At 50.0% G+C, this 57671-nt stretch carries 41 protein-coding genes and 2 pseudogenes; 34 read left to right on the top strand and 9 right to left on the bottom strand.

The features are described 5' to 3' along the window. Nucleotides 1-1139: 1139 nt before the first annotated feature. The 3 genes from PSHG_RS30255 to PSHG_RS06560 all read left to right on the top strand — a co-directional run bounded on the left by PSHG_RS30255 (nucleotide 1140) and on the right by PSHG_RS06560 (nucleotide 3525). Nucleotides 1140-1307, top strand: a complete 168-nt coding sequence (locus PSHG_RS30255; protein WP_148497656.1) for a cytochrome c oxidase subunit 2A — start codon at nucleotides 1140-1142, stop codon at nucleotides 1305-1307. A 61-nt stretch (nucleotides 1308-1368) separates the two neighbouring features. Beyond that, nucleotides 1369-1842 (top strand): cytochrome c oxidase subunit II, encoded by a 474-nt coding sequence (locus PSHG_RS06565; RefSeq protein ID WP_010271093.1) that lies wholly within the window; start codon nucleotides 1369-1371, stop codon nucleotides 1840-1842. A 27-nt stretch (nucleotides 1843-1869) separates the two neighbouring features. After that, complete coding sequence (locus PSHG_RS06560) at nucleotides 1870-3525, top strand: b(o/a)3-type cytochrome-c oxidase subunit 1 (protein ID WP_010271090.1); 1656 nt, start codon at nucleotides 1870-1872, stop codon at nucleotides 3523-3525. A gap of 18 nt (nucleotides 3526-3543) precedes the next feature. Here PSHG_RS06560 and PSHG_RS06555 read toward each other — a convergent pair whose 3' ends face one another. Then, entirely contained in the window at nucleotides 3544-4926 is a 1383-nt protein-coding gene (locus PSHG_RS06555; protein ID WP_010271088.1) for an extracellular solute-binding protein, read from the bottom strand. Nucleotides 4927-5221: 295 nt separating this feature from the next. Between PSHG_RS06555 and PSHG_RS06550 the strand changes: the two genes are divergently transcribed. From PSHG_RS06550 to PSHG_RS06535, 4 genes are all read left to right on the top strand, one after another. Continuing rightward, entirely contained in the window at nucleotides 5222-6919 is a 1698-nt protein-coding gene (locus tag PSHG_RS06550) for a polysaccharide deacetylase family protein (protein WP_042121185.1), read from the top strand. 45 nt (nucleotides 6920-6964) lie between these two features. Beyond that, a complete protein-coding gene (locus PSHG_RS06545; RefSeq protein WP_010271082.1) occupies nucleotides 6965-7921 on the top strand; it encodes an ABC transporter permease in 957 nt (318 codons plus the stop codon). A gap of 12 nt (nucleotides 7922-7933) precedes the next feature. Next, the gene (locus tag PSHG_RS06540) at nucleotides 7934-8821 is read left to right on the top strand and encodes a carbohydrate ABC transporter permease (protein WP_010271080.1); all 888 of its coding nucleotides are present in this window, start codon (nucleotides 7934-7936) and stop codon (nucleotides 8819-8821) included. Between the two features lie 518 nt (nucleotides 8822-9339). Further along, a complete protein-coding gene (locus PSHG_RS06535) occupies nucleotides 9340-15975 on the top strand; it encodes a phosphodiester glycosidase family protein (RefSeq protein WP_010271079.1) in 6636 nt (2211 codons plus the stop codon). 487 nt (nucleotides 15976-16462) lie between these two features. Here the strand turns inward: PSHG_RS06535 and PSHG_RS06530 are convergent, their stop codons facing one another. Both PSHG_RS06530 and PSHG_RS06525 read right to left on the bottom strand, forming a co-directional pair. Continuing rightward, nucleotides 16463-17179: a Crp/Fnr family transcriptional regulator gene (locus tag PSHG_RS06530; RefSeq protein WP_010271076.1), complete on the bottom strand. Its 717-nt coding sequence runs from the start codon at nucleotides 17177-17179 to the stop codon at nucleotides 16463-16465. Nucleotides 17180-17273: 94 nt separating this feature from the next. Continuing rightward, on the bottom strand, nucleotides 17274-18329 hold the full coding sequence (locus tag PSHG_RS06525) for a YheC/YheD family protein (protein WP_010271074.1): 1056 nt from the start codon (nucleotides 18327-18329) through the stop codon (nucleotides 17274-17276). A 227-nt stretch (nucleotides 18330-18556) separates the two neighbouring features. On the opposite strand from PSHG_RS06525, the gene PSHG_RS06520 reads away from it, so the two are divergent. After that, nucleotides 18557-22264 (top strand): WIAG-tail domain, encoded by a 3708-nt coding sequence (locus tag PSHG_RS06520; protein ID WP_010271069.1) that lies wholly within the window; start codon nucleotides 18557-18559, stop codon nucleotides 22262-22264. 744 nt (nucleotides 22265-23008) lie between these two features. Here PSHG_RS06520 and PSHG_RS30415 read toward each other — a convergent pair. After that, the gene (locus tag PSHG_RS30415) at nucleotides 23009-23155 is read right to left on the bottom strand and encodes a hypothetical protein (protein ID WP_157213429.1); all 147 of its coding nucleotides are present in this window, start codon (nucleotides 23153-23155) and stop codon (nucleotides 23009-23011) included. A 192-nt stretch (nucleotides 23156-23347) separates the two neighbouring features. Here PSHG_RS30415 and PSHG_RS06510 point away from each other — a divergent pair, with 192 nt between their 5' ends. The 17 genes from PSHG_RS06510 (at nucleotide 23348) to PSHG_RS06430 (ending at nucleotide 38543) form a co-directional block, all read left to right on the top strand. Further along, nucleotides 23348-24064 (top strand): glycosyltransferase family 2 protein, encoded by a 717-nt coding sequence (locus PSHG_RS06510; RefSeq protein WP_235782014.1) that lies wholly within the window; start codon nucleotides 23348-23350, stop codon nucleotides 24062-24064. Continuing rightward, nucleotides 24061-25086, top strand: coding sequence for a hypothetical protein (locus PSHG_RS26760; RefSeq protein ID WP_010271065.1), 1026 nt, complete (start codon nucleotides 24061-24063; stop codon nucleotides 25084-25086). Before PSHG_RS06510 ends, PSHG_RS26760 begins: the two co-directional genes overlap by 4 nt. Continuing rightward, nucleotides 25055-25792 (top strand): glycosyltransferase family 2 protein, encoded by a 738-nt coding sequence (locus PSHG_RS06500; protein ID WP_010271059.1) that lies wholly within the window; start codon nucleotides 25055-25057, stop codon nucleotides 25790-25792. Before PSHG_RS26760 ends, PSHG_RS06500 begins: the two co-directional genes overlap by 32 nt. Before the next feature lie 17 nt (nucleotides 25793-25809). Next, nucleotides 25810-26529, top strand: coding sequence for a sugar phosphate nucleotidyltransferase (locus PSHG_RS06495; protein ID WP_010271057.1), 720 nt, complete (start codon nucleotides 25810-25812; stop codon nucleotides 26527-26529). Nucleotides 26530-26640: 111 nt separating this feature from the next. Continuing rightward, on the top strand, nucleotides 26641-27741 hold the full coding sequence (locus PSHG_RS26755) for a CgeB family protein (RefSeq protein WP_010271055.1): 1101 nt from the start codon (nucleotides 26641-26643) through the stop codon (nucleotides 27739-27741). A 26-nt stretch (nucleotides 27742-27767) separates the two neighbouring features. After that, nucleotides 27768-28889, top strand: a complete 1122-nt coding sequence (locus PSHG_RS06485) for a CgeB family protein (RefSeq protein WP_010271051.1) — start codon at nucleotides 27768-27770, stop codon at nucleotides 28887-28889. A 54-nt stretch (nucleotides 28890-28943) separates the two neighbouring features. Further along, nucleotides 28944-29243, top strand: coding sequence for a hypothetical protein (locus PSHG_RS06480; RefSeq protein ID WP_010271048.1), 300 nt, complete (start codon nucleotides 28944-28946; stop codon nucleotides 29241-29243). 524 nt (nucleotides 29244-29767) lie between these two features. Next, the gene (locus PSHG_RS06475; RefSeq protein ID WP_010271045.1) at nucleotides 29768-30841 is read left to right on the top strand and encodes a mannose-1-phosphate guanylyltransferase; all 1074 of its coding nucleotides are present in this window, start codon (nucleotides 29768-29770) and stop codon (nucleotides 30839-30841) included. Further along, complete coding sequence (locus tag PSHG_RS06470) at nucleotides 30842-31789, top strand: GDP-mannose 4,6-dehydratase (RefSeq protein WP_010271043.1); 948 nt, start codon at nucleotides 30842-30844, stop codon at nucleotides 31787-31789. Nucleotides 31790-31814: 25 nt separating this feature from the next. Beyond that, the gene (locus tag PSHG_RS06465; protein ID WP_010271040.1) at nucleotides 31815-33155 is read left to right on the top strand and encodes a glycosyltransferase; all 1341 of its coding nucleotides are present in this window, start codon (nucleotides 31815-31817) and stop codon (nucleotides 33153-33155) included. Between the two features lie 43 nt (nucleotides 33156-33198). Then, on the top strand, nucleotides 33199-34335 hold the full coding sequence (locus tag PSHG_RS26750; protein WP_010271037.1) for a methyltransferase FkbM: 1137 nt from the start codon (nucleotides 33199-33201) through the stop codon (nucleotides 34333-34335). Nucleotides 34336-34422: 87 nt separating this feature from the next. Beyond that, nucleotides 34423-35019: a class I SAM-dependent methyltransferase gene (locus PSHG_RS06455; protein WP_026021211.1), complete on the top strand. Its 597-nt coding sequence runs from the start codon at nucleotides 34423-34425 to the stop codon at nucleotides 35017-35019. Between the two features lie 102 nt (nucleotides 35020-35121). Further along, nucleotides 35122-36075, top strand: a complete 954-nt coding sequence (locus tag PSHG_RS06450; protein ID WP_010271033.1) for an NAD-dependent epimerase/dehydratase family protein — start codon at nucleotides 35122-35124, stop codon at nucleotides 36073-36075. A 15-nt stretch (nucleotides 36076-36090) separates the two neighbouring features. After that, complete coding sequence (locus PSHG_RS06445) at nucleotides 36091-37467, top strand: UDP-glucose dehydrogenase family protein (protein WP_010271030.1); 1377 nt, start codon at nucleotides 36091-36093, stop codon at nucleotides 37465-37467. Nucleotides 37468-37538: 71 nt separating this feature from the next. Continuing rightward, nucleotides 37539-37829 (top strand): hypothetical protein, encoded by a 291-nt coding sequence (locus tag PSHG_RS06440; RefSeq protein ID WP_010271026.1) that lies wholly within the window; start codon nucleotides 37539-37541, stop codon nucleotides 37827-37829. Between the two features lie 16 nt (nucleotides 37830-37845). After that, nucleotides 37846-38175 (top strand): hypothetical protein, encoded by a 330-nt coding sequence (locus PSHG_RS06435; RefSeq protein WP_010271023.1) that lies wholly within the window; start codon nucleotides 37846-37848, stop codon nucleotides 38173-38175. Next, a complete protein-coding gene (locus tag PSHG_RS06430; RefSeq protein ID WP_010271020.1) occupies nucleotides 38175-38543 on the top strand; it encodes a hypothetical protein in 369 nt (122 codons plus the stop codon). Before PSHG_RS06435 ends, PSHG_RS06430 begins: the two co-directional genes overlap by 1 nt. A 26-nt stretch (nucleotides 38544-38569) precedes the next feature. Here PSHG_RS06430 and PSHG_RS06425 read toward each other — a convergent pair whose 3' ends face one another. Next, entirely contained in the window at nucleotides 38570-39553 is a 984-nt protein-coding gene (locus tag PSHG_RS06425; protein WP_010271018.1) for a ketoacyl-ACP synthase III, read from the bottom strand. Between the two features lie 258 nt (nucleotides 39554-39811). Between PSHG_RS06425 and PSHG_RS29185 the strand changes: the two genes are divergently transcribed. Next, complete coding sequence (locus PSHG_RS29185; protein ID WP_010271016.1) at nucleotides 39812-40528, top strand: YhcN/YlaJ family sporulation lipoprotein; 717 nt, start codon at nucleotides 39812-39814, stop codon at nucleotides 40526-40528. Nucleotides 40529-40641: 113 nt separating this feature from the next. Then, a complete protein-coding gene (locus PSHG_RS06415; protein WP_010271013.1) occupies nucleotides 40642-40866 on the top strand; it encodes a helix-turn-helix domain-containing protein in 225 nt (74 codons plus the stop codon). Between the two features lie 118 nt (nucleotides 40867-40984). On the opposite strand, the gene PSHG_RS06410 is transcribed toward PSHG_RS06415, so the two are convergent. Next, nucleotides 40985-42730, bottom strand: a complete 1746-nt coding sequence (locus PSHG_RS06410; protein WP_010271010.1) for an alpha-glycosidase — start codon at nucleotides 42728-42730, stop codon at nucleotides 40985-40987. A gap of 203 nt (nucleotides 42731-42933) precedes the next feature. On the opposite strand from PSHG_RS06410, the gene PSHG_RS06405 reads away from it, so the two are divergent. The 3 genes from PSHG_RS06405 (at nucleotide 42934) to PSHG_RS06395 (ending at nucleotide 49986) form a co-directional block, all read left to right on the top strand. After that, nucleotides 42934-43680 carry a class I SAM-dependent methyltransferase gene (locus tag PSHG_RS06405; protein ID WP_010271006.1) on the top strand — a complete coding sequence of 249 codons (747 nt, stop codon included), beginning with the start codon at nucleotides 42934-42936 and terminating at the stop codon, nucleotides 43678-43680. Beyond that, a complete protein-coding gene (locus PSHG_RS06400) occupies nucleotides 43677-44654 on the top strand; it encodes an MBL fold metallo-hydrolase (protein WP_010271003.1) in 978 nt (325 codons plus the stop codon). The genes PSHG_RS06405 and PSHG_RS06400 overlap by 4 nt, the downstream gene beginning before the upstream one ends. Before the next feature lie 289 nt (nucleotides 44655-44943). Further along, nucleotides 44944-49986 carry a heparinase II/III domain-containing protein gene (locus tag PSHG_RS06395; RefSeq protein WP_010271000.1) on the top strand — a complete coding sequence of 1681 codons (5043 nt, stop codon included), beginning with the start codon at nucleotides 44944-44946 and terminating at the stop codon, nucleotides 49984-49986. Nucleotides 49987-50229: 243 nt separating this feature from the next. On the opposite strand, the gene PSHG_RS26740 is transcribed toward PSHG_RS06395, so the two are convergent. Beyond that, nucleotides 50230-50784, bottom strand: coding sequence for a phosphatidylglycerophosphatase A family protein (locus PSHG_RS26740; protein ID WP_010270997.1), 555 nt, complete (start codon nucleotides 50782-50784; stop codon nucleotides 50230-50232). A gap of 171 nt (nucleotides 50785-50955) precedes the next feature. Between PSHG_RS26740 and PSHG_RS06385 the strand changes: the two genes are divergently transcribed. The 3 genes and pseudogenes from PSHG_RS06385 (at nucleotide 50956) to PSHG_RS26735 (ending at nucleotide 53669) form a co-directional block, all read left to right on the top strand. Further along, nucleotides 50956-52014, top strand: a complete 1059-nt coding sequence (locus PSHG_RS06385) for a GerMN domain-containing protein (protein WP_010270993.1) — start codon at nucleotides 50956-50958, stop codon at nucleotides 52012-52014. A gap of 274 nt (nucleotides 52015-52288) precedes the next feature. Continuing rightward, the gene (gene rph, locus PSHG_RS06380) at nucleotides 52289-53035 is read left to right on the top strand and encodes a ribonuclease PH (RefSeq protein ID WP_010270989.1); all 747 of its coding nucleotides are present in this window, start codon (nucleotides 52289-52291) and stop codon (nucleotides 53033-53035) included. After that, nucleotides 53032-53669 (top strand): annotated as a pseudogene (locus PSHG_RS26735) (XTP/dITP diphosphatase). Before rph ends, PSHG_RS26735 begins: the two are co-directional and overlap by 4 nt. Nucleotides 53670-53674: 5 nt before the next feature. Here PSHG_RS26735 and asnB read toward each other — a convergent pair. Both asnB and PSHG_RS06365 read right to left on the bottom strand, forming a co-directional pair. Continuing rightward, nucleotides 53675-55510, bottom strand: a complete 1836-nt coding sequence (gene asnB / locus PSHG_RS06370; protein WP_010270982.1) for an asparagine synthase (glutamine-hydrolyzing) — start codon at nucleotides 55508-55510, stop codon at nucleotides 53675-53677. Nucleotides 55511-55631: 121 nt separating this feature from the next. After that, nucleotides 55632-56222: a TetR/AcrR family transcriptional regulator gene (locus PSHG_RS06365; protein ID WP_010270978.1), complete on the bottom strand. Its 591-nt coding sequence runs from the start codon at nucleotides 56220-56222 to the stop codon at nucleotides 55632-55634. Nucleotides 56223-56472: 250 nt separating this feature from the next. Here PSHG_RS06365 and PSHG_RS26730 point away from each other — a divergent pair. Further along, nucleotides 56473-57643: pseudogene (locus tag PSHG_RS26730) on the top strand (MFS transporter). The last annotated feature ends 28 nt before the right edge of the window (nucleotides 57644-57671 follow it).

Here is a 57671-nt window from a genome sequence, read left to right as displayed (position 1 = left end):
AACCGGGTTTTATAAGACGAGTATTCCGTTGGCACAATGTAGAAAGTGTCTGGACAGTGAAGAGACGGCTAATGATAGATAGCATTGCGGAAGCGCTGCTGTGCTTGAAGTAACAGGAAAGGCAGGAGTAAGGGGCTGTCCGAAAAGTGGCTGTTCAGCCCGATAGCTAGAATAAGCAACCCCCAAGCAGCGGCCCCGAGGCGAATTATATGCGGAAAACCTCATACATTCGCTGCAGTGGCGGGACTCGAGGCGAAGTGTATGCGAAAACAGTCATGCATGCCATTGAATTCTCAGGCACAACCCAGCATGAAAATAGCCAAGGTTGGCGGGGTTCAGGGCTGAGCAGGCTTGTTGCCTGCGTTTTGTACGAAATGTCGTACAAATTCATGGGGGTGATGTGCGATTACCGGAGATTTGTATGAAACGTCGTACAAATGTAGGGGATTGAAGTGCAATTATCCAAGATTTGTATGACAAATCGTACAAATACAGGGGATTGAAGGGCAACTACCCAAGATTTGTATGACAAATCGTACAAATGCACACAAATGCAGGGCTTTAAGCTATTAAGGAGCTGCAGCCAGCGGATTAAAAAGCTGCTTGCGTGAGAACCTCCCGGCTATGTGGCTGGCTGGGATGCAACAGCCCGACTTCCGTACCTTGAACGATTTTCGCGGCGTACATGCGGCGGGGGAAGAAAAACGATTTGATTTTCTCATACCCTACGGCAACTATTTAAGGGAAAAAAACCGACGGTACCAGAAGGATATCCGGCAAGCCTCCAACGGACGTATGAAGAGCAGGATGATCGCTTACAAAAACAATATGACAAAAAAGTTGGACGGAAAACATTATGTTTTCCGCCCAACTTTTATTTTGGGGACTTTCTGGACAGCCCCTTTTTGGCGCTGCCCTGCATGTTGTCTCGTACCGGATGCCCCTGGAGACAGCCAGGCAGTTCAGCTAACTCCCTGCTGCATAAAATGCTGGTCAATAATCTTTATCCCCGATTCGTCTGGCAAAAGCAACTATTTTGTGAAGTGTGATTTTCGTCATAGTTCGGTCCGGGGCGGGATTCCTACAATGGGGGTAAAGCATTGACTACCCGGAAATCCGGGAAAAGGAGGGTGTGTGCCATGAACAATCCCATGACTCCGCAAGAGCGCAAAGAACGGTCAGTCCCTGGCCGACTGGAAAAAGAGGAAAGTCCGCTAAAAGGGACGCTGGCTGCGGTTATGATACTAGGCGGCTTTTTGTTTCTGACCTGGCTCGGAATATTTATCCTGTTCCTGCTGCGAAGCTGATGAAAGGGATATAAGCAGCAATCAATACTATGGGAACCGCTATAAAGGGGGAAATGAAGCCGTGCATATTCATCGCTTTGAAAAAATCTGGCTGATTTTTGGATCGGCCATGCTCGCGTTATTTTTAGTAGTGCTTGGAATTGGCACCTTTGCCATGGGAATGACTACTCCCGGATCTCATCAGCATTATTCGATCGATCCGGAGACTGTTATGGATACGGAGCCCTTCAACGAGCCTGGACTCAGGCAGGTAGGAGACAACGAATATGAGGCAGTTATGCTGGCCTTTGCGTTTGGTTACAGTCCTAATCAGATGGAGGTGCCGGTTGGCGCGACCGTTCATTTTATTGTAACTAGTACGGATGTGGTACATGGTTTTGCGATTCCGAAGACCAATGTGAACTTTATGGTGGTTCCGGGAGAGGTCAGCACAGTTACCCATACGTTTAAGGAGCCTGGAGAGTATTTGGTTCTGTGCAACGAGTACTGTGGGATCGCTCATGAAATGATGAAAACAACGATTATCGTAAAATAACCGGAGCAGTCATAGGGAGGATTAGTTATGGAAACAAATCAATTGGAAAATCGCCCTGTTGACCGCAGGGATGCTATCCTGGCAATGGCGCATCTGATCTTTGCCTTTATTGCCTTGCTGATCGGAGGTTTAGCCGGACTGCTGCAGGGAATGGTCCGCGGCGGCATGTTAACCCTTCCTGGGGGTATTGGCTATTACCAGTTGTTAACTGCACATGGGGTGCTGATGGCTCTTATCTTCACAACCTTTTTTATTATCGGATTTTTATTATCTGGTATTTCCAAGACCACGGGGAAATTGCTGCCAGCCGCCCGCTCTATGGGCTGGGTAGGCTTCGTGTGCATGACAACAGGAACCGTAATAGGAACGGTCATGATTTTGCTGAACAAAGCAACCGTGCTGTATACCTTTTACGCTCCGATGAAAGCCTCACCCTGGTTTTACATTGCGCTCGCGCTAGTCATCGTGGGAAGCTGGTTCAGCGGCTTTGCAATGATGTACAATTACCGCTACTGGAAAAGAACACATAAAGGGAAGCTGTCGCCGCTTCTAGCTTTTATGGCGATCATTACGATGGTGATGTGGATGGTGGCCACTATCGGTGTAGCGGTCGAGGTTCTGTTTCAATTAATTCCATGGTCGTTCGGCTGGGTCGATAAAATCAATGTCATGCTGAGTCGTACCCTGTTCTGGTTTTTCGGTCATCCGCTGGTTTACTTCTGGCTTCTGCCGGCCTATATTTGCTGGTATGTGGTTATTCCGAAGGTCATTGGCGGCAAAATGTTCAGTGATGCCCTTGCCCGCTTATCGTTTATTTTATTTCTGCTCTTTTCGATTCCCGTAGGCTTTCACCACCAGCTGATGGAGCCGGGAATTTCAGATCTGTGGAAATACGTCCAGGTAGTCCTTACCTTCATGGTTATTATCCCGTCCTTGATGACCGCATTCTCCATGTTTGCCACGTTTGAGCTCACAGGAAGGGCCAAAGGGGCAAAAGGGTTATTTGGCTGGTTTAAGGTTTTGCCATGGGGGGATGTGCGCTTCTTTGCTCCATTTGCCGGCATGCTCATTTTCATCCCGGCGGGAGCGGGGGGAATTATCAATGCAAGTAACCAGATGAATGCCGTAGTTCACAATACGCTTTGGGTGACCGGGCACTTTCACTTGACCGTGGCTTCTTCCGTTGCCCTAACCTTCTTCGGCATAACGTATTGGCTTGTTCCGCACCTCACTGGCAGAACGCTGACTCCGGCAATCCATAAGCTTGGTATTGTGCAGACCGTGCTGTGGGCGGTGGGGATGTTCTTTATGTCAGGCTCGATGCACACGGTCGGGCTGTTCGGTTCACCGCGCAGAACCGCCTATACGACATATCAGGACCATCCGGATGCGATTCTGTGGATGCCTTATCATGTAGCGATGGCAGTTGGCGGGATGATTCTGTTCATCGCCCTGGTTATTATGATCTACAACTTAATTGCCTTAATGAGAACACCGCGGGGAGAAACAGAATTTCCAATCGCAGAGGTGGCGGAAGGTGCTGAGGAGACACCACGGCTCTTCGAGCGCTGGGGAGTATGGATATCGCTTGTTGTTATACTGATTCTAATCGCTTATGCGGTTCCGGTTACCGATATGATTCAGAATCCGGTGCCAGGCTCCAAGCCATATGTGACCTGGTAGCCTGGTGGAAAGGAGAGCTTAAGCTTGAGTGGATAGAGCTTTCCACATCTCGGTCGTTCTTTTGGCGGACTCCAGGCCATGCCAGAACATTTGGGTGAGCGCCATAATATCTTCAATTTCATTTTCTGTGACCAGCTCATCCAAAAAGAAATTGTTGCTCATCATATCGCGGTAAATATTTATCGTTTTTAAGAATGACTCATGCTTCACCCGCTCGTTAATATTCTCGAAAACCGAAAGAAAAGGAGTCGATTCACATAGATTTTGCTGAACGCTCTGGCTTAAGGCAACCTGAATAAATTTCTGCGCGAGCTGAGTTTCCTGGGCTTGTGAAGGAATCATTAGCGCATTAGCCATAAGCAAGGTTGATGAATGCGTTCCGAACGGCAGGGGGGCAATATTTACTTCAAAATCGATCTCTTCCTGCTCCCAGTAGGACATTTCATAAATGGTGGTTAACACTATCGCAGCTTTGTTATAGAAAAAGGAGTTGCTGCGGATGAGGTCTTGAGCTCCGCTGATCACATGTGCAACCTTGTAGCGGTAGATCAAGTCGTGGAAAAAGTTCAGCGTTTCGTAAAGGATATTCTCATCGATGTCCTTGCCGAGAGTCTTCGCTCCGTTGCGCAGCAAAAACACGGTCCAGCGCTGCAGGCTGGCCGACAGCGTAAAGCCGTACAAGTCGAGAATCCCATCCCCGTTCGTATCCAGGGTCAGCTTGGAGGCGGAACGGATGAAATCGTGAACCGTCCAGCCGGGCTGCGGCTTCTCCACCTGATACTTCTCGAAGATCGTGGAGTTGTAGGCCAGAAAGACCGGAGAAAACGTTAACGGTGCTGCCATAAGCTTGTTTTCATGACAGAATGAGTTCACCAGCTTGTCATACATTTGCTCCCTGGAAAAGCTCGTTTCCTGAATGGGGGTAAAGTGTTCCGCATAACCTGACTGCAGAAAATGCCGGTCCGACACAAATACCAGATCCGGCTGAAAACCGATGTCCTTGGTCATGTTAATGGATCGCCAATAATTAACGTTAGGCAAATTGGTTATTTTCACATCTACCGATGGAAATTCTTTTTGAAAGGCTTCTAATATGATGTAGAAACCAGCATCCATAAAATAGGAAGGATAGGGGGCCAGAATGCGCAGCGTCTGGCCTCCGCCGCTTCCAATCGTAAGACCTGGCTTTACTCTCGTCCCTCTTCCTACCTCTTTCTCAATCAAACCCTCCTGCACTAATTGCTCCAGCGATCTGCGGACGGAGGTTCTGCTCATTCCATACGTCTTAGAAAGCTCATTCTCCGGCATCAGAAACTCTCCAGGAGGAATAACCCCTGTTAATATTTGCTCCTTTAATATATTAGCCAGCTTCAAATACCTGTACTCTGTCTGCCTTCGCATAATTCGATTATTTACCTCCATCCCGCATAGAATTGACCGCAAACGGTCAAGCATTCCTATCATTATACCTGTTTATTCAAAAAGAGACAATTGAAAGACAACCATCCCTAACAGGTATACAAGTATAATACAGATTTTAAAAATAAGATGTTGATATTCCGGAAAATTAAAAATATTGACGAGATATAGACATTATGCTAAATTTTTAATCATACATGTATGTAAGTTGTATTATTTAAATGTATGATAAACATATCATTATTTGTATTTATTTTCTTAGGTCAGGTGAGTGATTATGATGCAGGAAGCAACGATAGGGCTTTGGTTTGACCAGCAGGAAGCGGAGCGCCGCTGGAGGTATGGTTTAAATGTATTTGAAAAGTATGCCGGAGAGGTATTGGAGCATGCGGGCCTGCCCCATATTATGATTGGGAACAGCGAGCAGCTGGAGGCTTTGCAGCCGGATGTAGTACTTGCCGTGTTAATTAAAGATGATGCCGATACGAAAGAAGCTGTCAGCCGTTATTTATCAGCGGGCGGGACAATCATCGCCTTTGCCGGGATGAATGAATTCGCCAGCCTAGCGGGACAAGTTCCTTATCAAAGAATTGAAAACGGTTACGCGAGCCTGGATTACAAAGGAGAGGCTCTGCTTCTTCGTTTTGCGCAAGCGGTGATCTGGGCGGCCGCCGGCACAGGGGCGGAGTCGGCCGTAACGGCAAGCTTGGGTGTAATAACCGAAGCACGCCCGGAAGGAAAGACGGCAGGGACGCTGGTGCAAACGTATGCTATCGGCCGAGGAAAGCTGATTCATTGGGCAGTGGATTTATGGGGAACCATCGTCGGTATGCAGCAGGGGCGCCTCCCGGTAACCCGGGACGGACTGCCTGCGCCGGATGGCAGTGCAGAGGTTAATGACGGCATTTTGAAGGCTGATGATCAAATTGCATTCGACTGGCAGTACGATCGTCAGACTACTTCTTCCGGTGTTCCTTACTTCCATTTGCCGCAGGCTGATCTGTGGAAAGAAGTTTTTATTAATCATTTAATCCGCATCATTATGGAATCAGGTAAAAGCTTGACAATACTCGGCTACTGGCCGGATGGAATTCAACAGGTAGCTACCATTTCCCATGACAGCGACCAGAACCGGGATGAACATGCATGGGCAACGCTGGAGCTGCTTGCTGAAGTGGATGTCCGTTCTACTTGGTGCATGCTTGAGCCAGGTTACAGTCCGCCTATTTATGACAAAGTCAGGGAGGCGGGGCATGAGCTGGCTTTTCATTATAATGCGCTGGCCTTGGAAGGCAGGCATTGGGACGAAGCTGATTTCCAAAGACAGCTGGAATGGCTAAGGTCAGTATGCGGTCAAGATACTCGAATTCTGACAAACAAAAATCACTATACGCGGTTTGAAGGATTCAGTGAATTGTTTGCCTGGTGCGAGAAGTATGGCATCGCTGTCGATCAAACCAGGGGGCCCAGTAAAAAGGGGAATGTCGGATTTCTGTTTGGTACCTGCCACCCCTATTTTCCGATCGCTTGGTCTACAGACCACAACCGGATATACAATGTTTTGGAGATCAGTTTTTTGACCCAGGATCTCGAGTTAGGCCATTTAGCCGATAATCAGGTGATCGAGCCTTTCCTGGATGGCGTGAAGAAGGTTAACGGTGTGGCTCATTTCTTATACCACCAGACTCATATTCATGCCAGGGAGTCGGTGCGGGACTCGATCCGTTATCTGGTTGCTGCAGCCCGCAGCAAGGGGTTCGAGTTTTGGACCTCCGAACAGATCAATGACTGGGAGCGTTACAGAAGGAGCCTGCTGAATACCGGTACGATAAAGTCCTCTCCGGCAAACCGCGACAAAGTTAGAGCGGCCGGGTGGCAGGAGGTTTATTGGACACCGGCAGGCAAGAACGACATTGTTGAGCAAGAGGTGTTCGGAATTCCCTGTAAGAAAACTGTGAAAACAACTGCCAACTAATATAAAGGTTCGCTTATGCTTGACCAAATAAAGGAGGACGACTGTATGGCGGCTAACGCGGCGGCCCCCCGTGGACCTGATCTGCCCCTTAAGAAACGGCGCAGCGATCGTGTTCGAATGATTTACCGCTACCGCTGGTTTTATTTAATGATGCTGCCGGGCTTGGTTTATTTTGCGATTTACCATTATGCCCCTATGGCAGGCCTGGCTATTGCTTTTCAGGATTACAGCTTGCTGCGGGGGATTTCAGGAAGTACTTGGGTAGGATTCGATAATTTCCGCTTTATATTTGAGCGCCCGGACTTTGCCCGGTTAATGAGCAATACCCTTATCATTAGCTTGTACCGGATTATTTTTGGCATGCTTCCGGATGTGCTGCTGGCTCTGCTGCTCAATGAGGTGCGGACCTTGTGGTTTAAGAAGGCGGTTCAGACCATTACGTACGGACCGTACTTCTTGTCGTGGGTTATCATCTATGGGGTGGCGTACGCTTTTCTCTCCAACAGTGGTCTGGTCAATTACGTCATAGAGAGATTCGGCGGCCAGCCTGTCGGGTTTTTGACCTCTTCAGAATATTTCCGAAGCATTCTTGTTGTTACGGATATATGGAAATCCACCGGTTACGGGGCCATTATCTACTTGGCTGCGCTGGCGGCGATTAATCCGCAGCTGTATGAGGCGGCGGTTGTCGACGGAGCCGGGCGATTCAGGCAAATGTGGCATATTACGCTTCCGGGCATACGCGATGTATTTGTACTGCTGTTGATTTTGAGGATCGGCAATATACTCGAAGCCGGGTTTGATCAGGTTTACATTTTCCTGAACTCCCGCGTCCTTTCGGTAGGGGATATTCTCGATACGTGGGTGTTCCGCATGGGGCTGGAGCAGCTGCAGTTCAGCATTTCAGCAGCCATGGGCTTCTTCAAGTCCTTCATCGGACTGATCCTGGTGCTGCTGGCTAATCAGATCGCCAAAAAGCTAGGCGGCAACGGCCTATGGTAGGAGGAGGTAACGATGTCATATCATCTGGTTAAGACCAAAACAGATCGGGTTATTGATGTTATCATATATGGAATCCTCGCTTTATTTGCATTATTCGCGTTGTTTCCGCTTTACTACGTTGTGATCATGTCCGTAACCCCAATAACCGAGGTGTTCCGCAACGGTGGCTATGTCATTATCCCGCGAGGATTTACGCTGGATGCTTACAAAGCGGTATTTGCCAGCCCGACTGTGCCTCAAGCCTTCAAAATCACGGTTATCATTACGTTGGTTGGTACGGCCTTGAATTTGATAGTGACTTCACTGCTCGCTTACCCGCTTTCGAAGAAGCCGATGCCGGGCCGCAATATCATTCTCTTTTTGATCGTCTTCACGATGCTGTTTAGCGGCGGGCTTATTCCTCTCTATCTGGTTGTTCGCGCCACAGGCTTGCTGGACACAATCTGGGCGATGATTATACCGGGTATGGTGTCGGCGTTTAATATGCTGATTATGAAAACCTTCTTTGAGAATCTCCCGGACGAAATCGAGGACGCAGCCAGAGTCGATGGTTGTGGAGATATATCCACGCTAATCCGGATTGTAGTTCCACTGTCTACACCGATTATTGCCACAATGGGACTTTTTTATGGGGTCACCCATTGGAATGAGTATTTTAAAGGCATTATGTATTTGAATGACCGGACGCTGTACCCGATTCAGGTCGTTCTCCGCAACATGATTCAAACCGCCTCGGTCAGCTCGGAGCTGGCCGTCCAGAGCAGCGTGGTTCAAGAGCTGCCGCCGGAAACGATTAAAATGGCGGTCGTGGTCGTGGCTCTGCTGCCTATCGTAGCGATCTATCCGTTTTTGCAAAAGTATTTTATGAAAGGAATGCTGCTAGGGGCTGTAAAAGGTTAGGTGAACGCTGAACTGAAGTTTTTATGATATACGTTTCACACGAAAAAAATAGAGTTAAGGAAATCACGCAGCGATATGCCGTTATAGCTTCTAGGCATATAGTTGCGTCTTTTTTTGCATAGTGGGGAAATGGACATGGAACTAGGGAACTGATTTTGTAAAAATACTGTAAAAATATATCGCATACAAATAATATAGTTGAAATTAAATTTCATAGAAGTCTATAATGAATCTGTGAAAACGGTGTCAATTGTTGCGGTTAAGCCATTCGATGGAAGGAGGTAGAATTCATTCCTGCATTTTGAACATTTTGTCTAATTCGCTTTCATCCGCTACGGATAACAAATTTACGAAGATGAACGTTTTGATCTGGATCTTCCGGCCCCAGGGTGATACAAATTCATTTTTTGGTGCTCTGTTATTATATTATCCTTCCTGCTGCTTTTTAGCTTAAAAACCCCGGATTTTTCTGCAAATGCCCGAATGTCAATATTGAGCAAAAGGAGGTCATCCTTACGGTGACATATTATCGTCGTATAGTTGGAATATTGCTGTCCGCACTCCTTATTTTCTCATCCTTTATTCCCATAGGCAATGTCCGGGCGATGGATTTGCCTGAGACGGAATTCGGCAAGATCCTGGATCGGAGACAAATGGAATTGGCACCCAATGCCGTTTATAACTGGTACAATATGGAGATCGATAGAGGCTTGCAAAAAATTCACTTTGTTGAATTTGATCCCCGCGCCGAGCATTTGGAATTGCAGGCCGGAACCAAGTCAGGATATGTTTACGGAATGCAAAGAGTGACAGATATGGCTGGCTATGTGGATGGGCCAGGCAATCGGGTCATCGCAGGGATTAATGGCGATTTTTATGATTTAAGCGGGCAGGGGACAGGCGTGCCTAACGGGCTGTTTATGGGGGATGGAATCATCTTGAACAGCTCTGCTGGCCCTTACGCGTTCGGCTTAAAAGCAGATGGCAGCAGTATTTATGGACCGACTCCCGAGCTTAAGCGGACTCTGGCCATAGGCGAGACTGAAATCCCGATTACTCATATCAATCGCTACAGAGGGGACAATCAATTAGTGCTGTACACTACCGATTATTATAGTTCTACAGCATCCACCTCTGCCGGAGATGAAGTCATTGTCGATATTTTGGAAGGGACGGTCAGCAGCGGGCAAACTCTGCAAATGCGTGTCAAGGAAGTGCGTACGAACCAGGGCGATAGTCCCCTCGAGCCTGGAACAGCCGTGCTTTCTGCCTCAGGTTCGATGCGTACTGTGCTGGCAGGACTTGAGCCGGGTGATCTTCTGTCCGCTTATTTCGAGCTGGATGAAGCATGGCAGGATGTGAAGGTTGCGATTGGCGGCAGGGGCCCATTAGTGCAGGATGGAGTCCCTCTTGATGTTCCTCCTGCCGGAGTCCATCCGCGAACGGCGATTGGAACTAAAGCCGACGGTTCCATCATTCTGTTCGAAATCGATGGCCGCGCACCTGGCTTTAGCGAAGGTGTGGAAAATCTCGAGATGGCCCAAATCCTCGTTGATCTCGGTGTTGTTAATGCTATGAACCTGGACGGCGGAGGTTCTTCCACATTTGTGGCCCGTCTGCCTGGAGAATCTGCGATTCAGATGCTCAATAGGGGCTCTGACGGCTTTGAGCGTTCAACCGGCAACAGCTTACTGCTCGTCAATCGTGCACCGGCCGGGGATGCCAGCAAGCTGGTCGTACAGCCCAATTTTGAAAGGGTATTGGCCGGCTCCAGCTTTCAGCTGCAAGCTGCTGCTGTAGATGCCACTGGCCATCCGGCTGCTTTGCAGGGAACGCTTGCATGGTCAGTAGAGGAATCGTTAGGGACCGTTACTCCGGACGGACGCTTTACAGCTGCTGATGGAGCAGCGGCAGGAATCGTTACTGTAGAGGCTAACGGGCTGAAGGGTCAAGGGGAAATTGAAGTCGTTAAGGAAATTACGGATCTGGTGCTGCCTGATGCAGTGAAGACGATGCCGTCCGGATCTGTAGAGGCATTAACCGTCACCGCTTTACGCAATGGACAAGTGGTTCAGGCGGAGAATAACCGTTTTCAATGGCGTGTGGATGGCCCGATCGGTACAATTGATGAGGATGGTGTCTTTACAGCAACGGAAGAAAACAACCAAAGCGGCACTATTTATGTAACTTATGGGGAAGTGGAGACATCAATGGAAGTGCATGTTGGCGTACCGCCTGTCATTCTGGAAAACTTCGAGAATGGCTTAGGCAATTACAGAGCTGATTCAGTAGCTGCAAATCGCGTGGCGATAAGCGAGGAGACCAATCCGGACTTTGTCCGTTCCGGCAGCAGCTCCTTAAAGCTGGAGTATGACTTTATCGGCAGAACCGGAACTTCAGGAGCTTATCTCGCCGCAACAGGGACCAATACCCGGATCCAGGTACCGGGCTACCCGGAAAAAATCAGCATGTGGGTGTATGGGGACGGCAGCGGCCAGTGGCTGCGCGGACAAATGCGCGATGGGGATGGAGCGGCGTTCCCGATTGATTTTACTTCGGAAAATCCGGGGGTTGACTGGGTAGGCTGGAAATACGTTGAAGCAGTCGTACCTGCAGGCAAGTCCGTTCCTCTAACGATGGATCTGCCTATTCGCTTTATGGCGACGAAAAACGACAACAAAACAGCGGGCGTTCTCTATTTTGACGATATCCGGGCAATCTACGGACCGCTGGAGAATGAGGACCGGACGCCGCCCATTCTGCGTAATTTGACACCTGGCGAGAATCAGATTGTGTTCACGGACAAACCTGCCATTCAAGCTATTGCTGAGGATGACGGGTATGATCCGGTAGAGCATCCCGGCACGACCTTGATCGATCCGGCTTCTATCCGGCTCTATCTCAACAATGTGAAGGTCAATCATACGCTTTACCCGCCGGAAGGTCGCATATCATATACGCCTGCTTTGCCGCTGGATGAAGGGGTTCATCGGGTAAAACTGGCAGTGCGTGATTTGGCAGGAAACCAGACGATTAAAGAATGGAACTTCTTTGTCAACCTGGGCTCGCCTATGTATGTGTATGAAACCCCTGAAGAGCTGCTTGCAGGCCATACGTACACGCTCGATGTGAAGGCCGAGAATACGGAGCATTTCTCGGGGGGGCATCTGGAGTTTGTCTTGGATACTGGCAAGATTGATTATATTGAAGCCGTTCCGGGAAGCAAGCTGACAGCGGCCAATCTGCAAACCGGCTTCAATGAACAGACCGGTGTCATCAGGCTGCAATTCAGCGGGCTAGATTCTCTGCAATTAACGGATAAGGATGTGCTCGCGCAAATTCAATACCGGGTGAAGCCTGCCGCAGAGGGAAATATGAGCTTTGACTTCAGCAGCGGTTCTGTGGAAATCGCGGGTGAAGCGCCTAAACCGTTCATCGGATTATCCTTGGAAGCTTCCATAGCTCATTCCCTGCAGCTTAGCTGGGAGGAGGAAGGAAGCGGACAAGGCTTAACCACTGAATTTTCGGTGGTGGATGCGGGCGGCCAGCCTGTGGAAGGTGCCGGATTGCTGGTCAATGGCAACCTTTTGCGTGATGCTGATAATGAGCTGAGAACTGACGCAGCAGGAATTTTGCAAACCGATGCCTTAACTGCCGAGCTGGAAACGTATGACATTCAGGCCGTTAAAGGTGATGATTACAGTCCGGTTTATTCCTTTGCCGTATCTCCTCTGTTCGGTACAGAAGCTCCCTATAATGTGAGTATAGCGATGAGCAGCCGGCCGGCTCATGATCGAGGATTCACCTGGCATACCCACCCGGATGTATCGGAAACCGTAGTAGAAGTCATTCCCCGGGCTGAGTGGAGCGGACAATGGGATGATGCACCGGTTCAAAGATTCACGGGAAACAATTATTTATATTATACGGACCACTTGGGTGTATTCCGGGTGCATAAAGCCTCAGCTGTACAGTTGGAGACGGATACGGAATATGTTTACCGCGTAGGGGATGGTAAAGGGCGGTACAGCTCGGAGGGCAGCTTTAAAACCGCGGCCTCGTCGGGTGACGATGTGAAATTCCTCTTTTTCGGCGATTCTCAGGCGGCTAACGATGCCGGGTTCGAGCTTTGGGGCAATACCTTGAGGAGTGCACTGGACACGATGCCGGATCCTGATTTCATCATGCATGCCGGTGATATGGTCGATCATGGCCATGACCAAAGGCAGTGGAATATGTGGTTCAAGGCTGCACAAGAAGCATTGATGAACCATACCCTTGTTACCGTAGTCGGCAACCACGAAGTGACGGGAACGAGAGAAAATGCAGATTTTCTTGCTCATTTCAATTTTCCGGAAACGGGACTGGGAAGAGTGAGCGGAACCCAATTCTCCTTTGATTACAAGAACATTCATTTTGTTGTGTTGAACAGTGAGTATGATTACGAAGAACAGGCGGCCTGGCTGAGGGAGGATCTGGCTGCAACCGATAAGCCTTGGAAGGTTGCCGTGTTCCATAGAGGTCCGTACGGCAGCATCTATAATACGGCTGTCGTGAGAGATGCCTGGGCCCCGGTATTTGACGAATTTGAGGTTGATCTTGTTCTAAGCGGACATGACCATCTTTACATGAGAACCTACCCGATGAAAAACAATGAAGAGGTTGAGCCGGGCCAAGGTACCGTTTATGTAGTAGGCGGCTCGACCGGACCTAAGTTTTATCCGCCAACGAAGAGAGGCTGGGAGGAAGTTGTGTTCGCTGAAGAGACTCAGGTGTTTTCCTCTGTAGAAGTCAAAGGAGGACAATTGGTCTTGACAGCGCAAACAATCGATGGACGAATCATCGACCAATTCACATTGACCAAGCCTGATTGGCAGCCGGTCCAAGTTGAGGTTATTCCGAATTCGGCGGAGCTTGCCATAGGAGAGCAGATCCAGCTGGAGGCAGTGGTCCATGGCGGCTCTTCTTCTGACCATGATATTATATGGACTATTGAGAACCGCGACGGTGAAGACATTATCAGTCTCAGCGATGATGGTGTAGTAGCGGCTATTGCTGAAGGAGAGGCTGCGGTCAGGGCGACAAGTATCGCAACAGGAGCTTATGGGGAGAGTCATATAAGAGTCCGCAGCAGAGGAACACCAGTAGAGCTTACCGCTATTACACTGGAAGGAAAAGAGCAGCTGGCGGTGGGAGCAGCCGATCAGACGGTAGTTACCGCCGTATATAGTGATGGAAGCCGAATACACGTAAACAGCGGCGTCAGCTATACGAGCAGTGATCCTGAGGTAGCAGAGATCAGCGTCAGCGGTCTCGTTACGGCAAAGTCGGAGGGGACCGTGCTTATCACGGCGGAGTACGAGGGCTTGTTTGCTTCCTATGGGCTTACGGTAAGTGAAAAGGAAGCGCCCGTTATGCTGAAGGAGATAGAATTCACAGGTCCGTCCAAGCTGATTGTTGGGAATAGTGCCCAGACGGTAGTTACCGCCGTATATAGTGATGGAAGCCGAATGCAAGTAAACAGCGGCGTCAGCTATGCGAGCAGTGATCCTGAGGCAGCGGAGATCAGCGCCAGCGGTGTCGTTACGGCGAAGGCGGAGGCGACCGTGCTTATCACGGCGGAGTATGAGGGCCTGGCTGCATCCTTTGCCCTAAGCATCGTTAAAAAGAATGATATAGAACCCGAACCGAAACCCGAACCAGAACCGGAGAAGGGGCTGCTTAGCCTGGAGCTTAGTGGGCTGAATCCGCGTATGCGGGTGAACTCTACAGCCGGTTTGCTTGTAACTGCAATCTATGATGATGGATCACGAGAAACTGTAAGTGAAGGTATAACATATACCAGCAGCCAGCCGCGGGTGGCTTCTATATCCGGATCAGGTGTAGTGTCCGCACACCGTCCAGGGACAACAACGATTACTGCTGCTTACGAAGGAAAATCGGCGAGCTTTACGCTCCGTGTTCATTCAGCGGGTGGTTCTTCCTTCACGCCACTGCCAACCACACCGGATCCGTCGACCGATAAGGGGAATGAAGTGGCTGGAGTTCTCGAGTTAACCGAACTGCAGTTCAGAAATCATGTAAACGACAGCGGTGCTCTGATTGAAGTATCGGAATCGTTCGCAGAGCTGCTCCTCCCATGGAATGCGGCAGATTGGCTCGAAGGCAAGCCGCTAATGATTCGCAGCGCTCAATGGGAACTGACTATTCCGGCTGCCGAACTCCAGAGGATGATGCACGAGCTCAATCCGCAGGAAGCGGAAGGCCGGATCAGCCTCCAGTTGAACGTGTTGGAAGCTGATAAGCTTAACCAGGTCCTGGAGCCGATCGAGCAGCGTATAGCGGCAGAGCTGACAGCGCTCAGCGAAGGCTTGCAATTCCGCTTGGCGTTCCAGACTTCGGATGGGCAGGAAGAGGTATGGACGCAGTTTGCGGAGCCGTTATCCTTGAGTATGAAGATTAACTATTCGAACCGAGAACTGGCCAGCTTATATTATATAGCTGAGGATGGTGAGTTAGTCTTCATTGGCGGAGCCTGGAATTCATCAGGAATTACATCAGCCATCGAGCATTTCAGTACGTATGCGGTGCTGTCCTATGACAAAAAGTACGATGATGTTCCTTCGGGTTATTGGGCGGAACCTGTCATCAAGCAATTATCCGCTAGGCAAATTGTAGAAGGTGCAGGCTATAGACAATTCGAGCCGTATCGTGAAGTAACCCGCGCTGAATTTGCCGCGATGCTGGTAAGAATTCTGCAGCTAAAGGGCGAAGCGCCGAGAGTCTTCCATGATGTGGAGGATAATCGCTGGTATGCTGGCGAGGTGGCGCTTGCTTATCAAGCCGGTTTGATCAACGGTGTCGAGGAGCAGCTCTTTGCACCGGAAGCGCCTATCAAGCGCCATGAAATGACAGCTATGATCGTCAGGGCGCATGAGTATCAAACGGGAAGGCAGACAGTTTTCCCATCTACAGAACCGCCATTTACGGACGTGGAGGAACTTGCTGATTGGGCTAAGGAAGCTATTGGTAAAGCGTATGAGCTGGGCCTTGTCAATGGGCGGAGCGAACGGCTATTTGAGCCGGAGGGCCTGGCAAACCGAGCCGAAAGCGCTCAGCTGATCTTCAACTGGCTAACAAGCAGTGAGAGATAAGACTCTCCCGCTCGGGTGGCCGAATACATGATATCCAATAAGAAAAGCAGGCTTCAGGGCTGGGTGCCTTGAAGCCTGCTTATTATGTATATTAAAATCTCCCTCAACATAGCAGGATTTGTCCTGTTCATCTGCCTACGTAATGGGGAGCAATATCGGTACGGGACAGCCAAATAATTAAGTTATCCCGCGCTAGCGCTCGCCCTCTCTCTTATTTGGCCGAAAAAGCAGGAATTTTATTTCTAACGCTCATCCTCGCTCTTATGTGTGACAAAAAGGCCTGAAAACCGTGATTTGAAGCAAAATAAGGACAATAGCGAGCGTTAGAATTTTTAACACCCTGATTTTGCTTAAATAAGGACAACTGCGAGCGTTAGAATTTGCAGCTGCCCGCAAGCGGGCGGCAAAGGCGCAAGCTGCCCGCAAGCGAGCCGCAAAGGCGCAAGCGGGCTAGCGGCCCCCACTGATGCTCAACCGTTATAACTTGCTACAAGCGGCAAATTTCAACAGGACAATCCGGGCAGCAGATCGAGCTTCTCAGATAGGCTAGATCCCGAATAACCAAATAACCTTGCTCATAGCTTACAATACCTTCATCGCGGTAATTAGAGAGCATCCGGTTAACACTTTCCCGGGTTGTTCCAATCAGATTCGCCAGCTCCGTATGCGATAGCTTGCTTCGGATTAGAATGCCGTCCTCCACCTTCTCGCCATAAGTATTGCTCAAACGAATTAATGTCGAGGCAAGCGCTCCTTTTTTACCGAACAGCAGCAAATCACGAAACTTGGATTCCGTTGTTTTCTGCATGAGGCTCATCCATTTAATGAAGTGAAGGGCCAGGCTTCCATCCATGCTAATCAACGCTTCCAGCTCGGTGTGGGATACGACGCCAACTACTGTATCCTCTACGGCAGCAGCGTCAAAGGAATACCGTTGATTCCCGGCGGCAGCGAATTCACCGAAGAAATCCCCTTCCTGCAAGAAGAACAGAATCAAGTGTCTTCCGTCCTCAGTAGACTTCGTTACCTTGACCTTTCCCCTTTTAATGTAAAACCACTGCTCTGCTTTTTCCCCCTCCCAGATTAATGAAGATCCTTTGGAGTAGGAATGTTCGTGCATAAGGGAGCTCAGCATTTCGAATTGGCTTGGAGTTAGAAAATGTTCTAGCTGGTGATGGGGTCTGGGCTGGATTTGGATAGACATGGTAACCCTCCTCTAAGTTTTTTATATAGATGAAGCAATCATCGGCAAAAAACTTGTTAGATTGATTACCATTATTATAGCTCAGCATGAGACATTACGGAGAAAGCGCATGTTGCTGTTCCGTGAACTTTTGATGCTCGCCAAGCAGGTGCCGGGCGTATCCGATGGGCGTCTGGCAGATCGAGGCTGCATCCGTCTCCATCCCTAATTGGGCAAACGTCCTGCCAATGTCCGGATACCAGCGCAAAAACAATGGCATCCCTTCCGCAGTAATGCCGAACTCCAGTCCGACCTCGGCTATGGAAGGAAGCGACAAAGACAGCAGCTGACTAATTTGCTTGGACAATAGACAAATCTCATTGTAAAATTCGTCTTTTTTTAGCTCTTGCGGGGAAAGCGCCGGGATGTCTTCACCGGGTTGCGCTCTTTTCCAGTCAGGCACATCCGTCATACCGGTTATTTTCCAGGAGGCTGTTTCATCTTTTTGGAGGCACATCCTTATCACACAGGGACGGCTCCCCGACTTCATTAACGGCAGAACGGGCCGCACGCAGTAATCCATAATTTGCAAGGTCAGCAGTAAATCCTCATGGAGAACTGTGTTTTCAGGCTGATTAGGAACGGTTAGCTCCCAGTTCTGGCCATCCTCACAGGTCAAATATAAAAGGCCGCTCGCAGGGCTGCCCTGCTCGGGTATTAATTCCAAGGTGGTATGCTCGGCCTTCAATTCCTCCAATTTTCTCCCGGTCGCTGGCCACAACGGAGGCAAATACCGGCATAAGGAAGCATCTAAAGATAGTAGTTGGTGAATGTCGTGCAGGCTGTAATGATAACATGAATTAAAAATGTTTTTGCCAGAAGCCGTCCAACGGCTCAAAAAATCTATAGATGAGGGATGATAAAAAACCGCTCGGTTATAAATAACTTTAGGAACCGGGATCGTACAGGGCTTAAACCGCTGATTTACCCTAATGAGTGCCTCGGTTTTAGATTTTGCCGCTTTTAAAGCTTTGAGCCTGAGGTAAACAGGAACGACGCCGAAGTGAGCTCCTGCCTCTTCAAAATGCGGCACAAATTCATTAGCTTGTGGTGAACTTAGAAGCTCTCTATACACAGCATCATTCAGCAAGATTCCAACATAGCGTTCCATGGCGGCCCTCCTATCTAACTCATCATATGAAAAGCCAAAAGTCCCGGAAACCGGGAAGTTCACACATTCCTTGCTTCCAGATGGAGGAAACCGCCTCTTTTGGAAAAGTAATCCACGCAGAGAGCTGAAAGAGTCCGGTAGTTTTTTTCTTGAGAATGGGTCACCGCCTTGAATTTCCGGGCATATGTTACAGATAGATTAAGACTGTTAAGGGAGGAGAATAAGGAATGAGGAAAAAGCAAGGCGGTTCCTCCAGAAAGCGGCGGCGGGAGCAGGGGACGATGATGGATGCCCGCACCTCGGAGCTGCAGTGGGTCGATGTCGAGATTCCCAAGATAAAAACGCTATCATCTACAGCGGATAAAGGGCCCGGGCCGAATCCAGAGCCCCGGAAGTCGGCAAAGAAATGGGAGGAGAAAGTAGGGCTCCACGCAACGCTTTTGGATAGCAAGCCCCAGACGGATAAAGCGGAAGAGAAGGGCTTTAAGAACGGTTCAAAGGAAAGAATGGAGATTTTTGAAGGAGAATGGGAGCAGACCATCGGAGAGCGAAACCGCGGCGCCCAAGTCAACCCGCCACAGCGAGGGCAGATTGCGAAGTCTACATTGGATGAGCGTAAGGAATCCATGTCTCAGCAAGCTGTCATTTATACGGACGACCTTGTTAATGGATCGGTGACATCGGAGAAGATTGCGCCCTATGCTGTCGATGAGACTAAGTTGAAGCCAGGCAGTGTCGGCAGGGAAACGCTGAAGGATTATGTAGTGACCCGGGAAAAAGTTGCCAGCCAAGCGATTACGGGGGATAAACTGGCGTTTGCGTCTGTGGAGGAAATTCATCTAAAAACGGGAGCGATATCCGGGGAAAAGTTGAAGGAGGCATCTATTACTGGAGATAAGCTGCGTGACAACAGCATTACTTCCGAAAAGCTAGCCGATCAGACGATTGACTCCAGCAAAATAGCAGAGGGATCCATTAGTGCTAAACATCTCTCCCCCCAATTGATCAATGGCGATCTTATCGCTGACCAGGCTATTACCTCGGAAAAAATAAAAAGCGGTACGATACAAGCCGTAAATTTGGGTAATGGCATTATTACTGCGCCAAAGCTGGCTGACGGCTCGGTCTCAACTGACAAGATTCGCGACGAATCCATAACCTCTCAAAAAATTCAAATGTCCAGCATACACTCCTACCATATTCAGACTAAGGCCGTAACATCTATTCATCTCGAAGACAGCTCGGTAGCCGAGCAGCATTTGCAGGATGGCTCTGTTAGCCAGCATAAGCTGGCTGAACAGTCGGTACATCACCAGCATATCGCCGCTCGCTCTATAGGCGGTGAGCAGTTGCAGGAGCAATCGGTAAGCGGTGAGCATTTGGACAAAGAATCAGTTGCTTCCCACCATCTGGCTCCCAGGGTCATAAAAGCCGCCCATCTCGATCAGCAGCAAATTGTGACGGAGCATTTGCAGGACGGGATCGTTACAAGCAGCAAGCTGGCTGATCAAAGTGTAACAAGCAGGGCGCTTTCTCCGGAGGCTGTTACGACAGAACATCTCGTCAAGCAATCGATAACATCCGATAAACTGGCGGATAGCGTCATTCTCAGCCAGCATTTAGGTCCTTATTCAGTGGGCAGCGACAACCTTGCTATCGAATCGGTCCAAGGGCATCATTTGGCGGAGGGCTCGGTTTCGGATTTGCACATCCAGGATGGAGCAATTCAAACCTCGAAGCTTAAAGCACAAGCGGTTACGGGCGATAAGCTGGCTCCAGGCTCCATCACTTCAGATAAGCTGAAAGAAGATATCATCGATAGCGTTCATATCCAGCCCGACGCGATTCGCGGGTTTCATCTGCATGCCGAAGTGATCCGCGGTTATCATATCCATTCGGAGACAATAGGTACGGATAAGCTGGCTGATCAATCTGTGGATGCTAACAAAATCAAGGAAGGGTCGATTAACTCCCGCCATTTGGCTGATAGTGCGGTTACTAAGGAAAAGCTGCACCGTCACGCAGTTGGCAAGGAGCATATCGCTCCTCAGACGATTCAGACGGAACACCTCACGAATCACTTGATTGGACCTGATCAATTCCAGGATCAAGCGGTCACGACTTCCGCGATCAAGGACAGCAGTATCGTCACTAGCAAGCTAGCTACTGGAAGTGTAACCAGTGAAAAGCTCGATGTGGAAATTATCGCATCCAAGCACATCAAGCACGAAGCGGTGCACGGAAGGCATATTCGTCCCGGGAGTATTTCCGGACGCCACCTGGAGCCGGGAACGATTGGCGGTAATTTCATCGCCGATCAAAGCGTGGACGGAAAGAAGCTTGCTGAAGGAGCTGTTCAGTCGAAGCATGTGAGCCCTGAGTCGATCCAGTCAGATCATTTAGCCGCAGAGGCTGTGCAGAGCCGCCATTTGCAGGAGCGGGGGATTCAGGCCTGTCATATCGCCGAATCCGCCATAGGCACTGAGCATCTGGCCAATGCGTCCGTCGCCTCTGTCCATCTTCAGAATCAGGCGGTAAAGGAAGAAGCGATCGCCGATTGTGCCGTATCGGCAGCTAAGCTTGCGGATTCTGCAGTTGGCGCAAACCATTTGGCAGATCAGTCGGTAACCGAAAGGCATATTCAGAGCAGCTCGATCACAGCCGGCCATGTCCGCATTGGTTCTCTGACATCTGACGTATTCGCTCCAGGTGGCATCGACGGAATCAAGATCAAGCCGCAGAGCATCCAGGCTGAGCAGATTGCTTCGGGGAGCATCACCTGCGACAAGCTGGGCGAGGAGTCGGTTCATGCAGAGCATATTACAGGGCAGAGCATTCATAGCGAGCACCTTACAGATGGACTGATTAAGGAAATGCATCTCGCGGAAGGAGCAGTTTCCTCGGCTGCACTGAGGAGCGATGCCGTTGGCAATGAACATCTGCAAAAAAACTGTGTCGATGCTTCCAAGCTGGCACCCGAGGCAGTCCGCAGCGACCATATTCAGAAAAGAGCGATATACAGCCATCATATCTCCCCTGACAGCATACAAAAAGAGCATCTCCAGAAGGGCTCCTTGTCCTGGGAGCTGTTTGCAGACAACAGGGTGGATGCTTCCCAAATCGTTAACCTGCAGATCGATACGGAGCATCTGCAGAAAGGCTCGGTAACACCGGATAAACTGGCCGTTGAAGCTATCCGAAGCGAGCATCTCAGCAACGAATCGATTTATTCGGAGCATCTTGCAGCGGAGATTATAATGGAGGAGCATCTCGATGATCAGTCGGTAAGCGAGAGCAAGCTGCGGGACCAGAGTGTAACGTCATCTAAACTAGCTCCAGGCAGCATTTTTCCCGAACATTTGTCGCCGCAGCTAAGCAGTAAGTTGGTAAAGTCAGAGGATTATGAACGCACCCAGGCTGTTGTTCCTTTGTCATCAGGCAGCTACACACAGTTTGGTATGGCGGCTTTTGAGCTGGGCCTGCATGAGGAAGATTGTGAGTTAATCGTTACATTACCCCGGCCTTATGCCAACGAGCACTATGCCATTGTGGCCATGACCAACCATCCTTCGTTCAATGTGGTGTTGAAGGAGAAATTCGCCCAGAGGTGTATCCTGCAAATTGTTCGCACCCGCCTTGTCGCAGAAGCTACAGGGATGGTTACATGGATTGCGGCGGGCGAGCCTTGCCCTGCAAGCTCATTATCCGCAGGCAGTGTGGAACATAGCTCGAATTCGGTATCCCCAGCTGCCGAAAGCTCATCTGACAAGGCGCTAATTGATACGGCGATTTTTGCAGATAGTGCAAGTGAAGGGTTTGGCGAAGTGGTGGCAGATGAAGAGAGCGCAAGTGAAAAGTTGGCAAATGAAGAGAGCGCAAGTGAAGGGTTTGCAGCTTCATACGAAATAATAAATACAATACGCGAAGGGATCTAGCCTGCAGGTAGCTCTAATGTGGCCTCACTTTTAAAATCTGTTTATCGATTAACTGTGAATAGCAGTTGAGCAGTCCAGGCCTGAAGCCGCTGGCAGCGCAGCCTGCTTTGAATTCTAACGCTCGCGGCGGTCCTTATTTGAGCAAAATCAGGGGGGTAAAAAATGTAACGCTTGCCACGGTCCTTATTTTGCTCAGATCGCGGTTTTCAGGGCCAGTTGTCACAAATAAGAGCGGGGGTAAGCGTTAGAAATAAAACCCCTGCTTTTTCGGCTAAATAAGAGCAAGGGCGAGCGTCAGCGCAGGACGTTTCCCTGTCCTGCTTGTGGAATACCTCGCCGGGACGCTTAGCTTTCCATCTTGCAAGACACACCCGGACATCATGTTTCACTTTAACATCTTGCAGGTCAGTGTGCAGGAAAAGTATAGCAGGATAACTTGCAGGTCAGCGTGCAGGAACTCCGGAGGGTCGGTGTTAGGGATGCACGATGAAGCGATGGCAGCTTTGTCAAGGATACTGGCGTATGCCAAAAATTTATTGCTTCTATATTAACAAGAGGCTGTCCCCATCTTGACTATCGTTCTTCATGGGTCGGATGTTTGGGGCAGTCTCTTTCCTTAGGAATAATGGGACTTAAGCGCATCGGATAAAGGGGCGTATGAAATATTTCTCCGGTGCTTTTGTCGTAAGCGTTGGTTGTAACTCTCTATCTATCAGCAGTAATGCCGCTGAACATCGTGACTTTTCACCCCGATCCCACAATTCCCCAATCCGCCAATCCGGCCAATCCAATCTCCATCCCGTCGCAACCAAACTCACCAATCCCGCCAATCAATCTCCATCCCCCGCCATAACCGACCCGTTCATACTGCTCTGAAAGCTTCCTTATCAACGATCAGGCGCCTGAATAGGCGTCTTTTCTGTTTTTCTTCTAGATGGAATCCGTTGTACAAGTGCCGTTGCATTACTTGGCGTTCTACATACAATGGGAACAAACCATGGCTCCTAGGGGGGATGTTGTCCTATGCACGGTTCGGCAAATTATCGGGGTGCGAAATTGGAAACCGTCCGGGAGGAGCCCGGTTTGAGCAAAATTTCGGTTATCATTCCGGTGATGAATGAGAGAAGAACGTTGGGGGCTGTTATTCGTCAGGTCCGTAAAATCGGCCACAATCTTGAAATTATTGTTGTTTGCAACGGTTCTACGGATGGATCCCCACAGATTGCCCGCCGCATGGGAGCGAAGGTGATTACATTCAAACGGCCGCTGGGCCATGATGTCGGACGAAGCATCGGAGCGCGAGCTGCTTCCGGAGACATTCTTCTGTTCATGGATGGTGACATAGTGATTCCGGCGAAGCGTTTGCTTCCCTTCATTAGAGCGATTGAATCGGGTGCAGATATTGCTTTGAACCAATATAATGGCCCGGTGCATAAAAAAAAGGTTCACCCGGTGGTTCTCTCCAAGCATGCCCTCAATGTGGTACTGGGACGGCCGGATTTGCAGGGCACTTCTTTAACAGCGATCCCACACGCTATGAGCCGTTCTGCCTTGAACACAATTGGAGCGGAGTATTTGGCAGTGCCGCCGAAGGCACAGGCAATTGCTGTAGCCAAAGGTTTGCGGGTGGAAGCCGTTCATTATGTAAGAGTTGGGAAGAACAACCCGGGCAAGCGGAGAACGTATTCTGTGCAAAATCTGATTGTGGGCGATCACCTGGAAGCTATTCATTGGTATCTTTCTTTCAGGGAGACGCTTCATACTGAACCGCATCCGGATGAAGCAGGGGGGAGGATATGAGCAGAGTTAGGCGCAAAGTAAGCTTGAGGAAGACTACTTCTGGTAAGAAAAGAAGAGTAGGGGGATTGGGCAGGCCAAGTACGGTACGCAAGCGAGGAGTTCCCCGTTCACGCCGAAGCCGGGCTCGGCAGTCGAGAGCTGCCGTATACCGTCAGTCAGGAGGGAATTGGCGGAGAGGAAGCGGCGGCCGGCGGCAATCCCGCAGGAGGAATTATCCGGGTGATTGGAGACAGCGGGTGGCAGCAATTTTGGCGCTTCCTGATGCGCCTACCAGCCTCGCTTCCTGGATCCAGGCTCTGAGAAAGCTTGATGCAGGGGAAACGATTCTGGTAACAGGCCCGCTGGATGACAGCTCGCTGCGCTTGATTAGGGAACAGCTTCCAGGGGCCGCCTTGCTTCATTATGCCGAAGAGTCCAGAGTTACCGCCCAAGCCTTTGCACTGGGGGCGGAAATTGCCCGCATGCCCATTCTGTTGATGCTGGGTGGACAGCCGATTGGCGCAGCACAGCTGGCGCCGTTCGCCCGGGCAATTGCTGAGGGGGCGCATATCGCTATTAATGACCCGACTCCTAGCGGAACGTTATTCGCTGATCGGGATCCCGCCTCAATCGTGCGTGAATTTATCAATTTATCGATGGGGAGACAGGAGCTGGGCAGCGGCAGCTTAAGCGTGTACCCGTATGCGATATCCAGGCAGGCGGCAGCAAGCCTCGGCTTTTCGCGTCTGGCCGAACCCGAGCTGGCGCTATCCCTTGCTCTGGAGCAGCAGATGAGCGTAAAGGTGGCCGGCCATATCCCGGCTGCTGGGCAGCCAAGTGAGGCAGAATGCACCGCGGCGGTATCATCATGCGAAGAGCTTCCCGCTGCAGTGGGGAAGATGCAACAGCAAATTTCCCTTCATGGGCTGCGTCATGCAATGGATTCCCGGGGACAACGGCTAGGCTTCCCCGACTTTCTTCGCAACCGGAAGGCAGCGGAGGGAGAGCCTGATGCTAACCAGCATTATCATTCCGACCTATAACGGCTTGCCTCTGCTTCAATCCTGCATCCAAGCCATACAGCAGCATACTTCGGAACCTTATGAAATCATCGTAGTGGATAACGGTTCTAAGGATGGAACGAACGAATATTGCCGGAGTATGGGCTTCACATTTGCTTCATTGGCTGTTAATAAAGGCTTTCCGATAGCTTGCAATATTGGGCTCAGGATGGCGGCGGGAGATCAACTGCTGCTGCTCAACAATGATGTGATTGTATCAAAGGATTGGCTGAAAAATTTGCTGGCTGGTCTTTACAGCGGGAATGATGTCGGGTTGATCGGACCTACGTCCAACCGAGTGAGCGGCCGCCAGCAAATCCGCTTGAACTACCAGGGTCTGGACGGTTATCCGGATGCAGCAGCCCGTTATATGAGCTCTCACGAGGGGGTTCGTCTCGAGGTAAAACGGCTGGTAGGATTTTGTCTCTTATTCCGCAGAAAAGTGATGGAAGACATCGGCTTGCTGGATGAACGCTTCACTCCTGGCCATTATGAGGATGATGACTACTGCTACCGGGCTAGGCTCCGGGGATACCGCCTGTTAATTGCCCGCGATTGTTATGTTCATCATCTCGGCAGCGCAAGCTTTAAAAGACGCAAGCGGATGGCGCTGCGGCGGCTTATTGCGAATAATCGCAGGAAATTTATCCGCAAATGGGGAGTTCATCCCGGTCAATTTCATCGTTAGTCAAGGAGGGAAACCTGTTGAAGGGAGTTATTCTGGCTGGTGGAAATGGCACGAGATTGGCTCCGCTAACTACTATTATGAATAAACATCTTCTGCCTGTCGGCAAATATCCTATGATTCATTACGGAATTGAGAAGTTTAGGCAGGCGGGAATTGATGATATTTTGCTCATTACTGGAAAAGCAGCGGCTGGTGATTTCATTAACTATTTGGGAAGCGGCCGGCAGTGGAATATTCGCTTGACTTACCGGATTCAGGAAGAGGCCTCCGGGATTGCCAACGCGTTGGAGCTGGCGGAGCCGTTCATTCTTCCCGGTGAAAAGTTCATCGTGCTGCTCGGTGACAATCTGTTCGCTGATGATTTAAGCGGATATCTTGAACAGTTTCTTAACCAGACGGAAAAGGCGATGGTGCTGTTGAAGCAGGTAAGCGACCCGGAGCGGTACGGGGTACCTTCCTTTAAAGACGGACGGATCGAGCATATCTATGAAAAGCCGGAACAGCCCCCTTCGTCATACTGCGTGACTGGTATTTACGGGTATGATTCCGACGTTTTCAAGCGTGTGCGTCAAATTGCTCCTTCCCGCCGCGGGGAGCTTGAAATTTCGGATGTTAACAACCTGTATGCGAAGGATGGGGAGCTTGCTTATCAGATTTTGCAGGGCTGGTGGACAGATGCCGGCACCTTCCCATCATTGCTTGAAGCTTCTCAATATTGGATGAAGAACAGCTTGTAGATTTATAGAAGAAAAGCAAGAAGTAGACAAATAAGTGATAGGAAAACAAGAGTACAAGAGAGCAAGAAATAGAAAAACAAGACCGACGCTACCCGGGAAAGGAGGATAGGGATGAAGGCTTCGTCAGGATTGCATCAGGAAGGATGGCGGACCGGATATCGTGATGGATGGCATTCTGGTTATCATTACGGCCGCAGCCAGGCCGTTCTAAATTCTATTCATGAGCCGTCCGGCCAGCTATATCCTCTTCATGTTGTTTTTGTCGGAGAAGGCTTATTTGCTTTAAATCACGGGATTGAGACTGCCCTGGCCAGACTTGTCAAGAAGGTGACTAGCGTTGATCCGTTAATGCCAGGTGCGGCCGGTTATATCGCAAGCCTGGAGCCGGATTTCGTGCTCGTTTTAAACGGCATTCATGCATTTCCTGCCAATGAAGCCCGGATGCTGCGCTCCTTAGGCATCCGCACTGCTGTCTGGTTTGCTGATGATCCTTATTTCAGTGATGCTTCAGCTTCCGTAGCCCCGGCCTACGAATTTATTTTCACTCACGAATTAGGCACCGTATCTTTCTACCGCTCTCTAGGCTGCGAGCATGTCTACTACCTGCCTTTGGCCGCCGACCGCAGCATTTTTTATCCTCGTCCAGTGACAAGCGCAACACGGGCAGATGTATGTTTTATCGGCACAGCTTTTTGGAACCGGGTACGCTTTATGGATAAGATTGCTCCCTATTTGCGAAATAAAAAAGTGATCATTGCAGGCGGCTTATGGAACCGGATGAAGCACTACAAGCGGCTTCGCCATAGCATCCGTCTGGCGGGCATACCTTTCGAGCAGACGCCGGTTTATTATAGCGGGGCTAAAATAGTCATTAATCTGCATCGCGCAGCGGTGGATTCCCAGCATAATCAAAACTCCAGGCAGCTGAACGGGTATTCGGTAAATCCGCGAACGTTCGAAATAGCAGCCTGCAGCACTTTGCAGTTGACCGATCTGCGCCAGGATCTCACTAATTTTTATATTCCTGGACAGCAGATTGAGACGTATGGCTCTGAGATGGAGCTTGTGGAGAAAATCGAGCATTATTTGGCAAATGAGGATCAACGCAGCCAAATAGCCTTGCGCGGCTTGAAAAGAACGCTTAGAGATCATACTTACCGCAAGCGGCTGACCGAAATGCTCCATATCATTTTTGGCCGATCTTCAGGCTAATTTAGGCGATAAGGAGGGAGAGGGTTATGGCTCACCAACGGAAAGCAAACAGCTATGCGAGTTACTTGACAGGCAAACAGCTTGGTTACGGAGAAGGTGTGAGAGATGGCCATCATTTTGGCAAAGCAGCTGTAATGAAACAGCTTATTGAACAGCAGCAGGTTCCGCATGTATGGAATAAGAGGGTACTGTTTGTGACGACAGGCAAGCATTACCCTTACTCTCCATTGGACCAGGCTATCACACAGGCTTTGCAAAAAATGACCGTACAGCTGCAAGTAGCCCCGCCGACGGCAGATATTCTTCCCCTAGTCAACCAGATGATGCCCGACCTTGTCCTTGTTCTGGAAGGAATGGGGTTTCCTCTGAGCATGGTCCATCAAATACGGGAAAAGGGGATTCAAACGGCCATTTGGCTGACGGATGATCCGTACTATACCGATATTACGGGCAGGCTGGCCCGCTATTACACTCATGTGTTCACTTTAGAGTTAAGCTGTCTGGACTTTTACCGCCAATTGGGCTGCCCGAGTGTCCATTATCTTCCTTTGGGAGTCAACCCTTCTGTGTTTATGCCCAAGCCTGTAGACGGGAGGCAAAGATGGGAGGCCAGTTTTATCGGCTCCGGGTACTGGAATCGGATCCATTTCTTCAATAAGGTTCTTCCCCAGCTCTCCAAGCGAAAGCTGGTGATTTCCGGCTGGTGGTGGGACCGTCTGAAACGATATAAGAGATACCGCAGCCGCATTCGTCTGGGAACGTGGATGGGGCCTGAGCAGACCGCCAGTTTCTATAGCGGCTCGCAGATAGTTATCAACTTGCACCGTTCTCCCGATGATGAATCTTATAACTTGAACGGCCGCAAGATTCCAGCTTTGTCCGTGAATCCGAGAACCTTTGAAATTGCGGCTTGTGCCGCCTTTCAGCTTTCTGATGAGCGGGCCGATTTAGCCAGCTTGTATGTTCCCGGCGAAGAAATGGTCACCTATTCCTCTCCGGAAGACTTCTTAGCCAAGGTAGATCATTACTTGCGCCATCCTGAAGAGCGCAGCCGGATTGCTCTGCGGGCGATGCAGCGGACACTTCGTGATCACACCTATGAAGCCCGTTTGCAACGGATGTTTGAAATCGTGTTTCCGGAGGGGTGACCTCCGGCTTTCAGTGAACCGATCTACTTCACGTTTAGGGAGGAGACGATCCGCATGAAGCGAGTACGGAAAAAAACCAGCCGGGGAGCCCGGCGGAGGACGCGTAAGCTCCGTTCCACTACACGCAAGCGCCGGTTGCGCGGCAAGCGGGGAACCCGGCGAGGGGCTTTGCGTAAAGGCAGGCGCCGCCTTCAGGGAAGGCCTGCACGGAGAAGCAGTTTCCAGCGCGGGTATGAAGATGGCTACCTTCAGGGATTTCAGGAAGGGGCAGCTCGAGGCATGGCAGAAGCGGCTGCCGAGGCAGCCGCGCAATCGGCCGCTGAAGCCGGTGCCCCGGAGCCTGTTGGCGCGTAAGCATGCACCGCGGCACCTAGCTTTAACCAGCTTCATAGGTGGGGAAGCCCCGGCTCTCGCCGGAATGCTCTTCATTTATGAAGCTTTTTTTGCGGCTCAAATCCGAATTATGTTTCAAAAACCGGCAACCGCTTCAACGGTTGAAATCCGGGGACAAAGGCGAGCGCTTCGCTTCTCCTGTCTCCCTCTTCCCCTCCACTTCTGCACAGTTATGATGGCAAGCACTTATTCCTGTTTTGAGCCCCTTCTTTTATTCCAATGTTCTTCTTTTTTCTAATCCGCTACTCTTCTTTCCTTTCTTTTTTCTTGTCTGTATACTCTTCTTTCTTAATTTTCTCAAATCTATTGTTTGAGCTCTTTTTTGCTCTAATATGCCCAGTCATTCCTGTGCGGAATTGCCGGGAATGATGCGGAGGGGACAACCGCCTTTTTTTACTAATATAGGTTTCTGCTTCATAGATAAGCAATTGCTAGATGCATACTATATTCCAGTATAGGTGCTTCTTGGAAAGGAGAGGACAGCTATGAAAGTCGTCATTCTGGCAGGAGGCAAAGGAACACGTTTCTGGCCAAGAAGCGTAGAGCGTAAGCCCAAGCAGTTTTTGGCGCTTACCTCCCGGGAGACGATGCTGCAGACCACATATCGCAGATTTGCCAGCTGGCTGCCCGCCAACCGTATCTATGTCATTACTACCCGCGCCTATCGACCGTTAGTGGAAGAACAGCTTCCGGATCTCGCAAGTGACCGGATCATCGAGGAACCGGCACAACGGGATACCGGACCATGCATGGCACTGACTGCCTACCGTTTTTTATCCGAGGGGGATGATGAGGTCATCGTTACGGCCCCATCCGATCAGTACATTCCCGATGAGCGGGCCCTTCAAGCTGCCTTGGAAAAGGCGGAACAAGGGGCCAGGCATCCTCTTGCGATCGTCACTTTGGGAATTAGGCCCTCGCGGCCGGAAACGGGTTACGGCTATATTGAGACAGCCGCTGATCAGGAGCTGCCTGCAGATGACCGGAGGAACCGGGAAATCCTTCCGTCCGACGGCCTGCTTCCCGTAAAACGATTTATTGAAAAGCCCTCTTTACCCGTTGCTGAACAGTTGATCAGCCAGCCTAACATCTACTGGAATAGCGGGATTTTTGTATGGAGGCCGTCCACCATTGCCCATTACATGAAGATTTATCACAGGTCGTTATGGGACCAGATAGCAAAGCCGGGCCCCATGACCGAGCAGCAGTATTTGCAGCTGCCTAAATTGTCTGTAGATTACGCAATTCTTGAGAAAGCTGAAACAATCTGGACGGTTCCCGTCGATTTTGAGTGGGACGATGTTGGTTTATGGACCTCACTGGAAAGGATCCAGAAGAGCGACGAGGAAGGGAACTTGCTTCAAGGCGACGTGTATACGCACCATTCCGAACGGAACATCGTGTATACGGACAATAAACCGGCCATCGTGATTGGAGCGCAGGATCTCATTATTGTCTCCACAGATGACGGGCTGCTGGTTTGCCGCAAAACGGAGGAACAAGAAATTAAGACGGTTCTGCAGCAGTGGGAACAACGTGAGAGAAGGGAGAATGAATAAATGAGAGCTTTAATTACAGGCATTAGCGGATTTGTCGGAAGTCATCTCGCTGAGTATTTGCTGAGTCGCAACGTGGAAGTGACGGGTACGATCCGTCATCGCAGCAGGATGGATCATATCCGCCATCTGAAATCCGTCCAGCTGGTGGAGTGCGAACTAAGGGACCCTTTCTCGGTGGAGACCCTGATCGCCAAAGTCAAGCCGGATCTAATCTTCCATCTGGCAGCGCAGAGCTTTGTCCCCACCTCCTGGAATTCGCCGGTTGATACGATCCACAACAATGTTGCCGGCCAGGTCAATATTTTTGAAGCTGTCCGCAGGTTGAATCTGGATTGCAAAATTCAAATAGCCTGCTCCAGTGAGGAATATGGCCACGTCGAGCCGGACGAAGTGCCGATCAAGGAATCCAATCCGTTGCGTCCTCTCAGCCCCTACGCGGTAAGCAAGGTCGCTCAGGAATATCTGGGCTATCAATATTATAAAAGCTATGGTCTTCATGTCATTCCGACACGGACGTTTAATCACACGGGTCCGCGGCGCGGAGAGAACTTTGTAACTTCCAACTTCGCCAAGCAAATTGCTGAGATTGAAGCAGGTAAGAAGCCTCCTGTCATTATGGTCGGCAATCTTACTGCCAAACGTGATTTCACGGATGTGCGTGATGTGGTCCGCGCTTATTGGCTGGCATTGGAGAAAGGAGTGCCGGGTGAAAGCTACAACATCGCCTCCGGCAAATGCTGCACAATCCAGGAAATGCTTGATCTGCTGCTGAGCTTCTCTCCGTTGGAAATTGAGATTAAGGAGGATCCGGAGCGTCTGCGTCCTTCTGATGTGGAAATCCTGCTTGGAGACTACAGCAAATTTCACCAGGCTACAGGCTGGAAGCCGGAAATTCCGTTCAAGCAAACGATGGAGGATTTGCTCAACTATTGGCGGGAAAGAGTATGAACGATCAGGAAAGGAGTCATACCGTATGGCCATATTAACACAGCCCAAAAAAGGAAGACGCCGCCTTAAGCGCAAAGTCAGCGCTTCGCGGCTTCCGCTTAAAGCAAGAAAAGCCAGATCAGCAAGACTAAGAAGAGGGAAAGCGGCAGGCTTAAGCCGCAAGCTGCGCAGATTGAAAGGGTATAGACGCCGCCGGAGACGCCAAAGCCCGGCGATCAGTATTCCCGCTCCCGCAGCACAGCTGCCGGTTCTGCCGGCAGGCATTAACCTGGTCGGCAATGGGCGTGCGGAAAGCGGTCTAGGCGAAAGCTTGCGTGCTGCGGCCCGAGCATTATCGAGAACCGATATTCCATTCGGCATTGTGGATATTCCTGAGTCCCCATCCAGATCAAGTGATCTATCCTGGGTTCATAGGGAGATTCCTGAACCGGTATACCGCGTGAATGTTCTGCATATGAATGCCGACTATTTAAAGCTGTTCCAACAGCATAATGGTCACGTTTTTCACAATCATTTAAATATTGGCGTCTGGCATTGGGAGCTTCCCGATTTCCCCAACGAGTGGTGCGACAGCTTCCAGCTGGTTCACGAAGTTTGGGCTCCTTCTCGCTTTATCCAAAATTCAGTTGCTGCTAAATCACCGGTTCCAGTCGTCTATATTCCCCATGCTATTGAGGTTCAGTATCCTGCTGAACTGACCCGCGAACATTTCGGCTTGCCGGAAGGCCGTTTTCTCTTCTTATCGATGTACGATACGTTCAGCTTTGCCCAGCGGAAAAATCCGATAGCTGTGATCGAAGCGTTCAAAATGGCCTTTTCGCCGGATAACCCGCACGTCGGCCTGGCGGTTAAAGTTAACAATCCTACGGCGGATATTATCCCTTCCATCCAGCATGAGCTGGATAAACTGAGGGCGGCCATTGACGGATGGCCTAACATCTATCTGATTAATCAAATTATGGATCGTCCTGTGGTGAATGCTTTGATCAGTCTTTGCAACAGCTATGTATCCCTTCACCGCTCCGAAGGATTCGGTCTGCCCATGGCTGAGGCGATGTTCCTTGGCAAGCCGACAATAGCTACCTATTATTCGGCCAATATCGATTATATGGATTCCGACAATTCCTGTCCGGTCCCTTTCCGTCTGGTTCCCGTCGGAGAGGATTACGGTCCTTACAAGGCCTACCAGACTTGGGCCGACCCGGACTTGGCCCATGCCGCTCATTATATGAAGCGCTTGGTAGAAGATCATCATTACTATCAGCAGATCTCTGTGCAGGGAGCTCACACTATTTACACGCGATTCTCGCCGACGGCCATTGGAGCCCTCATCCGCCAAAGAATTAGAGAGCTGGGCGTTATGTGATCTTAAGCTTACGACTACAGCTGTTCTAAGGAGGTGAATGAATATGAGCTCTGGCACCAGCCTGCCAGTACCTGTCGCTTTGTTCATATTCAAGAGACCGGAGATTACGGAATTGGTATTCAACCGCATCCGCGAAGCCCGGCCAGCCCGCTTGCTGGTTATCGCGGATGGGCCGCGGCCTGATTATCCGGGGGAGGCGGAACTTTGTGAAGCGACCCGGCGCATCGTGGACCGGGTGGATTGGCCGTGTCAGGTTGCCAAATTGTTTTCACCCGTAAATATGGGGCTTAACGCCCGTTTGGTCAGCGGGTTAAACTGGGTGTTTAGCCAAGTGGAGGAAGCGATCATCCTGGAGGATGATTGTCTGCCCCATCCGAGCTTTTTCCGATTTTGTGCGGAGCTGCTGGACAAATACCGGGAAGACGAGCGGATTATGATGATTTCGGGCAACAACTTTCAGGATCAGCGGCGCCTGGGCAGCAGCTATTACTTTTCCCGGATTTTCCATATTTGGGGATGGGCCACCTGGAGGAGAGCGTGGCACCACTATGATGATTCCTTGCGGATGTGGCCGGAATTCGGGGGCAGGGGCTGGATTAGCAGTGTGACGCCAGATGTTAACGCGCAGCGGTTTTTTAGCAAGATGTTTCAGGACCATTTGGATGGGAAGCATGTTCTATCTTGGGACTACCGCTGGAATCTATCGTGCTGGCTTCAGAACGGATTAAGCATTATGCCCAATGTCAATCTCGTTACTAACGTCGGTTTCGGCCAATCTTCAACTTATGCACATGACAGCGACAGCGGGCTGTCTAACCTGCCGGTTGGCGAGATAGGGTTTCCCCTTACTCATCCGCACTTTGTAGTTCCTGACCCGGTGGCGGATCAGCATACGATGGAAAGGCAGTTTTACCTGCCATTGCCGGTTGTTCAAGAGGAGCCGAGCGCAGAAGTGCCTCCTGCGCTACAACCTCCAGCGGCTCCGCCAGCCATACTAAGTCCTCCGGCTGTACAAGGAGAGAGAAGAAGGAGCTCCAGGCAGACTGCGAAAGGACGAAAAGGGAGCCGGCGCAGACAGAGAAGAACTTCCCTCCGCGGAAGCCAACGAAAAAAAGCAGTACGGTCGACAAGATCCCGAAAGGGAGGCACCGGTCGCACAAGAAGAAGGAGAGCGGCTTAATCAGACGCTGCTCTCCTCTTTTCCTTCTAGGTGGGACCAGTGGCAGAGGCAATAAAGATCCGGCCTAAGCTTGAAAGGTGGCGCTTTATGAGTTTTGTCGAATTTTTAAAAGCACAGCCGCTGTACCATTTGCTGGCGGCCCAATCAACCTTGCAGGAAGGGAATTTGCTTGAATATAACGATCCGCTGACTGCGGAATCGCAGGTAGAAATGCTGAAGTATGCTTTGAACCTTGCCAAGCCGCAAAAAATACTGGAGACGGGAACGAATAAAGGTTATTTTGCTTATCTGCTTTCCTATTTGGTCAATGGAGTCGATCTGTTCACCTTCGATATGAGTCCGCAATCGCAGGCCAGCGTCCATTTGCTGAACCAGCATCAGAGCGCGGTGCGGATTCATTTTTATTGCGGGCCGACTCAAGCGACTCTGCCGCATTTTCATGAGCCCGGAATCGGTTTCGCCTGGATCGACGGTGGACATGATGAGGCCACGGCCTACAATGACTTGTATCATTCGGTTCGTCTGGGGATCCCGTATATTGCTATCGATGATATCAAGACGTTTCCGCATCTGGCACACCCGATCGGCTTGATCCTGATACATTTTCCGCATTATCGGCAGATCTATCATCCCTATTATGATACGGATGCCCGCGGGGCTATTTTGCTATCTACACAATGGTAGCTTTGCCGGATGTTTTATAGATTTTGGTGCTAGGAGAAGCAGAAAAGCCAGTCTGCTAGATTTGTTTCGTGACTGCGCTTGAAAGGAGGAAGGTGTTGGTGTGTGAGTAAAGTGGTCGTTACAGGAGCAGCCGGTTTTCTTGGCTCGCATTTGTGTAAAGAGCTGGTCAGACAAAAGCATGAAGTCATCGGATTGGACAATATGTGCACCGGACAACTCGCTAATATCCAGCCGCTGCTGGAGGATGACCGCTTCACCTTTGTACATGCAGATGTCTCTTCGCCCGATGTGCTCTTTAATACGGAGCTAAGAGAGGTCGAGCAGATTTATCATTTGGCTTCACCCGCTTCTCCCAGGTTTTATCAGGCGATGGCGCTGGAAACGATAGCGGTCAATACGAATGGCACGAAGACCATGCTGGAACTGGCTAAAGCCTGGAATGCAAAGATGGTCTATACCAGCACTAGTGAGATTTATGGAGATCCGCTGGTCCATCCCCAGTCGGAGGACTACCGAGGGAATGTTGCTACGCTGGGGCCAAGAGCTTGTTATGACGAGGCCAAGAGGATGGGAGAGGTGTACTGCTACGAGTATTATCGCCTGTATCGGGTTCCCGTTAAAATTGCGCGTTTATTCAATACCTATTCAGCGGGCTTAAGGAATGACGATGGGCGCGTGATCTCCAACTTTGTTACTCAGGCGCTCTGCGGTAAAGAACTGACTGTATACGGGGATGGCAGTCAAACCCGCTCATTTTGCTATGTCGATGATACCATCCGCGGCCTGCAGCTGCTTATGCAGTGCGATGAGGCAAATGGAGAAGCAGTTAACCTGGGAAATCCTGAGGAGTGTTCGATTAATACGCTGGCTAACCTGATTATAAAATTGACAGGTTCTGTAAGTGGGATTACCTATCACCCTCTTCCAGCGGATGATCCGAAGGTGCGCCGTCCTGTCATAGAAAAAGCAAGAGCGCTGCTTGGTTGGCAGCCCGAAGTGACACTTGAGCAGGGCTTAACGCTGACAATTGAAAATTACCGCAGACAAATGCATTAGGCAGGAGGAAATCCTATGAAGGTCGTTTGTATTGGTGCCGGTTATGTTGGCTGTGTAACCGCCGCTGCCTTTGCAACGGCGGGTCATGATACTACTCTGGTCGATATCGACCAGAGCAAGGTTGACCAGATAAGCAGGGGGGAATGCCCGCTATATGAGCCGCAGCTGGAGCCCTTGATCCGACTGACTGCGGCCAGGCAGACCCTTAAAGCATCCACCAGCTATGAAGCGGTTAAAGAAGCCGATATCGTCTTTATTTGTGTAGGGACTCCCTCCCAGCCGGACGGCAGCGCTGACCTGGGATTTGTGCGCCTGGCGGCGCAAGCTGTTGCCCAGTTTTGCCCGCAGGGCTCAGGTAAAGTGATTGTTAATAAATCTACGGTTCCGGTTGGCACTTCGGATATGGTGGCTTCCATAATAGAAGAAGCTGAGCTGCGCCTGAATGCTGATTTTTTCATGGCAAGCAACCCGGAGTTTCTGCGCGAAGGCTCGGCGGTACGGGATGTTTTTTTTCCGGAGCGGATTGTCATTGGGGCAGACAGCCCGCATGCTTTTGAACAGCTTAAGCGGCTTTATCAGCCATTATTGGAGCGAAGCTATGATGACGAAGCCAAGCAGCTGCTCGCCTGCTATTATCCTGAAGCTATCCCTCCAGCCCAATATATCGAGACAGACCGGCCGAGCTCAGAGCTAATCAAATATTCGGCTAATGCGTTCCTTGCTGTCAAAATCAGCTTTATCAATGAAATTGCGCGTCTGTGTGATGCGCTCGGTGCGGATGTCCGTGATGTGGCCAAAGGCATTGGCAGTGATTCGCGAATTGGCAGCAAATTTCTTGAGGTGTCCAGCGGCTGGAGCGGAAGCTGCTTTCCGAAGGATACCGCAGAGCTGCTGGCCGTAGGAAGAAGCTATCACAGTGCTCTCCCGGTAGTAGAGGCGGCGGTGCAATCGAATCAAGCTATGCATGACTATTGCATCTCCAAGATTAAAGCCAAGCTGAAAAGCCTGCATGGCAAAAAAATCGCGGTACTTGGCGTGACCTTCAAGCCGGATACGGACGATGCCAGAGTAACTCAAGCGAATATCCTTATTCGTGAGCTGCTTCGTTTGGGTGCAGATGTGCGAGTGCATGATCCGCAGGGAATGCCAATGTTTCGCAAGGTTAATCCGGATTTGAGCGTGCGTTACTTCGAATCTCCGGAAGCTGCGGCTGCGGGGGCCGATGCTCTCTTACTGCTCACTCACTGGAGACAGTATCTTAAGCTGGATTGGCTCAAGATGGGTGAATCCATGAGGAGAGCCCGGGTATTCGATTTGCGGAATTTTCTCACCGAGTTAAACCTGCCCTCTTATGGCTGGGAATATGAAGGATTAGGGCTGAGGCAGCCATAGTTTGATTAACGTTTATGAAGTGAACTTCATATGATGAGATAGTCAAACAATACAGGAGGAGGTGTGCTCTGGTGCAGCAAAGAATTACGAACGTGATTACCCATATGGCCAACTCTCATCATGAAATGGCCAAAATTATAGAGGGCTCGCGACATATCTCGGTACAGATGGCTCAGCTGGTTACTGCTATACCGGATACCCAAATGAATTTTCCCGGGGTGGAATCGCTGACTGGCTATTCCATGGAGCTATGCCGGAGTGTGACTGCTTATTTGAATGGGCTGGCGGAAATGGAAGAAGCGATAGCCGACCATCTCGGATGCGTAATGAAAGAGCTGCATCCGGGCTCGGACGAGGAATAGGCGGAGGGGAGCCGATATGGACAGAACTGATATTTATTTGGGTATTTTGGAATCGACAGCTAAAATGCAGCAAAATATATCCATCATTCTCGAGGCGAAAGCGGCAGAAACGGAAAAATCACGAGTTTGGCTGGCTCACCATGTGCATCCGGGATATTTTGAACATGATCATGAGTCGCAGGTGAAGCTTTCCTTGGAAATTCACGAGCAATTGGTTGAACTCATCAACGGGTTAACCAAGATGGAATGGGGTCTTGGCCGGAATTTGAAAATATTGCTTAATCAGGATCAACAGGAGTCAACGGGAGGACTTGCGGGCTTCTTTGATACCGGCGGAGTCGGCTAATGAGTTGGCTGGAGCGTCAATGGGAGTTGAAACTTGAGCTGCTGGAGTCATTGAGCCGGAGCCAGCGGGCTGTGGCGAGCATGCTGGATAATATAGCGATGACAGCATCTTCACACAGCACCGACTCCTCCGATATCATCGTCCGCGAATTGACCTCAATAGCCAAATATCAGCAGGTTCTGGCCCGCCGAATACTGGATATACGAATGAACCCGGTTCGTAAGGGAGAGCCCGCGTCCCCTTGGATTAGCGAGCGCCCGGGTCTTTGTTCCAGCTGGGTGCTGACCCGGAATAACAAGTTTCGGTTAATTAAAAGCATGCCCGGGAAAGTGGATAGGGGTACAGAACGGAGGACATTCCCGATTTAATGGACAGCCGGCATAGCGGTTAACGATCACGCTAAGCTGGCCGTCCATTTCAGTACCATACCGGCCTGGACAAGCCCGCCGCCGAAGCCGTAAAGCAAAAGATGCTGTCCTGGCTTGAGGATTCCCTCTTGAAGGGCTTGGTCAATGGACAGCGGAATACTTGCTGCGGAGGTGTTTCCATAATGGACCATACTGTACAATGTTTGCGACAACGGAAATCCGCTGCGCTCACAAATGGCCTCAAGCATCTTCAAGTTCGCGCTATGCGGGACAAACCAATCGACATCATGAAAGGTTAACTTAGCTTCCTGTACCGTTTTTGACATGCCGGCAGGAATAGTGCTAACTGCCCATTTATATACTTCACGGCCATTTTGTACCACTTTACCGGATTGTTTAAGGAGCTGGTCCTGCCATTGCCCCGACAATCCGGAACGGTACAGCATGCCGCCGCCGCTTCCGTCGGAGTCCAGATGAATGCCAAGGAACGCATTTTCTTCCGCTCTTTCGACCATTGCGGCTCCTGCTGCGTCTCCAAAAAGAATACAGGTAGTTCTGTCTGTGTAATCAGTTATTTTGGACATCGTGTCTCCCGCGACAACCAAAATTTTGCGATGCAAGCCGGAACGGATGAGCGTATGGGCCAGATGAAGGCCGTATACAAATCCTGCACAGGTCGCATTAACATCGATCGCTCCCGCTTGCTTGACTCCAAGCCTGTGCTGTAATTGACAAGCCACTCCAGGGAATGGAAGATCGGGCGTATGCGTACAAGCAATGATGAAATCTACATCTTCTGCCGTCTGGTTATAGCGTTCAAGTAAATTGTGGATAGCGGCTTCACATAAATCGCTAGTGAACTGATCATCCCCGGCAATTCGCCTCTCCTTGATTCCGGTTCTTTGTACAATCCATTCGTCGGACGTTTCTACTAACTGCTGCAGCTGATCATTAGTCAGCTTAGCCGGAGGAACATAGCTGCCTATGGCGGTTACTTGAGTCTGATGCATGATCTCACCTCATATGGGCGGGTTATTCTGCCTGATTATTTTATACCTAGTATTAGTACCAGGTACTAATTTAACTATAGATTACTGCCGGCTCATTTGTCAATCTGTTTAGCAATGATTCTGTATCTTTCCAGACAGAGTCTGCGGGCTGAACCGCATACCGATAAATGGTGATTTTTGGAGCATAAACAAGAGAAAGTTGCGCACAATAATTACCGACTGTTTAGGTCATCCAATACAAAAGGAGTTGTCATGCAAATGAAACCAAGCGTTTTTAAAAAGACTGGCAAATGCGTCTCATTGCTTGCAGGTGCATTGGTTCTGATCTTGGCTGGCTGCGGGGCTGAAACGAGAGATGGAGCCATGGACATTAATCAACAGGGGCTTAACCGTGATCATGGTTATCAAAATATGCAGCCTAACGCCATGAACAATACGCCCAATCGTAACAATGCGAACACAGGTCACCGGTTTGATGCGAATACCACAATGGAAATGAGCCAGAAAATCGCTGACGGAGTAGCCGCGATGGATGAAGTGGAGACCGCTCATGTTATGCTTGCGGGCAATAATGCCTATGTGGCTGTCATGCTGCATCATGGAGCCGGAATTACTAACGAGCCCAATGGCAATGGCTCTACTGGAGCGCACACCGATTCCAATATGGGACAAACGAACAATAATGCAGCGACGAACAGCGCAAATGCAAATACGAATAACGGAACCAATTGGACGATAGAAGAAATCACTCCTGAAATCAAGCAGAAAATTGCTGCAAAGGTTAAAGAATTAGACGGTAACATTCAAGATGTTTTCGTGTCGGCAAATCCGGATTTCATGGAAAGAATGAAGGTTTACGCTGATGAATTTGGCAAAGGTCGTCCGCTAACCGGCTTCGTCGAGGAATTGGGAGCTATGATCGAACGGGTGTTTCCTGCCAACGCAGCTAATGACAGGCCTTTGATGACCCCATAAGCCTATTTTATAGGGAAGAATCACCAACAATGCTGCCCTTTCATAGTATAGATTTGACTGTATCCCTTTACCTTGTAACCTAAATCATTCCCGAGCAAGGAGGGGTGACACTATTGAAGGGCAGCGACCATAAAAGCAAATTTTTGTTAACGCATCGTGAACGAGAGGTATTCGAATTACTCGTGCAGGACAAAACGACGAAGGATATTGCTCAGCAGTTATTTATAAGTGAAAAAACTGTGCGTAACCACATCTCCAATGTCATGCAGAAATTAAACGTTAAGGGTCGTTCACAAGCGGTTGTTGAACTAATTAAGCTTGGGGAATTGAAGATTTGAGGTTAGAACTTTACAAGTAAGGCGGATCAGAGCTTCCATCACCATTACCTTCCCTGTAAGCTTTTTGAGCAAGAGCTTACAGGGAAGGTTTTTCTGTAACGTTAGATGGAGGGTTCAGCTAGAGGCTGCGGCATACAATCCGGTAATCGAACGGCTTAAGCGTTATGCTCATGTACCCATCCTTAACAGGCACAGGCTCTTCGGATAAGGCATCGTGCCAATCGTTTGTTTTCAATGGGTGGGAGAGCTGCTGCTCTTCTTCAGTATTATTCATCCATATGAGAAAATGCTTTTCTTCATCAAGTCGTTCATACAGAAGGGTTCGCTCAGCCTCTCCCGCCTGCAGAAAACGGAAATCACCTTCCCGCAGCGCTCTATTGTTTTTTCTCAGCTCGATAAGAGCCCTGTAAAAATCAAACAGCTCCCGGTCCTGATTCTTTTCCTCCCATTCCATGCATTTGCGGCAATCCGGGTCGTCATCTCCCTGCAAGCCTATTTCATCACCGTAAAAAATACAGGGGGTGCCCATATAAGTCAGCAGGAAAACAATACTTAGCTTAAGCTTGCGCTTGTCTCCCCCGCAGCGGGTTAAGGCCCGTGGAGTATCGTGGCTGCACAGCAGATTAAAGATAACTTCATTGGCCTGCTTCGGGTAGCGAACCAGCAAAGCTCCTATTTTATTCGCAAAGGTCTGGGCATCCATACGCTCTTCCGCAAAAAAGTCCAGCACCTGATTCGCGAAGGGGTAATTCATAACGGAGTCAAACTGGTCTCCGAGCAGCCACATGATGGAATCGTTCCAGACCTCTCCGACAATGTAAGCGTCAGGATTAGCTTCCTTTACAACTTTGCGGAAGTCCCGCCAAAACTGGTGATCTACTTCATTGGCTACATCCAGCCGCCAGCCGTCCAGTTTAATTTCTTTAATCCAATATTCGGCCACATCCAGCAAGTATTTTCGAACTTCCGGGTTGGCGGTATTAAATTTGGGCATATGCTCAAAAAAACCGAACGTGTCATACGTGGGAATCCCGTCCTTGACTGTTAAAGGAAACTCGCGTACATGAAACCAGTCGTGATACTTCGATTTCTTGCCATGTTTCAGCACATCCTGAAAAGGGGGGAATTCGTAGCCGCAATGGTTGAATACAGCATCAAGCATCACACGGATTCCCTTCTGATGACAAGCCTCGCCAAGCTCAGCCAGCAATTCATTCGTTCCGAAATGAGGGTCTACCTGCTTGTAGTCCTTGGTATCATATTTATGATTGGAGGAGGCGTGAAAAACAGGTGTCAAATAGATTGCATTAATTCCAAGCTCCGCTAAATAATCGAGCTTGTCAATAATTCCTTGCAAATCCCCTCCAAAGTAATTCGACTCGGTCGGCTTTCCTCCCCAGGGCTCAACGTCCTCCGGATCATTGCCGGGGTCCCCATTAGCGAAGCGCTCGGGGAAGATTTGATAAAAAATCGCTTCCTTAGCCCAGGACGGTGGCGTTAAGCTGTCGATCGGATGCAGATAGGGGTAGTCGAAATATCCGCCGGGAGGGGCGGGCTCCTCGTAAGAAAACCCATCTTCCGTCATCCAGAGCGTCTCATCCCCGCTCTTGAATTGAAAAGCATAGCTTATTCTCCGGTATGTCGGCTTGACGGCCACCTCCCAATAATCGAACATGGCGTCGGAGGCAAATTTGTCCATAGGATGGGTCAGGGCAGTTTTTTCCCAATCATACTTATCTCCTGTATAGATAAACACTTCTTCGATATCATCCCTTTGAGTGCGTACCCTTAAACGGACAGTATCGTGATTGTAAGCGTAGGCCCATAGGTTTTTGGGCCCATGGTAGATGGCTTCCCGATTCATGACTGGCCTCCTTTGTGATAGCATGCTTTTCTTACGGTTATTCTTACACTTCCCTTGCTGCTTAGAAACTGCCGTTGAAGCTCCCGGTTCCTAGCTGCAGCTCCGCTGTTTAGGCAGCGGGTCCGGGCAGCGGGCATTGCCCCGGGAGAGGTTTCAGGGTAAAATGAGGAAGGTTTTGAATTGAAGCAATAGGAGACTTAACAATGACGAGAGAATGGTTCGAGGAAAGCTTTGGCCAAGACTATCTGCTAGTCTATAAACATAGGGATTTTCAGGGAGCCCGCCAGGAAGTGCAGCGAATGATCGGCTGGCTTGGGTTAAAGCCCGGTGCCGAAGTTCTTGATTTATGCTGCGGCATGGGCAGACATTCCCTGGCTCTGGCCGATCAGGGCTACCGGGTGACGGGCATGGATTTGTCTGAGGTGCTGTTAAGTAAAGCGAGACAAAAGGATGAAAAGCAGCAGGTGCGCTGGATTCATGGGGATATGAGGGAGGTCCCTTTGGAGCAGCCGTTTGACGCTGTAGTGAATTTATTTACTTCATTCGGTTACTTCGATCAGGAAACGGATAATTCAAAAGTTATCAAGGAAATTTCCCGGCTGCTTAGGCCGGATGGCTGTTTTCTAATGGATTATTTGAATGCCGGCTACGTAAAGGAGCATCTCGTTCCTTATTCGGAGCGGATAGAGGAAGGGATCCGGATCGAGGAAAAGCGTGTGGTCGAGGAGGGCTTTGTCCGTAAAACGATTCGTCTTGAAGAGCCGGGAAAAGCGGGCCGCACTTACAAGGAGCAGGTTCGGCTATATACATTAGCTGACTTTCAAGAGATGTTTGATCAAGCGGGCCTGGTCCTTGATCATATTTATGGAGATTATGAAGCGGGTCCTTATGAGGCTGCGCTTTCCCCGCGCTTAATTATGATCGGAAGGAAAGCAGGAGGGCGGAGATGACAGAAGTGGAATGGATTCGGGAGGATATTGCGCGTGTCAAGGTGCCGCTTCCTTTTCCGCTTCGCTGGGTGAACAGTTACTTGATCCGGGGAAGAGCAGGATACACCTTGATAGATCCGGGATTGCATACAGAAGAAAGCAAAGCGTTGTGGAAGCGGGCCCTCCAGGAGCTTGCCATTCATTTTACCGATATTGAGCAAATCGTTCTTACCCATCATCACCCGGATCATTACGGCCTTGCCGGCTGGGTGCAGGAGCAGAGCGGCGCTCCCGTCTGGCTTTCCCCAGAGGGCAGCTTGCAAGTGGAAGCGATGTGGAAGGGCGACGGGCCAACGAATCAGGAGACCGTGCGGCTGTTCCTGCTTCATGGTCTGGAGCCTGCGCTGAAGCCGGACATGGAGCGTCATCTGGCCGGCTTTTTGCCGCAAGTCATTCCGCACCCCTTGCAGCTGCAATTGCTGGACCGCAGCCAGATGTTGAAGATGGGAGATCACTCGTGGGCAATGGTCCATACACCTGGCCATGCCTGGGGACATACGGTGTTCTACAACGAAGAGCGTCAAGAGTTGTTTGTTGGCGATCATGTTCTTCCCCGGATTACTCCGAATATATCGTACATTCCGGGTACAGATTCCAACCCGCTGCAATCTTATTTAAGCAGTCTTGAAGGGATGGGGAAATTCGACGGTTATACGGTATACCCGGGTCATCGTGACCCTTTCCGGCATCTGGGGGACAGAGTTCAGGGCATAAAACTCCACCATGAGGAACGTCTTGAGCAAATGCTGAAACAGATAAAGGAGCCTTTAAGCGTATATGCTCTATGCCAGGCTATTTTCGGCGTACAATTATCTACCCACCAATTAAGATTTGCTTTGGCTGAAACGCTGGCTCATATGATATACCTTCAACAAAGCGGAAAAGCAGTGCTGCTGGAAGAGGACGAAGTGTTGCGCTATCAATCAGCGCACTGATTAGATCTTACTAACAGGGCGGAAGGGGACTGTCCAAAAAAATCCCTGAACAAAATGTTGGGCGGAAAAGGCAATAAAATGCTTTTTCCCGTTCAACTTTTTTTGTTGCAGCGGAAGCTCTAGTAGTTGTATTTCATCCGTTGCGCTTCTTGGAAAAAACTGTTACGATGAAGTTACCCGTATCATACCTATACCCTTAGGAAAAGAAAACAGGTTAAAAAGAAAGCGCTGTCAATCCAGGAGCATTGCTTGAAAATTTTATTCTATTCTATACGTGGAGGTCAATCGTGTGAATCAACAGCTGAAAAAAAGTTTGGTATGTATGCTCATTTTCTTGCTCATGGTTCCAACAACTTTTGCGATAGGCATGGAAACTGCGGGTGCTGAGATCGAGGCGCATCAAGAAACGGAGAGCGCAGAAATTGAAGTATTCCAGGATAAGTGGTCGGTCATTTCAGCGGTGTATGATTCGATTCAGATTGATGGAGATTTATCTGATCCTGCATGGGAATACGGGGAAAGATTGGATTCCTGGGAAAAGGTGTACAATCTCAACCCGCCAGAAGCGAAACAGGATGTAAGAATCCGTTATGATGACCAGTACTTGTACATAGGGCTTGCCTATGAGCACGCTGATCAGGGGGAGTCTTTAAAAAGTGTGGATGTTTTGGTAAGCACGGCTTCTGCCGGGGAGCGTTATTATCGGATTCCGATTCAGATTCAGGCTACAGAGCTCTCCTACGTTAACAATTGGGGACCGAATACGACGACCGTTCAGCCAGCCAGGTCTGTGGTGAAAGTGGACAACGGGATTTTATTTGCGGAAGCGTCAGTCTCTCTTTCCTCTCTAGGTGTCAGTGAAGTTACGGATGGAGAGGAATGGCGCTTGAATGTTTTGTTCCAGCACCAGTATAACACGAAACCATTAAGCGCTTGGGTGCCGGTTCGCACGGCCAAAACGGTGTATACGGGTACAAACCGAATGGTGACCGAAGCGAATGTAACGGATGAAGGCCGGCTGGGCAGCGTGTTTGTCGGCAGCTTGCCGCCATCCCATATCCAATGGACGCCTGAGGCGCTTCGATTGGACTATATAGGGTATCAGGAGAAGCAGCTATCGTTTGCCGGTAGCGATCTGGAAGCGTTACACGCTTCTTTGGTTATGTACTGGAAGGAGCCGGGAAAAGAATGGGAAACACTGAATGATGTGCGGATAGTACAGCAGCAAGATCGAATGGCTGCGCGTTTTTCCCATCCGGCGCCACGAAGCAACGGTCTCTATCAGCTTAAGATTGAAGCTCCGGATGCAGGAGGAAAGACGAAAACGGCGATTGTGTCGTTTGACAGGCGTGCTATGATCGAGGCCGGGGACAGCTTGTATATCCCGGAAACGACAGCTCCGGGAGGTAAAACGCCGGTTCAGCTTGAGCCGCCTTCCGAGCGGGTGCAGAAATTGCTAGACCTGATACCGGAAGCATCAGGATTTTTATTTACCGGCTTGCCTGATCAGCCAGAGATGATTCCGACCGGAAATAACTATACCTGGGATCCGGAAAATCCGGATAAACTGACCTCTGCTTTCAGCGGGATGGTTTTTCCGAATGAACAGTATCCGGAAGATCAGATGCTGCGTGTGAAAAATCGCTTGGGTGAATGGGTGGAATATCCCTATTATGAAGATGAGGAAGGCCGCCGCTACTTTATTACCGCCCACAGATGGTATAAGCAGCGGGATTATGTTCTGGGACAGTTGCTGAGTGTGGCTAATGAAGACCCGCTGGGAGCCGCTCGCCTGCTGATTCGTTTTGCCGAGGTCGCTGAAGGATACGTTCCCACACATGATTATCGCTGGTCCAACAACATTGTGGACCCTGATGTCGGTCCTCCGTATGAGTATTGGGGAGGCATGTGGTATCGCTGGGCTGCCGCTGATCTGGTCAATTTGCCTACACTCGCAAACGTATATGCTATAGTCAATCAGACGAATGCATTTGAGCTGCTAAGCGGAGAAATGGGCATAGATACACACGATTATGTGGTCGATATGATGCTGGCTTCCGTTGATTTCTATCATACGTTTCCGGTGATTTACAGCAACATGGAATATCACAACATGCTTGGCTTGATCGCCTTGGCCAAAGCATTGAATGACCCCAAGTATATTCATGAAGCGGTGGAATGGTCGCAGCATTTTGCCATGAACACTTATCTGTTTGACGGATTTTTTAAAGAAGTTACGATTTCCTATCATAATCAGTCCACGAATGGCATCAATATGGTCATCAATGCTCTAAAGGGATGGACGGATCCGCAAGGCTATGTATCGCCGCGTACAGGTTTAAGGTTTGAAAATCTGGACCTGGGCAATGAATTTCCAGCCTTGAGCGGTGCAGCGGAAATCCCGAATCTGGTAGTTTATCCTAATGGCCAATCGTTTCCTACGAATGATACATGGGCTTTTGAGAAAGGAGCGAGACCGCAGCTGAATGCCGGATCGTTTTTATTGCCGGCTTCTGGAATTGCCAGGTTGGCAAGAGGAACAGCAGGGGATGGGGCGATCGATCCGGCATTTGGTATCGTTACTGATTTTCAGAATATGGAGATCGTTGCACAATCTGCTGAGACGAGATACTTCAGCAGCAGCGGCACCGTGCAATTTGAGGCGGAAGCAGAAGGGCATTCTCTGACCTATGCGTTTGATGTGTCTGAAGACGATACGTATGAAATCGCTCTCAAGCCTTTTCGCGCCGGCAGTTACGGGCTGTATGACATCCTGATCGATGGCCGGGTTATCACTAATGTAAACTTCCACAGTCCTTCCGGCGGGGAAAGCGGAGTGGGTGAATTTGAACCATTAGGAGAAGTGGAACTGGCGGCCGGAACCCACGAGATCACCTTTTTGAATACTGGCAAAGTAACAGAGTCCACTAACTATAAGCTTGGAATTATTCAGCTTGCTCTGCTGGATGAGCAGGCCCGGCAAGAGAGGGATGAATGGGAGGACAACGGAAATTCAGACTCGATCGAGCCGATGCAAGTCTACACAACTTTCCAGCCCAAATATGGACATCATCATCATGATCCGTTAAACCTTGCATTGTTTGCCAAAGGACAGGAGCTGCTGCCTGATATCGGCTATACCCATACGCTGCAGCGTCAATGGACCAACTCGACCATGGCGCATAATACGGTAGTCGTCAATAGCCAGGATGCAGCATCTACAGGTAATGCGCAGCATGGCGGGAACATAGATACGTTTATCTCGAATGAAGGAGGCCCTCAGGCTCTTCGTGCCGCACATCCTACAGCTTATGCGGGCACCGAGGAATATACCCGGGAACCGTGGATGATTCCTTTCCTGGATGATCCGCAGCAAGGGGGGTACGTACTCGATTTGTTCCGTGTTTATGGCGGGAACCGCCACGAATATACGTTGAACGGAGACGCGAATCGTGATGCGCTATTTGAAACGGACCTTCCGCTGGAAGAATACGGCCCGTATCTCTTGCCTGAAGGGGTGGCAGTGCGAGAACCCGAAGGTGAAATGGATAGGGGGGATGCGGAAGGGCATTATTACGGATATATTTACGTGCGTGATGTGGAAAAAGCGGATGTTCCAAACGGGCAGTATGAACTTGCTCTGAAAACACAGGATGCCGAAGGAGACAACTTATCGAACCTGAAAATAACAGGTCTCGTGGAGCCTGGACAAAATGAGCTGTTTATTGGCGAATCCCCTTCGCTGCGGGCAACACGTACAGGGAGCGTTGCCTCGGACAACAACATTGAAGCGGTCAACTATTTTCTGCCTAAAATGGTGCTAAGACGTGAAGGAACTAACTTGCAAAGCAATTTTGTTCATGTGCTGGAGCCATACGGTGCGGAGGAACAGCCTCTAATTGAAGACATGACAAGATTGCAGCCTGCGGATGGAAAGCCCGGCGATATTGCTGTAGCGATTTCCTACGGAGAGGTTACAGATATTATTTTAAGCTCGCTCGATCCTACTGAGCCATTAGTTGTAGACGATATGACGTTAGTTGGAAAAATGGGATTGATCAGGCTGAAAGACGGTGCAGTGAAAGAGATGCACCTGTTTGGCGGAACGCTGCTGCAGAAAGGAACAGAGCAAGTGCTGGCCGAAGGCCCTGCTTCAGGCCAAATCTCGGAAGTGCTGCGCTTAGGCGCTGGGGATGGGGTCAACGGATTCCTCACATCCTCTGATGTATCTGCTGCGCTGAAGGGCAGGACGATTGTGGTCACTCATCCAAACGGCAAGACGCATGGTTATCCGATCAAAGATATTAGAGCGCATGGAGAATATACGTTAATCGAGTTGAATGAGATGGATCCGGGCTTTGCCATCCATAGAGACGGGACGTCGGAGATGCTATTTACTCCATTTTTGAAATGGTCCGGCAGCCACAGATTTCATATTGAAAACTACGACAAATGGTCTGGCGCTGGGCCTGGACTGATAACTCTTGAAATTACCGGTCTGGACTCGCCTGCATCGGCAGGCAGTTCTGGCCAAATCAAGGCGGACATGGTTTCTGGCGATGGCACACGAGAGAATGTAAGTGAATGGGCTGGTTATTCAAGCTCAGACAGCACGGTGGCCGAAGTGCAGCCTGATGGGGTTGTGTTGTATAAGACGCCAGGCACGACAGTTATCGGTGCCGCCTATGGTCCGTATACAGCGGAGCCGATCACGGTTGAAGTCGTCGGCACGGCGGCGAGCACGTCTGCGCCGGGCAAACCGGTCCTGTCCGATAACAGCGGTCATAGCAGCGGTCTGAGCGATGGCAGCTACACGGTGACGATGAACATGTGGTGGGGAAACAACGGATCCGTGTACCGGCTGTACGAAAACGATGTGCTGGTCGACACTCAGCTGCTGAGAGATGGATCACCAGGCGCGCAAACGGCGAAGACAGCAATAAGCGGCAAAGCAAACGGCATGTATACGTATCGCGCCGAGCTGATTAACGGTTACGGGGTGACATCCAGCGATCCGCACACCGTAACCGTGAGCAACGCAGCTCCGGGTGTTCCGGAGTTATCCCATGACAACTGGGATGGCGATGGCACGTATACGGTCACGATGAATATGTGGTGGGGAACGAACGCGAGGGTGTACCGGCTGTACGAAGATGGCAAGCTGATTGACGAGCAGCCGCTTGTCCCTGCTACTCCGGGTGCGCAGACAGCACAGACCGTAATAAGCAACAAACCGGCCGGCACTTACGAGTACCGAGCCGAGCTTGTCAATGATGCGGGTGTCACCTCCAGTTCAGTGCTCAAGGTGACGGTTGACCGGCAGCATAAATAAAGAAAAGAAGGGAGCCGCCCAGGCAGCGTTCTTTAATCCACAGCTTGCGTCCAGGTATTGCCGGGGGCTGTCCGGAACGTTTTCTTTTGAGTCAATTAAACCAATTAAAGCCCAAGAATGTCGAGTCTTCGGCATTCTTGGGCTTTATCTTTTTTTTAGCTTTTAACTAAGTAAGATGTTTCCCGGCAGCTCCTGCTTGAATATGTTCCATTTTCCCGGGCAAGCGGCTGAGCCTGTTTGGCCCTATTGAACACCATCTTTCTCCTTCGGATCGGCAGGAGGCGCCTGCCGCGATTCAGCTACCTTTTGCTTGTTATGAGCAATACTGCTGGCGGCAGATGCAGCGATCGCCCCGATTATATCATCAAGGAAGGTATGAATCATCTCCCCTTTTTTATCGTTAAGCTCTCCGATTATTCCCGGCTTGACTTTGTCCAGATAGCCGAAATTGGTGAGCCCGATACTTCCGTACACATTTACAATAGAGAGGGCCAATATTTCATCACATCCGTACAGCCCCTCATCATGCTCGATCATATCCTGCAAAGGAGGGAAGAGCTTGCCTTCGTCAGCCAAAATATCGAGCTGAATGCCTGTCAGAACCGCATTCTGTACTTCCCGCTTGGCCAGTACTTTGTCTATGCTGGCGAGGCATTCCTCCAAAGTTAAATCATCGTAATACTGTCTCTGCAGATTTAGCACCAATTCTGCAATCGCTACCCGTTCAATCCCGCGTTTTTTCAGCCATTCATTAGTAGATTGTTCTACTTTTTTGCTGTCCAAGCTATATTTTTTCAATTGCAACTCCCCTTTCCCAGCCGCCTTAAAAAACGGCTTTTAGCTCTGCCGGCAGGTCGGCTTGATTTCGTACCTGGCTTGTTTTTTTATTGTGGACAAAAACTAGTTATAAAATGCGGGACGGCTCGTATACATAGTACTACATTAACCATACTTGAGGAGGTATAAACCATGCTCATAACCAAAGGGGTACGCGGTGCAGTTCTTGCAGGTGCTATCGTTTTACTGGCCGCGGGCTGTTCAAATGAAAAGCCGGAGCAGTCCCAGCCTATAGATCCGCCACCAGTCAGTGCAGAGGAAATGATGAATCGTTTGAATGAAAACTCTGCGGTAGAAACGTCTGCTGCTGAACAGGGTGAAGCGGCTACCCGGGTCACGCTGTATTACAAAAGTGATCAGGGCTACGTAGCCCCCGTAACGCTGCAGGTTCCGAATACAGAAAGCATTGCCAAGCAATCTCTTGAATTTATGGTGAAAGGCGGTCCTGGAGAAGCTTACTTGCCCGAGGGCTTTCAGGCTTTGCTGCCAGAGGGGACCAAGCTGACCGTAGACATTGGTGACGATAAATTGGCCAGGGTGGATTTTTCAAGAGAATTTTTGAATTATGACGAAGCAGATGAACGTAAAATTCTGGAGGCCATTACCTGGACGCTGACAGGCTTTCCGACAATAGATCAAGTAGAGCTCAGTGTGAATGGAGAAAAGCTGACCGAGACGCCAACCGGATTGCCGTTAAACGGCTCGCTAACCCGCAAGATGGGAATCAATCTGGAAGTGGCGAGCGGGGTAGAGATCGGCCGTTCCACACCCGTAACCCTATATTTCCTCAACCAAACGAATCCTGAACAAGCTTATTATGTCCCTGTTACCCGCCTGGTGGAGCGAACGGCTGAGGAAGAGCTGGCGGGTAAAGCGCTGCAGGAGCTGGTAAAGGCTCCGTCAGGCTACAAAGGTCTGGTTTCTGTCCTGAATGCTGATGCACAGCTGCTGGACTTAAGTCAATCTGTCGATCAGGAACTGCTGACCGTTAATTTCGATGAAGGACTTTTGGATGCCAATGATTATGTTCCTGCTGCTGCCGTTCAATCGGTGGTACTGTCGCTTACAGAAAATACCGGTGCAGACCAGGTGCAGATACTCGTAAACGGAGAGGGCAGCATACAAACGGAAGAGCAGAGCCTTGCCGAGCCGGTAAGCCGGCCGGTACATGTCAATACCGTCGCGCAGTAACATTCATTCTTTACAGGTTTCAGCCTGAAAGCGGAGCTTCGTCGTCTCTAACGGATGCTTAGAAGCTTCGCTTCTCCGGCTATTTATGTCCGAGAGGATTGGGGTACATCTGCACTTGCAATGAATTTCCGCAGCCGGATCGTACCTGTTACTTTTTCGCATTATTGATGAATTTCCTAATAGGCTCTGGTAAAATGAGGTATACTCTTTTTTGTAAGCATTTCGTAAAATGCTGTGTAGAAGGACTTGAGCCAGTTTAGGAGGATTTTTGTAAATGAGAATCGATGGAAGACGGTATGATCAGCTAAGACCCTTAACGATAACGACAGGGTACATAAAACACGCAGAAGGTTCTGTGCTAATTGCCGTTGGTGACACTAAAGTGATATGCACCGCAACGGTGGAGGATCGTGTGCCGCCTTTCATGAAAGGACAGGGCAAGGGATGGGTAACTGCGGAATATTCCATGCTGCCGAGAGCGACACAAACCCGTAATCAACGTGAGGCTGCGAGAGGCAAGCTCGGCGGGAGAACGATGGAAATTCAACGCCTTATCGGCAGGGCGCTGCGTTCGGTAGTGGATTTGGATAAGCTCGGAGAGCGCAGCATAACGCTCGATTGTGACGTTATTCAAGCCGATGGCGGGACACGCACTACGTCTATTACAGGCGCATTTGTAGCGATGGCTATAGCGCTTGACAAGCTGCAGCGTGAGCAAAAAATCAGCCAGTTCCCGATCACTGACTTTTTGGCATCGGTCAGCGTTGGGATTGTGAAGGAACAGGTTTGCCTGGACTTGAATTATGCGGAAGATTCCACCGCCAAAGTGGATATGAACGTAGTGATGACTGGAGAGGGACAATTTGTAGAAGTCCAGGGAACCGGTGAGGACGCTCCATTCTCGCGGAATGAGCTGAATGAGCTGCTGGCTTCCGCAGAATCCGGGATTCAACAGCTGATTAAAGAGCAGAAGCAGGTGCTGGGAACGATAGCAGATAAGATTGGAAGTGCATCGTCATGAGCGGCGAACAGCGGACGGTCATTGTCGCTACCCGTAATCAAGGAAAAAAAGGGAATTTGCCCGCTATCTCGAGCCGCTTGGCTGGGATGTTAAAAGTCTGGAAGACGCAGAGGGCATTCCCGACATCGTAGAGAATGGTTCTACCTTTGCTGAGAATGCCTGGATCAAGGCGGAAACGGTGGCCCGAACCCTGGGAACTGCGGTGCTTGCCGACGATTCTGGTTTATGTGTAGATGAGCTGGAAGGGGAGCCGGGTGTATATTCCGCCAGATATGCAGGCGAAGGTGCTGCCGATAAGGACAATAACGCCAAGCTGCTGGCCGAGCTGGAAAGCCGCGGTATTCGAGCGGGACTTGATCCTATCCATCCGCCTTGCTACAGCAGCGCCAGCTTCGTTTGCGCCCTGGTATGGCTCGATCCGCTCAAACAGCTGACAATCCGGACGGAGGGCCAGGTCGATGGCTTTATTCTCCAGGAGCCCCGCGGACAGGATGGCTTTGGCTATGATCCGTTGTTCTATCTTCCAGAATACGGGAAGTCGATGGCAGAACTAAGCCTCGACGAGAAGAACCGGATCAGCCATCGGGCCGAAGCTTTGCGCAAGCTGCTGGCCGAGCTTGCCGACAAATCGTAGCCGCCTCATCCTACCTTGACATGATAGGCTCTGAGCCACGTGTCCATCTGGATCAGAAAAGCAAACATCTGCGGCCCTGTCATCAGCTGGCCGAACCAGGGGAAGCTTGAATGACCATCAGAATCTTCTACCATATTGCGAACCCTGCTCGTATCGATAAATGACAGCAGAGGCGACCTGGGATCGTCCAATATATCCCTTAACCGAGTGCGCACAGCCGCCATGTATTGCGGATTGTGCGTTTTCGGGTAAGGGCTTTTTTTACGCTGCAGCACATCTTCCGGGAGAACACCCTTCAACGCTTTGCGCAAAAGTCCTTTTTCGCGGTCACCGCTTGTTTTCATCGCCCACGGAATGTTCCAGACATACTCGACCAGGCGATGGTCGCAAAACGGCACCCGCACCTCCAGGCCGACGGCCATGCTCATCCGGTCTTTCCGGTCCAGCAGGGTGGGCATGAAGCGGGTAATGTTTAAATAAGACATCGCTCTCATCTTGCGCTCGCCTTCCGTTTCCCCTTCCAAATGCGGAACCTCCTCCAGCGCCTGCCGATACCTTTCCGCCGCATACTGTTCCGGCTTGATCCAGTCAGCTAAATCGGGAGAGAGCAGGAGCGCACGTTCCTTAACGCTGAGAGACCAAGGAAACGTATTGGCGTTAAGCGCATCCTCGCGATGAAACCAAGGATATCCGCCAAACACTTCATCGGCGGCCTCGCCCGATACCGCAACGGTGGCATGTTTTTTGATCTCGCGGCAAAACAGATACAATGAACTGTCCACATCGGCCATTCCCGGCATATCCCTGGCCAAAACCGCGGCATCCAAAGCTTCTACCAATTCCGGAGTATCGAACTCGATAAAATGATGGACGCTGCCGACCTCCCCGCTAACCCGGTGAATCCAGGGAGCATCCGCATTCGGCTGAAAGTCATTCGCTTTAAAATGCTTATCATTATCGACATAATCAACGGAAAATGTGTGCAGCTGCCCTCGCTCATAGTGAGCAGCAGCCAAAGCAGTCAAAGCGCTGGAATCAAGACCGCCGGACAGCAGCGTGCAGATGGGCACATCGGAAATCAGCTGTCTCTGGACCGTATCCTGAAGCAGCTCGCGGATCCGTTCAACCGTATCATCAAGAGAGTCGGTATGCGGGCTGCTTTTCAAGCTCCAGTAAGAGCGAATGCTGATGCCGCTTTGATCATAAACCATACAGTGACCCGGCTTGAGCTCAGACATGTAGCGGTAAACTCCATGTCCGGGCGTACGGGCTGGACCGATGGCGAATACTTCGGCAATGCCCTCAGCATCGACTTCGGCATCGAAGTGGGGATGGGAGAGAAGTGCTTTGGGCTCGGAACCGAACAGAAACATGCCGTTCTTGAAGGAATAGAACAGCGGCTTGACCCCCAAGCGGTCCCTGGCCAAAAACAAAGCCTGGTCTTTTTCGCTCCAAACGGCAAAAGCAAAAATCCCGTTAAGTCTCTCGGTGCAGCTGCGTCCCCATTCTATGAAAGCAACGAGCAAAACCTCGGTATCGCAATGAGTGCGGAAAGTATGGCCGCGCTGCTCCAGTTCCCTCCTCAGCTCCAGCGCATTATAGAGCTCGCCGTTATATACGAGGCTGTAGACGTATCCTCCGGCGTTGCGAATCATGGGCTGGGCCCCGTTCTCCGGATCGATGACACTCAGCCGGCAGTGCCCGAAGGCGCAGTGGCGTGAAATCCAAGTGCCGGAAGCATCAGGCCCCCGGGGAGCCAATGTTCGCGTCATGTTTTCCAATATGCCAGGGTAGAGGGTCAGATCCTTTTGCCAGTCCATCCACCCGGTGATTCCACACATAGGCTTCATTCCTTTCCAGCTAGCGTTGATTATAAAACGTATGCGGAGCGGAGGCTCTTCATGTCTGTCCGCCCGAGAAGGGACGAACATGGAAAGGAAGGAGCGGAGAATAGCCACAGGCCTATCTCAGCAGTTCTTTGGCTCCGTTCATTACTAAGGGCATAGTCTGCTCAACGAATGATTCCGCACTTATTAGACGCCCCTCATTGTTCCATACGTAAGCCGCACCATACATCCCCCAACTTAACATGATAGAAGCTGTATTTATTAAGAATTGCGTGTTTGGTTCCAGCAGCATCTTGTCTTTGTCTATAAAGGAAAGCAGTATCGTTTGAATTTTTTTCTTTATTTGAATTTCGAATGCAGGTACTAGAGATGTATTTCTTTTTTTGCATATAGTGCCCAGATCCTTATGAAATTCGCATAACCCCAGAAAAATACTCTGAATTGTTTCTTCATTTAAAACTTCATGACCGCTTATTTTACGATTTATGATCGTCATAAATGATTCCATTAGTCTGGCCTCAAGAATTTCGAATTTATCTACAAAATGCGCATAAAAAGTCGCTCTGTTAACAGTAGCCCGCTCCGCAATATCCCTAACGGTTATCGAATCAAAATCTTTTTCTTGAATTAAGGAATCAAAAGCGTCTTGAAGAAGCCGCCGGGTACGTATCACACGAGGATCGGCTTGATTCTTTTTAATTGTCATGGTTAAGATCCCCCCAGTAAAACGACATTATAGAAACGGTGTTGTCTATACAACGGTTCATGGATATTGATGATTGCGAACCATTCGGCTGTTATTATAGCATACATATACAACACGTGTTGTTCAAACAACTAGTGACGGATTGAAGCAAATGGTGAATTTCGTTTTTTTACAAAAGGAGGAGAGAACCATGTCAGTTTCCGTCGTTATCGCAAAATTATTTTTTTTAAAAACATCAGGAGTGTGAATGATGAAAAGCACATGGAAAGTTTACGTTCTAGTCTTGATCACCTTTTTAGTAGGAACATCTAATTATGTCATTTCCGGGATTTTGGATCGGATAGCAGGGGCATTAGGAACAAGCGTTGCGGCGGCAGGCCAGCTCATTACGGTCTATTCTTTGGCCTATGCGGTCGGCACGCCTATTCTGATGGCGCTAACGGCTAAAATGGACCGGCGTAAGCTCCTCCTTTATTCGCTGGGCTTCTTTATTGCTGCAAATCTGCTGACATTTATATTTCCGGCTTTGGTTTCTTCATTGCGGCGAGAATCATTACGGCGTTAGGCGCCGGGGCGATTACTGTTAACGCGCTCAGCATCGCCGCCAAAATCGCTCCGCCAGGCAAGCAGGCCAGCGCTATCGCCAACGTCACCATGGGCTTAACCGCATCGCTCATCATCGGAGTCCCGCTCGGCAGAATGGTAGCCTCGGCTTTTGGCTGGAAAGCTGTATTTCTGGCCATCGCAATTGCCGGGGTCATGGCCATGTTTGTTGTTGCTGCAGTCTTTCCACGTATTCAGGGCGACAAGCCTGTTCGTTTGATCAAGCAATTAGCTTTGTTAAAAAACCTCAGGTTTTGGTTGCATTGGCGATTACTTTTTTCTGGTTAGGAGGATATTCTCTCGCTTATACCTACATCTCTCCTTTTCTGATAGAAGTGACTCATTTAAAAGAATCATTGATTAGCGCAGCCCTGCTCGTGTTCGGGATTGCTAGCTTGATTGGGTCAAAAGCCGGCGGCTACAGCGCGGATAAACGTGGCATTCTATTCACGCTCGTTTCAGGGATGGTGCTTCACGTCATTTCATTGATTTTGCTATCCTTCGTCGGACAATCGGTCATTGCTGTATTCTCCATTTTGATCCTCTGGTCTTTTGCCGCCTGGTCATCCGCTCCGGCACAGCAATTCAATCTGGTTACGCTCGTTCCTGAATCCTCGGGCGTCATGCTGAGCTTGAACAGTTCCATGATGCAGCTGGCCATGGCAGTCGGCGCAGGAATCGGCGGGCTGATCGTTGACCGTGTTTCTCTCGCATCCATTACTTGGTTCGGGATACTCGGCGTACTCATCGCCATCATTGCCGCGTTTGTATTATCCAGCATGTCATCACGGTATTCGGCGGTGCAGTCAGTGAATTAACGATGGGCTAAACATCGAATATTTGACG

Origin of the sequence: Paenibacillus senegalensis JC66 (assembly GCF_000285515.1) — a bacterium.
GTDB lineage: Bacteria > Bacillota > Bacilli > Paenibacillales > NBRC-103111 > Paenibacillus_L > Paenibacillus_L senegalensis.
Note: the sequence above shows the minus strand (reverse complement) of the source record. Positions and strands in the feature narration are given on the sequence as shown.

What these genes read in the sequence shown, in the direction of transcription:
- PSHG_RS30255 (WP_148497656.1), top strand. Translation starts at nt 1,140, where the DNA reads ATGAACAATCCCATGACTCCGCAAGAGCGCAAAGAACGGTCAGTCCCT.
- PSHG_RS06560 (WP_010271090.1), top strand. Translation starts at nt 1,870, where the DNA reads ATGGAAACAAATCAATTGGAAAATCGCCCTGTTGACCGCAGGGATGCT.
- PSHG_RS06555 (WP_010271088.1), bottom strand. Translation starts at nt 4,926, where the DNA reads ATGCGAAGGCAGACAGAGTACAGGTATTTGAAGCTGGCTAATATATTA.
- PSHG_RS06550 (WP_042121185.1), top strand. Translation starts at nt 5,222, where the DNA reads ATGATGCAGGAAGCAACGATAGGGCTTTGGTTTGACCAGCAGGAAGCG.
- PSHG_RS06545 (WP_010271082.1), top strand. Translation starts at nt 6,965, where the DNA reads ATGGCGGCTAACGCGGCGGCCCCCCGTGGACCTGATCTGCCCCTTAAG.
- PSHG_RS06540 (WP_010271080.1), top strand. Translation starts at nt 7,934, where the DNA reads ATGTCATATCATCTGGTTAAGACCAAAACAGATCGGGTTATTGATGTT.
- PSHG_RS06530 (WP_010271076.1), bottom strand. Translation starts at nt 17,179, where the DNA reads ATGTCTATCCAAATCCAGCCCAGACCCCATCACCAGCTAGAACATTTT.
- PSHG_RS06525 (WP_010271074.1), bottom strand. Translation starts at nt 18,329, where the DNA reads ATGGAACGCTATGTTGGAATCTTGCTGAATGATGCTGTGTATAGAGAG.
- PSHG_RS06520 (WP_010271069.1), top strand. Translation starts at nt 18,557, where the DNA reads ATGAGGAAAAAGCAAGGCGGTTCCTCCAGAAAGCGGCGGCGGGAGCAG.
- PSHG_RS26760 (WP_010271065.1), top strand. Translation starts at nt 24,061, where the DNA reads ATGAGCAGAGTTAGGCGCAAAGTAAGCTTGAGGAAGACTACTTCTGGT.
- PSHG_RS06500 (WP_010271059.1), top strand. Translation starts at nt 25,055, where the DNA reads ATGCTAACCAGCATTATCATTCCGACCTATAACGGCTTGCCTCTGCTT.
- PSHG_RS26755 (WP_010271055.1), top strand. Translation starts at nt 26,641, where the DNA reads ATGAAGGCTTCGTCAGGATTGCATCAGGAAGGATGGCGGACCGGATAT.
- PSHG_RS06485 (WP_010271051.1), top strand. Translation starts at nt 27,768, where the DNA reads ATGGCTCACCAACGGAAAGCAAACAGCTATGCGAGTTACTTGACAGGC.
- PSHG_RS06480 (WP_010271048.1), top strand. Translation starts at nt 28,944, where the DNA reads ATGAAGCGAGTACGGAAAAAAACCAGCCGGGGAGCCCGGCGGAGGACG.
- PSHG_RS06475 (WP_010271045.1), top strand. Translation starts at nt 29,768, where the DNA reads ATGAAAGTCGTCATTCTGGCAGGAGGCAAAGGAACACGTTTCTGGCCA.
- PSHG_RS06470 (WP_010271043.1), top strand. Translation starts at nt 30,842, where the DNA reads ATGAGAGCTTTAATTACAGGCATTAGCGGATTTGTCGGAAGTCATCTC.
- PSHG_RS06465 (WP_010271040.1), top strand. Translation starts at nt 31,815, where the DNA reads ATGGCCATATTAACACAGCCCAAAAAAGGAAGACGCCGCCTTAAGCGC.
- PSHG_RS26750 (WP_010271037.1), top strand. Translation starts at nt 33,199, where the DNA reads ATGAGCTCTGGCACCAGCCTGCCAGTACCTGTCGCTTTGTTCATATTC.
- PSHG_RS06455 (WP_026021211.1), top strand. Translation starts at nt 34,423, where the DNA reads ATGAGTTTTGTCGAATTTTTAAAAGCACAGCCGCTGTACCATTTGCTG.
- PSHG_RS06445 (WP_010271030.1), top strand. Translation starts at nt 36,091, where the DNA reads ATGAAGGTCGTTTGTATTGGTGCCGGTTATGTTGGCTGTGTAACCGCC.
- PSHG_RS06435 (WP_010271023.1), top strand. Translation starts at nt 37,846, where the DNA reads ATGGACAGAACTGATATTTATTTGGGTATTTTGGAATCGACAGCTAAA.
- PSHG_RS06430 (WP_010271020.1), top strand. Translation starts at nt 38,175, where the DNA reads ATGAGTTGGCTGGAGCGTCAATGGGAGTTGAAACTTGAGCTGCTGGAG.
- PSHG_RS06425 (WP_010271018.1), bottom strand. Translation starts at nt 39,553, where the DNA reads ATGCATCAGACTCAAGTAACCGCCATAGGCAGCTATGTTCCTCCGGCT.
- PSHG_RS29185 (WP_010271016.1), top strand. Translation starts at nt 39,812, where the DNA reads ATGAAACCAAGCGTTTTTAAAAAGACTGGCAAATGCGTCTCATTGCTT.
- PSHG_RS06410 (WP_010271010.1), bottom strand. Translation starts at nt 42,730, where the DNA reads ATGAATCGGGAAGCCATCTACCATGGGCCCAAAAACCTATGGGCCTAC.
- PSHG_RS06405 (WP_010271006.1), top strand. Translation starts at nt 42,934, where the DNA reads ATGACGAGAGAATGGTTCGAGGAAAGCTTTGGCCAAGACTATCTGCTA.
- PSHG_RS06400 (WP_010271003.1), top strand. Translation starts at nt 43,677, where the DNA reads ATGACAGAAGTGGAATGGATTCGGGAGGATATTGCGCGTGTCAAGGTG.
- PSHG_RS06385 (WP_010270993.1), top strand. Translation starts at nt 50,956, where the DNA reads ATGCTCATAACCAAAGGGGTACGCGGTGCAGTTCTTGCAGGTGCTATC.
- rph (WP_010270989.1), top strand. Translation starts at nt 52,289, where the DNA reads ATGAGAATCGATGGAAGACGGTATGATCAGCTAAGACCCTTAACGATA.
- asnB (WP_010270982.1), bottom strand. Translation starts at nt 55,510, where the DNA reads ATGTGTGGAATCACCGGGTGGATGGACTGGCAAAAGGATCTGACCCTC.
- PSHG_RS06365 (WP_010270978.1), bottom strand. Translation starts at nt 56,222, where the DNA reads ATGACAATTAAAAAGAATCAAGCCGATCCTCGTGTGATACGTACCCGG.